Source organism: Salinispora cortesiana (assembly GCF_000484695.1).
Lineage (GTDB): Bacteria > Actinomycetota > Actinomycetes > Mycobacteriales > Micromonosporaceae > Micromonospora > Micromonospora cortesiana.
The window spans coordinates 55,381-113,051 of record NZ_AXVR01000003.1; the positions used below are offsets into that span (position 1 = coordinate 55,381).

Sequence of the window (57,671 nt, forward strand, 5' to 3'; positions counted from 1 at the left end):
ATTCCAGCCCCGCGGTTGAGGGCGGATTTTCGCCGTCGAATCGCGCGGTCTGATCCATCAGCGTGTCACCGCGAGGAATATATCGGTGGCCAGCGGCGCCGAACGACGAAGAGGTGAGTCAGATGACCGAAGCACTGCCCCTCGCCGGACAGTTGCCATCCATGCCGTTGTCCGAGCGCCGAGACGTGATCGAGGACCTGGTGCTCAGCGAGTTCAAAGCCTCCCTGCTAATGGGTGAGGACGAGGACCTCCCACTCGAGAGCGGCTTTTTCGACCTCGGGCTGACGTCGTTGCGGCTGATCGAGTTGCGCCGACGGATAGAGGAGCGAATCGGACTGGAGATCGACACCACCGTGTTGTTCAGTCAGCCCTCCATTGAACAACTGGTGAACCACTTGGTCCGGTCGGCACACGATGGACGCGGCGACGCTGTGGCCGAAGCGGAAGAGGACGTCCAATGACGGACCTGGTGGACCAGCCGGTCGACAGCCTCGATCAGCTGTTGGCGGAGAAGTACGAGCCAATCGCCGTCGTCGGTGTCGGTCTCCGATTTCCGGGCGGATGTGAGTCGTTCGACGACTTTGACACGTTCCTGCGGGAGGGGCGTTCCGGTATCTCGCCGATGCCCGCCGACCGCTGGGATGTCGCTGCGTTTACCCCTAGCGCGCCGGGTGAGCGCGGCAAGATCCATGCTACCGGGGGTGGCTTCCTGGACAACGTCGACCGATTCGACGCGGGCTTTTTCAACATTTCACCCAAGGAAGCGCAGTACATCGATCCCCAGCAGCGGATGGTGCTGGAAACGGCATGGCAGGCGTTGGAACACGCGAACGTGGATCCAGCGCCGCTGCGGCGCGGCAACGGCGGCGTCTATATCGGGGCCAGCTCAATCGACTACGCCCTCGAGATCAGCGAGCTTCCCTACACCGAGCTAGACGGACACCTCGCCGCTGGGATCACCATGTTTCCGTTGTCCGGACGACTCTCGTACTTCCTGGGGTGGCGCGGGCCAAGTATCAGCGTTGACACCGCCTGCTCCTCCTCACTGGCAGCCCTGCACCTCGCCGCCGAAGGACTCCGCCGCAGGGAATGCGACATCGCTTTGTGCGGCGGGGTCAACGCACTGCATCACCCTCGGATCCCCGTCATCTTCTCGCACGGGCAGATGCTCGCGCCGGACGGACAATGCAAGACTTTCGACGACTCCGCCGACGGCTACGTCCGCGCCGAGGGCTGTGGTGTGGTGGTCCTCAAGCGCCTCTCCACCGCGAAGGCCGACGGCGACCGGATCCTTTCTGTCATTCGGGGCAGTGCGGTCGGCCAGGATGGGGACAGCGCGGGTCTCACCGTGCCGAACGGCGCCGCGCAGGAGCTGGTCATCCGCAACGCGCTCGCGGCCGCCCGGCTCTCGCCAGGAGACATCCAGTACGTCGAAGCGCACGGCACCGGCACGCCGCTCGGCGATCCGATCGAGCTCGGCGCCATCAGCAACGTGTTCTCACAATCGCATACCCACGACACGCCTCTACTGGTCGGCTCCGTCAAGACCAACCTCGGTCACATGGAGCCGGCGTCCGGGATCGTTGGCTTGATCAAGGTTATCCTCCAACTCCGCTCCGGCGTTATCTACCCGCACCTCAATCTGCGGTCGCGCTCCCGGCGCATCCCGTGGGACACCTACGCGATCGACGTTCCCGTCGAATGCCGGCCCTGGGAAGCTCCAGTACGCCGTGGGGTGGTTAACAGCATCGGTCTCGCCGGCACGATCGCCGCCGTGGTACTGGAACAGGCACCAGCCGACCTGGCCCCACCCGACGCGCCGGGCGATCCGGACACCGAGCGCGGACACCTGTTTACCCTTTCCGCGAAGGGTGCGGTCGCGCTACGCGGGCAGGCCGAGGCGTATCAACGCTTCCTCGCCGACAGCCCCGGCGTGGATGTGGGATCGCTCTGCTACACCACCAATGTCGGGCGCAGTCACCACAGCCACCGGCTGGCTGCCGTCGTGCGCGACCACTCCGACCTGGCCGGGCTACTCAGCACCGCCACCGCCACCGACTCCGAAGCGTCGGCGCCGACGCCGATTCGCAAGGTAGCCTTCCTGTTCAGCGGGCAGGGCTCGCAGTATGCCGGTATGGGTGCCGGCCTCTACCGGCGATTCCCGCTGTTTCGGCAGTGCGTGGACGAATGCGACGGGCTTTTCGCCGCCACTCTCGGTCGCTCGGTGCGGTCGCTGTTGCTTGAGGACCCGGCTGCACCATCCGATATCGACCAAACCTGGCTGACCCAGCCCGCACTGTTCACCCTAGAGCTAGCTCTAGCCCGGTTGTGGATGTCGTGGGGGATACGGCCGAATGTGGTCATCGGCCATAGCATCGGCGAGGTGGTAGCCGCCGCCCTCGCAGGGGTGTTCTCGCTGGCCGACGCGGTGACGCTGGTCAGCGCCCGAGGCCGGTTGATGCAGTCAGTTACCGAGCCCGGGGCCATGGTGGCTGTGCACGCCGCGGCCGACGTTGTGCGACCGATGCTCGCCGATCGGCCGGCGTTGGCGCTGGCCGCGGTGAACGCACCCGGGCAATGCGTCGTCTCCGGCGCCGCCGAGGAACTGGACGATGTCGTCACAATCCTCGGCGGGCAGGGCATTCGCGTGGACCGCCTCGCCGTCTCCCACGCCTTCCACTCCCCGCTCATGCGCGAGGTGTACGACGACTTTCGGTCCGTGCTAGCTTCTATCACGTTCCGCGACCCCACCATCACGCTCGTGTCGAACGTCAGTGGCGCGGTGGCCAGACCGGCGGAGGTTTCCACTCCCGAATACTGGGTCCGGCATATCGGAGAGCCGGTGTCCTTCCTTGACGGCATGCAGGCCGTCGCCCGGCGTGGCCGACATGCCATGCTCGAAATCGGGCCGTCCGGGACGCTGACGGCGCTCGCGCGCCAGTGTGTGGCGGCCGACGACCACCGGTGGTTCGTGAGCCTGCGCCGGCGCGACCGCAGCTCCGAGGTGACGATGTCGACGCTGGCCGCGCTCTACGTCGCTGGGCTTTCCGTGTCCTGGTCGGGCTACCACTCAGGTCGGTCTCGGCAGACCGTGGCGTTGCCCACCTACCGGTTCCAGCGGAAGCGGTACTGGCTGCCGAGGGGTGCCTCATCAGAGGCCCGGTCGAACGCGTCGACCGCCGAGCACCACCCCCTGCTGGGCCGGGAGGTGTCGACCCCCCACGGTCGGGAGTTCGTGGCCGAGTACAGCATCGCCGGTCCGGCACCCCTCGGTGACCACGTCGTCGACAACGCCGCGGTGGTGCCGGCCGCCGCCGTCGTCGAGCTGCTGCTGGCCGTTCAGGACGAGGTGTTCGGCCATACCGGAGGTGTTGTCCGCGATCTGCGGATCGACACCCCACCCGTTCTCACCGACGAACCGACCCTGCTGCGAACCCACCTGGAGCCGGTATCGGCCGGCACAGTGCGGGTGCGGGTGACCGGTGGCACTGCAGAGGACGCGGTGACCTGTGCGACAGCGGTCCTGGTCGAGACCCCGGAGGGTGCGGAGGGGGCGCTGCCGGGCAGCGTGGCGATGGCCGCCGCGCTGGCCCTGGCTGCCCCAGAGGGAGTGGCGGACGACGACCGCGACCACGACGCCGTCTATCTCGACCTGGCTTCGGTAGGTTGCTCCCCAGGCCCACGCCTACGGCTGCTGCAGCGGGCGGCCCGATACGGCAACACGGTCGTCGCCGAGGTGGCCAACCGCAGGGCGTTGCTCGGCGAACACCTCCCTGTCGACGTGCTGGAATGTGCCATGCAGGCGGTCGCGGTGATCCACCCGGCCGGTCCGGGGCTCACCCCAGTGTCGGTCGGCAGCGTCCGCTTGATTCGCCGGCCGCGCGGTGAACGAGTCCGAGTGCGGGCGTTACTGTGTCCGCCGGCTGACGCCCGCGACATCGGGCAGGTGGACCTGCTGCTGTTCGACGGCGACAAGCCGGTGGCCGAGCTACTGGCGGTCCGGCTGGCCCGGCCGGATCGCCCACGGCCCTTCGTCCACCGCGTCGAGTGGCTCCGCGAGACGGGCGACAGCGCCGATCGCGCCAGCGCCCGACACGTTCTGGTCGTGCAGGCGGACGCCGCCACGGGTGGCGATCTGGTGAGATCGGCGCCCGACGGCCTGGCCGTGAGTCTGGTGCCCGATCAGGGGGAACTGCCCGACAAACTGGCTGATTCGTCGGTGACCGACATCGCCTGGTTCTGGCGCGGAAGAGGGGACGGCTCGCCCCAGCAGCGGCTCGCCGCCGAGTCCGAGGACAACTACTGGAGTCTGTTGACGCTCGTGCAGACGCTGCAGGCATATGCCGGCCAGCCCGCGCCGCGGCTCTGGCTGATCACCTCGGGTGCCCAACAGGTTCCCGGAGATGTGCCGGATGGTACGGACGCCCTCACCGGAGCCACGATGTGGGGATTTGGCCCAGTGCTGTTGGCCGAGTACCCCCAGTACCGGCCAACGCTGGTCGACATAGCCGGACCGGCCGACCTCGCTGCGCTTGCTCGGGAATGGGCGAGCGCCCGACCCGACGAGTTCCACATCGCCTTCCGGCACGGTCGGCGGCACGTACGGCGAATGCTGCCCGGCGAGGGCACCGCACCGTCGCCGGAGAACTACGAGGTACAGCGCCACGGACGGGCCGTGGATCTGGTGCCTGTCACCGATCCCCGCCCGGAGCCAGCGGAGATCCAGGTGCGGGTCGCGGCGGTGGGACCGGTACGCGGTGACGGCACGGGCAGCGCTTGCGCGGGCGTGGTCGTGGCCAGTGGCTCCGACGCGGGTTTCACCACCGGAGACGCGGTCGTCGTCGCGTACCCCGGTCAGCCGCGGCGAATCATCACCACGCCGGCAGCATCGGCGGTCGGGGTGCCGGGGACCGCCCATCTGGCCGGCGCGGCCGCCGCGGTCGCTTCCGCCCTGGCTGCCGGCACAGACGCGCGGCAGGCCGTGGCTGGGCTCACCGACAACACCGACGTCACCGGGTACGGTCTCGCCGAAGCCGCCGAGGCGTTGACAGAGCTGGATCGGGGCGCCGCTGCAGGCACCGTGCTGATCCATCTCGACGACAGCGTCCCGCCGGGTCCGGCCGGTTCCGCCGTCACGCGCGCCGCGCCGCGACGACTTCGGCCGGACCACTGCTACGTGGTGACCGGTGGCCTGGGCGGCCTGGGCCTGGTGACCGCGCGCAAGCTGGTCGACCACGGCGCACGCCATCTGGTGCTGGTCAGTCGATCCGGCCGGGCGGTCCCCGAGGCCCAGGCCGTTCTCGACCAGCTGCGCGGGCGCGCCGAGGTGGAGCTGTTCGCCGCCGACGTCGCCCAGCCAGCCGACATCGCCAGGCTCGTCGATCACCTGCGTGTCGGAGGTCGACCAGTCGGCGGCTTCATTCATGCCGCCGGGGCGATTAGCAAGGAGCTGGTCGCGAGACTCGACTGGGCGGCGATCGACGAGCAGTTCGGCCCCAACGTGTATGGCGCCCGGCTGCTGCACGAGGCGAGCCTGGCCTTCCCCGAGCACCACATCTTCGTGCTGTACTCCTCGATCGCCGCAGTGGTCGGCGGCGCGACCCAGGCCCACTACGCCGCAGCGAACGCGTACCTCGACGCCCTCGCCCGGTGGCGCGTCGGGCTGGGGCTGCCGGGCCTGAGCATCAATTGGGGTGTCTGGGCCCAGGTCGGCATGTCCGCCCGGCTTGACGAGCAGCTCAAGCGAAAGATTGACGGTCGCGGGATCCACTTCTTCTCACCGTCGCGGGCACTGGCCACGCTGGCCGACCTGTGGGCCCAGCCGGTCGCCCACCGGGTGGTGGGTAGTTTCGACTGGGATCGGATCGCGTCCGCTCACCCGGCCGGGAACGCTCTCTACGACCGCCTCGTCACCGCCCGTGCTGATAATTCGGCGACCTCGGCCCTGCACCAGCGCCTGGTCGAACTAAACACGGACCGGCCCGCCCTGATCCGTACAGCGGTTCGGGAGCGGGTCGCCCGGGCGCTGCACCTGGAGTCGCCGGACGAGCTTGACCCGAACACCGAGTTCATCTCCCTCGGTCTCAACTCACTGATGGCAGTCGAGCTCAAGAGCGGACTGGAGGCCGACCTACGGATCGCGCTACCGGCTTCTCTCACCTTCGACCACCCCTCACCCGAGCAACTCGCCGAATTCCTCATTCGTCGGTTCGTTGCCGAACATGCCCACTGACCCACATACCATCCCGGGAGGACCAGTGACACTGCCTGAGGACTGGACATTGGCCGCCCAGGCGGCGGCACACGCCGTGCGACGCGGTGACCACATCGCCGTGCACTGCCAGGAGCGCAGCCTTACCTACGCCGAATTACATCGGTGCAGCAACCGCACGGCCCAGGCGTTGCGCTCAGCGGGCGTCGGCTCCGGCACCCGCGTCGCCTACCTGGCGCGGGAGTCCGAGTACTACTACTCGACCTTCCTGGCCTGCGCGAAGATCGGTGCCGTCCTGGTGCCGGTGAACTGGCGCCTGACCAGTAGAGAGGTGGACCACATTCTGCGGGACTCGGGCGCTGAGCTGGTCTTCGTCGAGCGTGAGTTCCACCCGGTGCTCGACCGGGTCCGGACCGCACTGCCGGCCCTGCGGCACATCGTGATGATGGATGACGGGAACTCCGATGACCCCGGTGCCGGACTGCGCGCCTGGCGGTCCCAGGCGAGCGAGGCCACACCCGAGCACCGGTGCGGACCGCACGACGCCGTCTTGCAGATCTACACCAGCGGTACGACCGGTAATCCCAAGGGCGTAGTGCTGGCGCACCGCAGCTTTTTCACTCTGCCGGCCGCCATGCGCGACGCCGGGGTCGACTGGCTCGACTGGCGACCGGAGGACGTCAATTTGATCTCATTACCAGGGCTGGTAATCGCGGGTATGGGCTGGTTCATGCACGGCTTCAACGCCGGCGCGACGAACGTCGTGATGCGAATGTACCTGCCGCAGGACGCCGTACGGCTCATCGTTCGGCACCGGGTCACGACGACCTTTGCCGCGCCGGCGATGCTGGCGATGATGCTTGATGAGCGGGGCGTCGGCCCGCACACGTTCACGTCGATGCGCAAGGTGGCCTACGGAGCGGCGCCCATCTCCACCGGACTGTTGCAGCGCTGCCTGGAGATCTTCGACTGCGAATTCGCGCAAATCTACGCCAGCACCGAGACGGGCAGTGTCGCGGTCTGCCTGCCGCCGTCGGACCATGTTCCGGGCAGCCCGCTACTGAAGGCCGCTGGACGGGCCTGCCCCGGCACCGAGGTGAAGATCGTCGATCGAGCGGGAAGTAGGGTCCCGCCGGGGCAGATCGGCGAGGTCTGCGTCCTTACCCCAGCGCGGATGCTGGGCTACTGGAACATGCCGGACGCCACCGCGCGCACGCTGGTGGGCGATTGGTTGCACATGGGTGATGCCGGTTACCTCGACGAGAACGGCTACCTGTTCCTCGGCGATCGGATCAACGACACCATCATCGTGGCAGGGCAGAACATCTATCCGGCCGAGATCGAGAAGGAACTCGGCGACCACCCCGCTGTGGTCGACGTGGCGGTGGTGGGGGCGGCGCATTCCCGATGGGGCGAGGCCGTTCACGCCTGTCTTGTGCTCCGGCCGGGCACCTGCGTCACGCCGCGGCAGTTGGCGGTCTTCCTGCAAGGGCGAATCGCCGACTACAAGATTCCTGTCGAGTACCACTTCGTGACCAAGCTTCCCCGTAATCCGTCCGGCAAACTTCTCCGTCGAGTCGTCCGGGAGCGACTAGCGGAGCAGATCCGTCCGGCGGCGGCGGCTGCGGCGGCGAAGGGAGAATAACGTGTCCATCGATCCCACCTTCGGTGTCCTGCTCCCAAGCCGGGAACAGGTGATCCTCGGGAAACTATCCATGCCCGAGCTCGTCGACCTCGCCCGTCGGGCCGAGGAACTCGGCTTCGACTCAGTCTGGGTCGGCGACTCGTTGGTCGCCCGACCCCGATTGGATCCGTTGATAGTGCTGGCCGCGGCCAGTACGGCGACCAGCCGGGTCACCCTCGGCACGGCTGCGTTGACGCCCGCCCTGCGGCATCCGGTCATCGGCGCAAGCATGATCAGCAGCCTCGACCACGCCTGTGGCGGCCGACTCACCCTCGGCCTTGGTTCGGGCTTTCCCATTCCCGAGACGGAGGACGAGTTCGGCCTGGTCGGTGCGGGGTTCGCCGGACGGGCGGGACGGCTGGACGACATCACCGACCTGTGGCGAACCGCGTGGCATAGCGGATCGGATGGCGCGCCAGCCGACTTCGCCGGCAGATACTGGCAGGCCACCGGGCTGAACCGCCTGCCCTCGCCGCACCGGCCCGGTGGCCCGCCGCTATGGTTGGCCAGCAGTGACACTCCCAAGGTCCTGCGCAGGGTCGCCCGCCGCTACGACGGCTGGTTGCCGTTTCTGCCGACAGCCGACAGCTACGCGGCGGCCTGGCAATCGATCGTCGGGCTCTGCGCCGAGGCCGGTCGCCCTGCCGACGCGGTCGCCCCCGGGTTGTACGCGACGCTCACCGTGAACGACGACCCGGAAGCGGCGCGGACGGAGCTCGAGGACTACGTGCAGCGCTACTACGGGCGGTCGCTGGAAGCGATGATGCAGATCCAGGCGTACGGCTGGGGTAGCGCGGCAGCCTGTGTGCAGTGGCTGCGCGGCTACCTGCGCGCCGGCGCGCGACATGTGGTGATCCGGATCGGCTCCCTGGATGCGGTGTCCCAGCTCGAACGCGTCGGTGCCGAGTTGCTGCCGGCGCTGCGGGCTGTCGCCGGCGAGCCGGCCGTGTCCTTGTAGGCGACACCAGGAGGAGTCATGACCGTGCAGATCACAACGATGTCGTCGGCTGGTTCCTGGCTGCATCCGCTGGAGCCAGGGGCGTCGGCCAGGATCCGCCTGATCTTGTTCCCGCACGCTGGCAGCGGAGCACTCTCCTACCACGACTGGGACAACCTGCTACCCAGCGACGTCGCGCCGCAGGCGATTACGCTGCCCGGGCGGCACAGCCGGCGTGGTGAGGCGTCCTACGACAGGCGCGAGCCGTTGATGGACGCCCTGTACGAGGCGATCGTCGCCGATCTGGACGACCGACCGTACGGCTTTTTCGGACACTCTCTGGGGGCGCAACTCGCGTATCAGCTAACGCAACGAATCGAGAGGGCCGGGGATCCGGGACCGTTGATGCTCGGCATGTCGGGCTGGGCGCCGAAGGGATTCTTCACACCGACCGAGGATCAGAGCCGCATGGCCGAGCCGGAGATCATCGAGTGGATCAAAAAGCTTGGCTCCGTACCTGCCGAGATCTACGACGACCCGCAGATGCTGGCCCTCGCCTTGCCCGCGCTCCGGGCCGATCTCGCGATTTTTGCTCAGTACATCGACGATGACACCGGGGTGGGATGTCCGATCGCGTCGTACGGCGGAACTGCGGACCTGTTGATGGAGCGGCCCGACGCGATGAACTCGTGGCGTGGCCGGACCCCCCACTATCTGGGCAACCGTGAGTATCCTGGTGGACACTTCTACATCGATGACCATGCCCTTGCCGTAACCTCTGATGTAGTACAGCACCTGTATCGGTTGGAAGCGGCGGCAAGCCGCTGACGCCCATAAGCCGCCGTCTGATTTGGGCCTACTGTCGCCGACGGCAGGCCCCACTGCCTGTTCGAACAGGAGGAGTCAATGTCAGCTCGGTCCCTTACCGAGGCTGCCGTGCGCCAGATGATGCCGTTTGCCACGACGCTTGACATGCGGTTCGACCAGCTCGACCCGGATGAGGTGACTGGCCGACTGACATGGGCGCCGTCACTCTGTACAGCGGGTGGGGTGATGCACGGAGGTGTCCTGGTCTCGCTCGCCGATTCAGTCGCAGGCGTGTGCGCGTACCTGAACCTACCGCCCGCGGCGATGACGACGACGATCGAGCTGAAGACCAACTTCTTCGCCGGGGTGCGGCGGGGGGTGGTGCGAGCGACGGCGCGTCCGATACACATTGGCCGAAGCGTCATCGTCGTGCAGACCGATCTCGAGCAGCCGGCTGACGAGGGCTCGATCGGGACCGGCACCACACCGGTCCGGGTCGGGATGGTGACGCAGTCGCAGATCGTGCTCGGCTAGGTGCGGCGTCACCCGATCGGGCGTGACGCCGCACGGCAGGTGCTGCCGCAGGGTCGCCAGCGAGCCCGCTCGGTGATGTGGTGCCGACGGGGGCGACAGGCGGCGCACCCCGTGAGGTCGTGACGAGAAGGCGTACGCCGCTCTGTTCCGACAAAACCCGCTTCCTACTGTCCGCAGGCCCGGCCGGGGGATCAGGGCCAACGCCGTGTAGGCACCGACCCGAACCCCCAAGCGGTACGCGCTGGACCGCTGAGCCTGCGGTCGCTGCATGGTCAGCTGCTGGCAGGCACCCGGTCAAGGAAGCCGTACACCGCGGACAGCTGTCCGTCGTCATTGGTCCTGACCACGTCGAAGCCCACGGCAACGGGCTCAGCTGCCCCGGCAGGGGCAAGGTTCCAGGTGAAACGGGCAATGTCGTGGTGGGCGTCAACCTGCCCGGCCAGGGTGAACGTCATGCCCGCGAACTGCTCCCGAGCGGCCCCGATCAGCGCGTTGATCGCTTCGTGCCCGCTGACGCTGGCCAGCGGGTCCGTGTACGTTGCGTTCTCGGCCCAGACGTCGCGAATCTTCTCGGCCCGGCGGTCGGCATCTGACTCGTTCCAGATGTCGATGTAGCGCTCGACGGTGTTGGTGAGGTCACTCATGACTGCGGCTCCTCTTCGGGTGCGAAAGCCACGCTCTCGTGGCACGTGACTCCTAGAGATTCGCACCTTGGTCGACGCACCGTCCATTATGCGTCAGGTAATGCGTCGACCCTGACCCATCAGCGCTCTGTCAACCGATCGTCAGTGCGGGCTGGCACAGTCTGGGACCGTCGGTGGATCAAATCCCTGGCTCGCTATCGAATCGACCGGGAGTTGCCGTGTTGCTGACCGGAAAAAAGCTACTGATCACGGGTGTGTTGACCAAACGCTCCATCGCCTTCAGCGCCGCGCAACTCGCGCAGCAGGAGGGTGCGGAGGTCGTCCTGACCAGCTTTGGACGGGCGCTTCCCATCACGCGCCGGATCGCCGAAGACCTGCCGCGACCGTGTGAGGTGTGGGAGCTCGACCTCACCCAGCCGGATCAGCTCGCGGGGGTGGCTGACAAGCTGAACGCTGGGTGGGGCGAGCTGGATGGCTTGCTGCATGCCGTCGCCTTCGCACCCGCCTCCGCCCTGGACGGAAACTTCCTGCACACCTCATGGGATGACGTCGCCCGCGTGATGCAGGTGTCGACATACTCGTTCCCGGCGCTCACCCGCGCCTGCGCCCCGCTACTGGCGGCCGCCGGTGGTGGCTCGGTGGTGGGTCTCGATTTCGATGCCAGTCAGGCTTGGCCTGGCTACGACTGGATGGGAGTGGCGAAGGCCGGCCTGGAGAGTTGCTGCCGCTATCTCGCCCATGCCCTCGGTCCGCAGGGCACCCGGGTCAACCTCGTGGCCGCCGGACCACTGCGGACCAGGGCCGCGACCGCAATCGGGGCGTTTGACGTCCTGAAGGACACGTGGACGCAGCGGTCTCCATTGCCCTGGAACGAGACGGACGCGACGCCGGTGGGACGGGCTGTGTGCGCCCTGTGGTCAGACTGGATGCCGGCGGTCACGGGGGAGGTGCTTCATGTCGACGGAGGACTGCACGCCGTGGCTACTGCCGTACCCCGAGACGCTGATCGTCCCGCCCGGCAGGCTGCCATGGTGGTGAACTGATGCGGCGGTTGGCAAGTCCCGACGCGTTGCCGGACTTGCTGGGCGTGGAGTTGGGGGCGACGTCGTGGCGGAACATGGAGCAGGCCGCGACAGATCGATTCGCCGAGCTGACCGGAGACCGGCAGTGGATCCACACAGATGCTTTCCGGGCCGCGGCCGGACCGTTCGGCGGGCCGGTCGTGCACGGCTTCCACCTGGTGGCTATGGTGCCCGCGATGCTCGACGAGGTGCTTGAGGTCGGCGGCGTTGACCATGTACTGAACAAGGGGGTGGAACGGGTGCGATTCGCCTCGCCGGTCCCCGTCGGCTGTCGGATTCGGGGACGGGTCCGGGTGGCGTCCGCGCGGGCCCGACCCCGGCGGTATTGGGAAGCGGTCCACCAGGTGAACGTTGAGCGGGAGGGAGGGACCGTGCCGGTCTGCACCGTCACCGTCACCTATCTGTATCGAGAGCAGGAAACGCGTTTTCAGTAAGGTCGTTACCTGTGGGGTAATGGACAGCAACGGGTCGGCTACGCACAATAGCCGGGTGACTGTCACCGTAACGAGGCCCGCCGTTGGCGAGATGTTGCGGGACTGGCGCCGTCGGCGACGGCTCAGCCAGCTCGAGCTCTCCATCCGGGCGGACATCTCCACCCGGCACCTCAGCTTCCTCGAGACCGGCCGCTCGACGCCGAGTCGGGAGATGGTGTTGCAGCTGGCCGACCGTCTGGACCTTGCGCTGCGAGAGCGGAACCGGCTGCTGTTGGCGGCTGGATACGCGCCCGTCTATCCAGAGAGCTCGTTGAACGCACCGTCCATGACCGCCATCCGCTCCGCCATTCGTCAAGTGCTCGACGGACATGAGCCGTATCCAGCGGCGGTTGTCGACCGCGTCTGGAATCTTGTAGACGCCAACGAGAGCCTGTCGGTGCTCACCGATCTGATGGCGCCCTGGCTGCTCGTGCCGCCGGCGAACGTCCTCCGGGCGAGCCTGCATCCGGAGGGGCTGGCGCCGCACATCGTGAATCTCGGCGAGTGGCGGGCGCACCTGTTGCACCGGCTGAGCCGGCAGGTGGAGTTCAGTGGCGACCCGGAACTAGCCGACCTTGAGGAGGAGTTGCGCGGCTATCCCGGCGACGAGACCCACGTCGGCAGCCCGGCCGTCAACAGCATCGTGGTGCCGGTGCGCGTGCGACGAGGCGCCCTGGTGCTCAATCTTTTCACTACCGTGGCAACCTTCGGGACGCCATTGGACGTGACGATCTCCGAGCTGTCAATCGAGTCATTCTACCCGGCCGACGAGACCACCGCACGAGAATTGAGAAATCGACAGACGGCCCCTCCCGGGATGGTGTAAGTTATTCATTTCGTATGCTTGTTCCGTTCCCATTATCTCTCAGGTAATCGACATCGGCAGGCCTGGCTGAGATCGTCGAGGTATGACAGAAAAAACTGCCGCCATGAGTCATGGCACGTTCTCCGGCAACTCCGACAAGTTCCTCCGGCTGGCGTTGAAGCTTGACGCGATTGTCACCGGGCTCAACGGTCTCGCGTATCTCGTAGCCGCACCCGTGATCGGTGACCTGTTCGACATGTCCACCGGACTGCTTCGCGGGATCGGGATTTTCCTGACCGTGTTCGGGGTGGCAGTCTGGGTGATTGGCACCCGACCCAATGTCAGCCGCTCCGCCGCAACGATCGTGGTTCTGATCAATGCCGTGTGGGTCGTGGCCAGCCTCGTCGCCGCGGCGGTCGGATTGGACAGCCCGTCCACCATCGCCCGGGTATGGATGGTGATGCAGGCTGCGGTGGTCGGGCTCTTCGCCGTGCTGCAGATCATCGGGCTACGAAAGTAACGCAGCGAGTGCCAAGCCCGGCCCTAATCTGGCCCGTCATTAAGGGTTGCCTGGCTTCATGATCGAAGATGTGGAAGTGCCTTCTGTCGGGAATGATCTGACCTCTTGAAGGCCCTGATCGCCCGTCACGGAAGGCACCTGCCAGGTGAAGACTCGCGCGTGCCGAACCTCGTCCGTTCTGATGGCCCCGTCCCCGTGAAGGGCGTGTATCAGGTGGGCGTAATTCGCGTGGCTGGAGCGGCGGCGTGGCCGCGGGGGCGACGGGCGAGGGCCTCCGACCGGAGGGCAGACGCGGCTGAGCAGGCTTCTCTAAGTTCACGCCGGTGAACACGGAACCTGTCAGCATCGACGGCGTAGCCGGCCCGATTGTCGTCACCACCAACGCCTTCTGGGGCCGCCCCGCCGTCAGCGTTGGCGGAGCGCCAGCCCCCGGACGGGCAAGCGCCAGTATGCGTTGCCGGCAGTGGCCGGTGGTGCGGTTGAAGCCACTGTACGTAGCCTCTTCGCTGATCCGTACCCGATCGTGGAGGTCAACGGCGTACGGCATCGGACCGGACCCTCGATCTCGATCGTCCTGCGAGTCCTGGCCCCGCTGCCGATCCTGCTGTTCGCTGTCGGTGGTGTCGTTGGTGGACTCATCGGAGTGCTGGGCTTCGTGGCGAACTTGGTCATCGCCCGCGGTCGGACTCCATCCGTTGTTAAGGCGCTGATCATGGTTGGCGTCAGTGTCGTCGCGTACGTCCTCTGGCTCGCCATCGCCGTTGCGGTGCGTGGAGCGGCCAGCCCGAGTTAGCGATGCTTCCCCCAGCCAGGGCGCTGGGGGAAGCATGATTGAGGTTTCCCAGTAGCTGGGAAGGGGAGGGCTCGACATCGCCTCGGCGCACCTACGCCACGCTCGACCGCCACTGGAGTTTCACTTCGTGAGGGAGGCTTCGAGGTCTCGACGGGTAAGAGCCGCGCGGAGCTGTAGCGCCTCGGCCGCCAGATTCTTCGGACCGCCCTGCTCGCGGTCGATGGCGCAGACCACCGTGTCCACCTGCGCGCCGATGGCGCGTAGCTGACCGCACGACGCCAGTAGGGCGCCTCCGGTGGTCACGACATCTTCGATCAGGACGACCCGTCGCCCGTGCACCGGGCCACCTTCGGCGACCTTGCTGGTGCCGTACTCCTTGGCGTGCTTGCGCACAAAGACCGTGGGCAGCCCGGTCAATTGGGACATCACGGTGGCCAGCGGGATGCCGCCCAGCTCCATTCCCGCCAGCACGTCGCACTCCGGCAGCAGGTCCACCATCGCTTCGGCGACCTCGCGTAACAGGCTCGGCTCTCCCTCGAACAGGTATTTGTCGAAGTACTCCGCGCTGACCTGCCCGGAACGCAGACGGAACCGTCCGGTCAGGTGGCACGTGTCGTAGACGCGGCGGGCAAGTGGGTGGGACACCTGCCCAGTTTCGCATTCCGCCGGGATTGAGCCAGCATCGCCTACGTCGATTACCTGCCGGCTACCACGGTGACGTTCGCCCGGCGGTGTCGACCCGCGCGGTCGTGGCAACTGCGGCGGTGGACCCGCCCGTACGGGGCCGATCTGCCGTGACCTGCGGTTGAGTGCATGGGTCCGCGCGAACATTGGCGTTGCGTGCACTTGACCACGTCGATATTTTGCCGGCGTGGAGATCGTAACTCGCACCGATCGGCCCGAGCTGCACGAGGCGGCGTCCGCCGCGTTCCGAGAACGTTGGCCAGCGTTTGTCTTTCACGACGACGTCTCGAAGCGGTACATGGGCCGGGTCGAGGAGTACTTCGCGCGATATGACGTCATGGTGCTCGATGAGGGCCGGGTGGTGGCCGGTGGATGGGGAGTGCCGATGGCCTGGGATGGCACCCTCAGCGACTTGCCGTCCGGCTACGACGACGCGTTGGTACGTGCGGTGGAAGGCCACGAAGCGGGAGTCGAGCCCACCAGCCTGAGCTTCATGGCGGTCGCCGTGGGCTCATCGCATGACAAGCGCGGCATGGCCGGAGCCGTGCTTGAGGAGTTGGCGCGACGGGCGCACAGCGACGGCCTCGCGCATGTGGTCGCTCCGCTTCGACCGACGTGGAAGCACCGGTACCCGATGGTGTCGATGGCCGAGTACGCCGGATGGGCCCGCCCGGACGGACTTTCTGTCGATCCGTGGATCCGCACCCACCAACGCATGGGAGCGCGCGTCCTGGGCCCAGCCCGGAGGTCGATGGTGATTGAGGGAAGCGTCGCTGATTGGGAGAGCTGGGCGGACATGGTGTTTCCGGTGACCCGGGCGTATGTGGTCCCCGGTGCACTCAACCTCGTGCTGATCGATCGGGAACGGGACCGCGGCGTGTATGTCGAGGAAAACCTGTGGGTTCAGCACAGCTGAACTCGGCGACCCAGCCTCCCTCGAGGGAAGCTGGTCGCCATCGGCCAGCCCAGTGAGGCTCCGAACGGCATTGCGGAACACTGCCTCTCCTGCGCGGCCACGGTCCTCCCGGACCGGCTGCGCGGAACCAGGTATGACGCGCCCGTTGTCGGGGTACGGACCTCATCCCCGACCGAACAACTCGCCCACCTTCTCGGTCGCCGGCGAGGCCGGCGATGAGGGGCACGGCGGCGGGGCTTGTCAGGCGTCAGCGCTGGTGCTGCTTCGGTGCAGCAGGGCGAGCAGCTCGTGGCCGTCCTCGACCCGAGCGTCCGGCCGTACGTCGGGATGTGGGGGTTCCCGGTCGGTGCGGGGCGAGCGCATCAGGATGGCAGCGCCGGCACCGGCGCGGCGGGCGCACAACATGTCCCGGTGCACGCTGTCGCCGATGAACCAGCAGCCCTCGATCGGTACGCCGATGGCGTCGGCGGCGAGCTGGGCGAGGTGGGGGTTGGGCTTGCGGGGCCCGGCTTCGTCGCTGTAGAACTCGGCGGTGAAGCGCTCGGACAGGCCGGCGGTGGCGAGGAAGTCCCGGTGTGCGGCGCCGCAGAGGGTGTTGCTGACCACGGCCATCGGTAAGCCCGCCTCGGCAGCGGCCTGTAGCGCTTCGGGGATGCCGGGGCGGACCTGCCACTCGGCCCGCCAGGTCCAGACGTACGCCAGCGACGTGGCCTCGCGTTCGACGGCGTCGCGGGCGGGCTGCGGCCAGGTGTGGGTGACGAAGTCCGCCCAGACCCGGATGTGTGGTAGCTCCATCGGCTCGCTACCCCGGCCGACCTCGTCTCGCCAGGCGGCGTAGGAGCGGGTGCCCCCGGCCAGATCGTTGGCGATCTGCTCGGTGGAGACTGTGCCGTTCACCAGGGTGAACAGTCGGCGGACCAGTTCTGCCGGTGCCGGTGATTGTCGCGGAGCGTCAGCGAGGACGCCACCGAAGTCCCACAGCAGGGCGTGCGGCATTCGCAGCATGCCGCCCATGATGCGACATGGCACCGCCGATGGCTAACCCTTGCTGCCTTGGCGATCGGGCGGTGAACGCGGAGCCGAGCCGGGCAGCCGTTCCCGCCAGTCGCTGACAACCGTTTCAGAGCGGGTCCTCCTCGGCCGGGCTGTGGTCAGAAGGCGCCGGTCGAACCGTCGGTCAGTTCACGGAGGATGTCGGCGTGGCCGGCGTGCCGGGCGGTGTCTTCGATCATGTGCACCAGGATCCAGCGGAGCGAGACCTCGCCGAGCTGCGGCACCACATGATCGAGGTCGAACCGAGCGGCCACCGCCCGGGACCGAACGCACTCTGCCTCCTAGGCTGTCGCAAGCCGTTCGACGGTGTCCTCGTCGGTCAGGGTGAAGCTGGCCAGCGCGCTCTCCTCGGTGGCCAGGACGACATCACCGCCGCTGGGGTCGAGTAGCGCCGAAAGCCAGTTCCGCTCCACCAGCGTGAGGTGCTTTACCAGGCCGGCGACCGTGGTGGCGGACGGCACTAGGCGGCGGGCGGCATCGGTTTCGGAGAGCCCACGCAGCTTGCGTAGCACCACGCCGCGGTAAAAGTCGAGGAAGGACTCGAGCACCGCGCGCTCACTGCCCGCGCGAACCTGAACCAGACCAACGGTGGGCTCGATGTTCCTCGTAGCCATGCCGGGACCCGGGCCGACTGCTGGTGCTTTCAGCACCCGCATTGCAGCGTAATGTACCTATTTCACCACCTGCTCAGTCTGCTCTTCCTGCGGGGCCTCCTGTGTGGTTTAGGGTCATGGTTTAGTAGTTGATTCTGGGGCATTGCTCACGTGTGATGATTCACCTCAACACCGACGGTCGCGGGGCGGCTAGTGTCGCTTCAGGACGAGGGCCGGTTCGGTCCGATCTGGAGGGACGGGCTCAGCACGAGTTGCCCTCCCAGCTCACTCGCGGCCTCGTAACCGGCGACATGACCACGGGGTGGTGGGCTTGGACAGGACTGCGAGGCGGGGCTCTGCGGTGCGCGTGTGGCGGCTGGTCGACATGCCCGTCCGAGTCAAGGCGGCATTGATTGTGCTGCCGACCGCGCTGGCCGCGGTGGTCTCGATCGGATTCGGGTTCTGGTCCTCGGTCGGCGAGGCGGACACCACGCGACGTGCCGGAAAGATGTTCAGCGCGAGCGTCGCGGCTGCCGAACTGACCCAGCGGTTGCAGACCGAGCGGATCGTGGCTGTGGGTCTGCTGCTGCCGGACACGGAGGTCACTGCCGCGGATTTCGCGCGTGCCGTTCAGGACACCGAACTGGCAGCGTGGCGGTTTCATCAGCAGCGAACCTGGCTCGAGGAGCTTCCGCCATCCGTACAGACAGTGCTGGTGCGGGTGGATGGTGCCTTGGCCGAGGTGGAGGCACAACGGCAGCGGGTGCAGGGCGAGGGACTGGTGTCCCTGTCGGCGGTGGCCTTCGGCTACGGGGGCGCGGTGGCGGACCTGGACGAGCTGCTGCCCACGATGGCGCGAAGCGGGGTCCCGCCGCTGCTCGAGGACGAGATGCGGGTGTCGGCAGCGTTGTCCCGAGCCCGGGAGGAGGTTGGTCAGCAGCAGGTGACGGTGTTGCAGGCGTTGGCAGCCAACCAACTGACGCCGGCGCTGTACGCAGAGATCGTCACCGCGCAGGCGAGCCACGACGAGGCGTTGCGTGAGTTTGAGGCCTCGGCACGACCAGGGTGGCGGTCGCTACTGGGGCGGACGATGACTGGCCCGGATGTGCTGGCGGCGATCCGGCTGGATGGTGCCGTGTCGGGCACCGGACTGTACGAGCCGATGCGGCTGCCGGGTGGTGCTGCGCAGTGGAGTCGAGTGATGACCACGCGAGCGGATCTGCTCTCGCAGGTGCAGACAGCGGTCAATCGGGATGTCGCGACTACCGCTGACGACCTGTGGATGGGGCGGGTTCGGGCAGCGATGCTGCAGGGCCTCGCGTTGATGGCGATGCTCGCTCTCGCCGTACTCACGGCGTTCTTGGTGGCGCGATCGGTGGTAAACCAGCTCTCCACCTTGGAGCGCGGGGCGCGGCGGGTTGCAGATGTGGAGCTGCCGGGGTTGGTCGAGCGGCTGCGGGCGGCGTCGGACCCCAGGGCGGCGTCGCGATTGGCAGAGGGCACCGGGGCGGTTTCCGTACCGGTCGTTGGCCGGGACGAGGTCGGCCGGGTGGCGAACGCGTTCAACCTGGTGCTGCGTTCGGCGGTGGATGCGACAGCGGATCAGGCGCGAAGCCGGGTCCTGGTGAGTGCCATGATCACGTCGATCGGGCGGCGGGTGCAGGCGTTGACCGAGCAGCTACTGGGCAGCATCGACAGACTCGAACGCGATGAGGAGGACCCGGACCGGCTGGCCCGGCTCTTCGGGGCGGACCAGCAGGCGACTCGGCTGCGACGGTATGGCACGAACCTGTTGATCGTCGCTGGCGGTGGTCCGGGTAGATCGCAGCGTCAGCCCGTCGAGCTCGTCGACCTGGTGAACGCGGCGTTGTCGGAGACCGAGGGCTTCGCCCGGATCCGGATGGACCGCCTGGTCGAGGCCGAGATCGACGCCCGTGCGGCTGACGCGGTCAAGTCGATCCTCGCGGAGCTGCTGGACAACGCGACTCGGTTCTCCGCAGAGCTGGTGCGGGTGTCCGCCGCCTGGTCTGGGCGGGGCGTGCGGATTCTCGTCACGGATACCGGCATCGGGCTCCCCACCGAACAGCTGGTGCGGGCCAACCAGCTCTTGACCAGCTCGGAGCTGGAGGTCGCGGTCACCGACCAGATGGGCCTGGTCGTGATCTCTCGCCTGGCACGCGAGTTTGGCGTCTCGACCCGCCTGACCAAAACCGAGCCAACTGGTATCACCGCTGAGGTGACCGTTCCGGCGGAGTACGTGACCCGCCTGCGCCGGCGCGAGTCGGCCCTGCCCGGACCGACCCACCCGTCCCCGACGGCAGCGCTGTCGCCGCGGGAAGCGACGGTTGAGTTGCCGCTTGTGCGCTCCGCGCACGATGCGCTGGCGCCGCGCGAGGCATCGGCGCGGCCCGAGGCGTCGGTGTTGCCCGAGGGGTCGGTGTTGCCGGGGGAGCGCGTGGCTGTCGCCCGGTCCTCCTGGTTGTGGCCGGAAGGCGCCGCCGGCACCGGGCTTCGAACCGCAGCTGAACCGGAGGAGCCGCCGGTGCCGGATGTCGGTGCGTCGGCCGCTGCTGGGCGTACCGCGTCTGGTTTGCCGCGGCGCCGCCGGCAAGAACCGGTGGTCGGCGGCCCACCGGCCCGGTCCGCCGGCTCGGAGTCGTCCGAATCGATCGATCCCGAGGCCATTCGGGCGCAGGTCGCCGGCACGATGCGTGGCCTGCGAGCCGCGTCCGCCACCCCTCCCCTCTCGACAGGAGAACGCTGATGAGCGGCACAGGCGATACGACCTTGAATCCTCAACTGTCGGCGGTGCTCGACGGGCTGGCCAAGCAGATCCCGGCGGTGGCGCATGTCGTCGCGGTGTCCGCGGACGGTCTGCTACTGGCCAGCACCGCTGATCTCGATCGCGACCGGGGTGACCAACTCGCCGCGATCGTCTCCGGCCTGGTCAGCCTCGCCCGCGGCACCACCGATCTGCTGGAGACCGGCGGCGTGCAGTTTCAGCTGCTGATGATGCGGGACGGGATCCTCGTTGTGCAGCAGGTGCCCGACGGGTCCTCGCTGGCGGCCCTGGCCGGCACCGACTGCGACCCCTCTCTGGTCGCATATGAGCTGGCGGCGCTCGCGGCGCGAATCGGTGAGCAGGTCAAGCCGGGACCGCGCGTGGCGAGCTGAGCTGCGCCGGGGTCTGCCCGGCGTGCAGGGGCCAGTGTGCGTGACCGAGCGCCACGCCGCACCCCTTTCGGAAGCCTCTCGACGAAAGGATTTCGATCTCTGTGACCCCTCAACAGACCCCAGGCCGGTCTCGGTGGCGATTGGTTGTCGCCGTCGCGCTGCTGGCGGCCGTCACCGCCTGCACCGGCTCCAGCCTCGGTGGTGCGGACAACAGCGATGAGGAGATCCGCATCGGCCTGATCGTGCCGAAGTCCGGCCCCTACAAGTCGGTCGGCGACGACCAGGTCGCCGGGTTTCGGCTGGCCCTGGAGAAGCTGGGCGGCGAACTCGGCGGTCGACCCGTCAAGGTGATCGAGGCAGACGAGGGTGACGGCAAGGCCACCGCGCTCGCGTCGGCGCGCAAACTGATCGAGCAGGACAAGGTCCTCGCCCTGGTCGGCGGGGCGACCGCGGACACGGTGCAGACCGTGTACCCGCTACTGAAGGAGTCCGGCGTGCCGCTGATTGGCATCGGTGGACGGCCGTCAACGGTGGAGGACCCGAGCTACCTCTGGTCGACGTCCTGGTTGAGTCAGGAGACCGGTGCCGCGATCGCCGGCCACCTGCGCGAGACGGTGGGTGACGGCCGGGTGTGGGTGATCGGCCCGGACTACATCGGGGGCCACGACCAGATCAACGGGTTCGTGGACGCCTTCCGGGAGGCCGGCGGCGAGCTGGCCAACCCGGGTGGAGAGCCGGCGTGGACGCCATGGGCGCCGACGCCGACGACGGAGTTCTCTCCGTATCTGACAAAGATCAAAGACTCCGACGCCGTGGCGGTCTACACCTTCTACGCCGGCACCAGCGCGGTCGAGTTCGTCAAGCAGTACCGGCAGTACGGAGTGGACGTGCCGCTGTACGCCTCCGGCTTCCTGACCGAGGGCGCGCCGTTGGCGGCATTGGGCGAGCAGGCCGAGGGCATCTACACCAGCCTGAACTACTCGACGACGTTGGACAACGCAGCCAACCGTGATTTCGTGCGCCGCTACAGCGCGGCTAACGACGGGCAGCTGCCGAATCTGTTTCACGTATCCGCCTGGGATGCCGTGCTCGTGCTGGACCAGGCCGTCACCGAGACGCTCCGTGGCTCGGAAGCCGTGCCGACGGCGGGTGCCGCCCCGGCCAGCCCGCCCGCCGGAGCCGAGGAGACCGGTGAGGTGACCTCGGAGTCACTGACGGCGGCGCTGTCCCGGATCGGCTCGATCGACTCACCTCGGGGCGCCTGGCAGTTCGGCCCAACAAACCACACCCCGGTGCAGGCGTACTACCTGCGCGAGGTAGCCCAGGACGGACAGGTGTGGGTCAACCGCACCGTGCAGACGCTGACCACCCTCGGTTCCTGAATGGAGTGCTGGACGCAGTGACCACAACCAACGAGTACATGTTTGACAACGCCACCGAGGAGGCCGCCCGCCAGCTGCGGTTCCTCGGTGAGATTCTCGACTCCGGCACCCGCCGGATCCTGACCGAGATCGGCCTGCGGCCAGGGTGGAAGGTCACCGACCTCGGCGCCGGGGCGGGCACGCTGACCAGCTGGCTCGCCGACCAGGTTGGTCCGGGCGGGCACGTTACCGCCGTGGACCTCGACCCGCGCTACATCCCGACCGGTGACAACGTCACCGTGCGCGCCGGGGACGTCCGGACCATGGAGCTGGACGGATCGCAGCAGGCGGTGGTGGCCCGGCTGGTGCTGATGCACCTGCCCGAACGGGAGCAGGTCCTGGCCCAGCTGGTGCAGGCGCTCGCCCCCGGTGGGGCGGTCGTGGTGGCGGACTGGGACTGCACCTGGCGGGACATGATCCGCCACAGCCCCAGCTCCCGCGCCACCGACTTGTTGGAGCGGTTCCAGGACGCTTTGCAGTCGTTCGGGGAGTCCCGTGGGGCAGACATGGGCTGGGCCAAGCGGGCGCAGGAAGCGATGCTCCGGCTTGGTCTGGTGGACGTGGACAGCCACATCGAGTCGCGCTCGTGGTACGGCGGCACCGGCATCTGCCTGCTACACCGCTCCAACTCGATCCAGCGCGAGCCCCAGCTACTCGAGGCCGGCATGACCCACGAAGACCTGGCCGAGCTGCGGCAGGTGCTGATGGATCCGGAGCTGGTGCTGTCGGGCTACCTGATGCACACCACCGTCGGCCGCCGCCCGACCCCGGCCTGACCGGCAGCCCTCGCACGAACGGAGTGGAAGGTTTGCCGTGGGCCTGAACGTACTGGTCAACCCCTACACGATGACCGCGTTGGATGGTGTCGCTTACGGGTTGCTGCTGTTCACCATCGCCGCTGGCCTCACGCTGATCGTCGGCGTCGCTGGGGTCTTCTCGATGGCCCACGGCACCCTCTACCTCGCCGGCGCCTACCTCGCCTGGTATCTCGCCGACGGTGGCTGGACCGGTCTCGCGCTCGCGCTCGCTGCCGCGGTGGTGGTGGGTGCCGTCGGGGGAGCTGGTCTCGCCGCCGTGGTGCGCCCTCTTGTCGATCGGCCCTTGGGCCAGGTGCTGGCCACCCTGGGCATCGCCTACCTCGGCGCCGACCAGTTCAACCAGGTCTTCGGCGCGGAACCACGCTCGGTTGACCCACCCCGGGCCGTCGCCGGTTCGGTCGCCCTCGGTGACTACCAGTACCCGATCTATCGGCTGCTCTTCATCGCGATCGGCCTCGTGCTGGTGGTGGGGCTCTTCTGGCTTGTCGAACGCTCCCGGGCCGGGGCCGTCGTCCGCGCGGTGGTCGCCGACCCGGGAATGGCGGCCGCGACCGGACTGCGGACCAGCGCCGTACGGGTGGGCGTCCTGGTCGGCGGGGGAGTCCTCGCTGTCGGCGCCGGAGTGTTGGGCGCACCGGTCATCGGCCCATCGCCCGGGGTGGACACCACCGTCCTGGCCTACTCGTTGATCGTCTGCGTCGTCGGTGGTCTCGGCAGCATCCGGGGTGCGCTGCTCGCTGCGCTCGGGGTCGGCCAGATCCTCACTCTCGGCGTCGCGCTCGTCCCCGGTGTCGCCGCATTCATCCTCGCCGCCGCCATGCTCGTTGCGCTCACCGTCCGGCACCGCGCCGCACTCCCGGGACAACCCGCATGAGCGCCACCCCGGCCTCCGTGACCACCGGCGCCTCGCCCCGTCGGGCACGTCGACTGCCGCGCTGGAGCCTGCCCACCCTCGGCTTCCTGGGCCTGGCGGCGGCGGTGGCGTTGCCGTGGCTGGTCAATGGGTACGTGATCGCGCTCGCCGCGACTGCTCTGGTCATGGCCGTGCTCGCGATGAGCGCCCAACTGTTGGTGGGCTGGGCCGGGCTGTCGCCGTTGGGGCAGGCCGGCTACCTGGTCGTCGGCGCGTACATGGCGGCGAGGGTCGCGACCCTGACCGACCTTGGCCCGGTTCAGGTGCTCGCGGCCACCGCGGCGGGGGCGGTCGCCGCCGCCGTCACCGGCAGCCTCGCCGTACGGGCCCGCGGCATCCCCTTCCTCATGGTCACCTTTGGCCTGGGCGAGCTCGTCCACGCCGCGGCCAACCAATGGGCTCCCGGCGGTAGCGAAGGCACGCATACCGCACCCGTCGCCGCACTGCCCGGCCTGCCGGCGATGGTCCGGCCTGGCTGGGTCTACCTGTACGTGTTGGCCTGCGTTCTGGTCATCGGCGCCGCCGTGGCGGTCCTCGTGCGGACCCGATTCGCGCTCCTCCTGCGTGCCGTCGCCGCCCACGAGCCCCGGGTGCAGGCGGCGGGGCACCACACCGGCCGCCTGCTGCTCGCCGCCTACACGATTGCCGGTGGTATCGCCGGCGCGGCCGGCGCGTTGGCCATCGCGGTCACCCGTTACGTCTCCCCCGCTGACGCCGCCATGGGTGTCTCCGCCCTCGCGCTGGCCGCCGCCCTCATCGGGTCGGGCAGCATGCTCGGTGCCGGCGCTGGAGCCGTCCTCCTCGTCGCCGCCCGCGACTGGGTCAGCGGTCTGCTCGGCGGTCACGGCCCCACCCTGCTCGGCCTCTGCTTCCTCCTGCTGGCCTACCTGCCTCGGCTCCGCCAGGCCAGCCGTACCCTTCGACTTCCCCGGAGGCGGACGTGACCACCGCGCTACTACGCCTTGCGGCCGTCAGCCACTCCTACGGTGCCCGCCGCGCGGTTGACGAGGTCAACGTCGAGCTTCCGGTGGGGGCCCGGCACGCGATCATCGGCCCGAACGGGGCCGGCAAGTCCACGCTGCTGCACCTCGTCGCCGGGACCCTGCGCCCTACCGCTGGTCAGATCCACTACGCCGGAGCGGACATCTCCCGGTGGTCGGCGCCCCGCCGTGCCCGCGCCGGCATCGCCCGCACCTGGCAACACCCGGCCCTCGCCCACCCCCTCACCGCCGTCCAGAATGTGCTACTCGCCGTCCCCGGGCAGCGCCTCTCGGCACTGCGTCCCAGCCGGTCCGCGGTGCTGGCCGCCGAAGCGGCACTGGCTCAGGTTGGCCTCGCCGAGCACGCCGACCGGCTCGCCGGGCAGCTCGCCTACGGTGACCAGCGTCGCCTGGAGATCGCTGTCACGCTTGCCGCCCAGCCCCGGCTGCTGCTGCTCGACGAGCCCTCCGCCGGCCTCGCCGCCGGTGAGGTCACCCAGTTGGCCGAGCTGATCCGGGCCCTCTCCGCCGACATCACCGTGCTGCTGGTCGATCACAATCTCGACTTCGTCGCCGCCGTGGCCGACACCGTGACGGTCCTGCACCACGGTCAGCACGTCGCCACCGGGGCTCCCGCCGCGACTCGGGAGCACCCCGAGGTGCGCCGTGTCTATCTCGGCACCGACCTGCCCACCGGCCCGGCGGCGGGCAGCGTCCCGGAGCGCCCGGCCGCCACGGGTGCGGGGACGCCCGTCCTGCGGGTACGTCACCTGCGCGCGGGTTACGCCGGCGCGTCCATGCTCACCGGCATCTCCCTTGACGTGCGAGCCGGGCGAGTGACCGCGGTTGTCGGCCGCAACGGGGCCGGCAAGTCCACCCTGCTCAACGCCCTCGCCGGGCTACACCCCACCGAGCCGGGCACCGAGGTCCTCCTGCACGGGCAGCCGCTGACCGGATGGGATGCCCGCCGCCGCGCCCGCGCCGGTCTTGGCATCGTCCCGCAGCGGCGCCGTCTCTTCGCCGGACTCACTGTCGGTGAGCACCTCAACCTGCCGCGCCCGCGCTCCTCTCGGCCCGGTGCCGTTGACACGCGCCAGGTCCTCGACCTCCTTCCGGCGCTCGCACAGCGGCGCCAGCACCGGCCCCACCAGCTCTCCGGGGGCGAGCAGCAGATGCTCGCCCTCGCCCGTGCGTTGCTCGCCGACCCTGATGTGCTGCTGCTCGACGAGCCCTCCGAAGGGCTCGCCCCCGCGATCGTCGGTCAGCTCGCAACGATCGTGACTGGCCTCGCCACCGCCGGTACCGCTGTCCTGCTCGTCGAGCAGAACCTCGCCCTGGCTTGCCAGATCGCACACGACATCGCCGTCCTCGACCGCGCCCGAATCATCCGCCATGTCGCGACAGCCGACATCCGTGAGTACCCCAACGAACTGCACGACCTGCTCGCCGTCCCGACTGCCGCCGCCCCGGCGTCGGGCTGATTCCCCGGCTTCGCTGCCCCGTCGTGGGCTGTCGCGAGTCCCTTTGGCCGGGGAGGCAGAGCGGTCCGGGGCGGGTCTCAGTTACTTGAGAACCCGCCCCGGGCCGGTTGTCTGAGCGCGGTGATCGAGGAAGCCTTCGGTGTCGGGCTGCCTGCGGATGGCTTTCGGCCGTGCGGAGTGATCAGGCGATGAAGTCTCGGACCTTGGTGTAGTTACTGGAGTCGTCGTTCATGTCGGTGTGCCCCTTGCACCCCACGGAGGTGTTCACCGCGCCGTCGAGCTTCGCCGAACTGTCGGGGTTGATCAGTGCGTCACATGTCGACCACAGGGTGGCGTAGTTTACGTTCCCGGGGGTTTCGTCGCCGGAGTTCAGGGAGTCGAGGAAGCTACTGCCTCGAAGCATTTCCCGGCACGATACGTAAAAGGAGCAGAACAGCGAGACATCGGTTCCGTGGTTTACCCCGGCTACGGAGACGAAGTCGTCCACGGTGTCGGTCCCGCCGCCGTTCTTGAGGTACCAGCGGGAGCTCAGGGATCCCATCGAGTGGGCGACGATATCCACCTTGGTGGCGCCGGTCGCGTCGAGTATCTCCTGCACCTTGGTGATCAGCTTCTCGCCGGTGGTTGCGTTGGACTTCTTCCAGTCGTAGGACCAGGTGTAGAGCTCGGAGCTCTGGTAGCCGTCCGCCTTGAACTTGTTGATCCAGGTGTTCCAGGTGCTGGCAGAGCTGCTCAAGCCATGGACGAAGAGGACGGGATTGCGGACTGCGGCCTGCGCGGCCGACGGGGCGACCAGGGCCACCGTCGCCACCAGGGCGGCGGCGACGACGGTGCGGACGAAGCGTCTCATGGGGGTCTCTTTCGATCCGGGCAGGTCCAAACCTCGGACCTGGCGGTGGTGGGTGGGAGACTATCCAGTGACGAACGTCAATGTGACATGAAGGTGATCGGGGATGCTAGTGGTGCTATGTTTCGATCGGGTAACAACAACTGATGTCGATGGTTACGATGCTGCTCAGGGCAGGGGTGAATGCTCTTGGCGCCGCTTCGCCGACCCGGCGCCGACCGGCCGGCCGACAATCCGCTGGCTGGCTGTGTTCGGTCTGGTCCGGTCTGTCAGGTGGTGTCAGTCCATTCGGCATGAGGCCCCGGTCACCTCCAACACGCCGTAGCCGTGTCCGTCCAGCTCGGTCCAGCGCACGGGGGGATTGGTCGCGCGGATCAAACTCGCTCCGAGCTTGCTGACGGTGTTGTCGGGCGGTAGTCGCAGAAAGTCGTCCAGGTCTGGGTCGGTTCGCTACTACTGACTGCGGCGTCGGTCGTGCCCGTTCGACGTGGAGAGACTACGGAGGTGGGCCCCAAACGGGTGAGGAGGACCGCCCTCCGGATGGAAAGTCCCGTTTAGTTCCTAATGTGATAGTGCGCCCTCGCGGGTGGGGCAGGGCGGGGTGAAGCGCGATGTACGCAGGGGCGGCGGGTATGGCGCTGGTCGCCGTGGTGGTCGTGGCGGGCTGCTACCTGGCGCACCGTGCGCTGGCGATCACGCGGCGGCCGCTGCTGGTCTCCCCGTTCCAATCCGGCTGGCCCCCGGAGGAGCACGCCCTGTCTCGGTACCACGTCCGTTGGTACCTGGTGACAGTGCTGTTCCTGGCATTCGACGTGGAGATGCTCTTCATGTATCCGTGGGCGGTGGTCGTCGCCGAGCTGGGGGCCACCGCCGTGGTGGAGATGTTCGTCTTCCTGGCGGGTGTGCTTGTCGCGGTGGTGTGGGCCTGGCGGGAAGGCGCGCTGCGATGGGTGTGAGCGGTGCGCTGGCGCGGCTCGCCCTCCGGCACGCCCACCTGCTGGTCATCGAGGTGCCCGGGTACTGGCTGACCCGGGTCGCCGTCGAGCGGCTCGCGGGCGTCCGGGGGTGGCGGCTGGCGGTGTCACCGGCGGACGCCGACATCCTGGCGGTGTGTGGATCGCCCGGACCGGAGCTGGCGCTGGTGGTGGCGCGACTGTGGGAGCAGCTGCCCGGGCCGCGGGCCCGGATCGATGTCGCCGCACCGGATCTGGTGGCCGCCGCCCTGGACCAGGCGGAGGCCATGCTGCGGGATACGCCCCGCCAGCGGAGGGACAGCACCGCCCGCGACGGGCAGGGGCTCGACGATGCTCCGGGCGGGGACATCGCCCTGGCGCACGGCAGCGAGGACCGCGATGGGCTGGAGATGGACGTGCTGCAGGTGCGACTCGGCCCGGTGCTGCCGGACTGGCCAGCCGGCCTGGTCCTCCGCGCTCACCTGCACGGCGACCTCATTGTCGAGGCACAGGCGGGTGTCGTTGACGCTGGGCAGGGCGGGCCTGCCGGTGGCGGGCACGTCGTTGGTGGCGACACATCCGGCGACATCCGGCAGGTAGACGCCGGAGAGGTCGCTGCCCGCCGGTGCGACAACGCGGCCCGGCTGCTGGCGTTGGCGGGCTGGCCGGACGCGGCCGGTGGGGCCCGCGCCATCCGTGATCGACTCTTGACCGGCGATCGGTCGGCGGCGATCACGGAGTTGGCGCGGCTGCGGCGCCGGGTACGCCGTTCATGGCTGCTGCGCTGGTCGCTGCGGAGGGTGGGGCCACTGCCTCCCGACGAACTGGCCCGGTTGGGGCTCGCCCCGGATCTCACCGGTGACGTGTGGGACCGACTCAACGGCATGCTCGATCGGGCGGTCTTCGTAACCGGTGGTCCCGCCGGTGTGGCGGCCGGTGGTCCTGCTGGTGCCGGGGTCGGTGGTCCCACCGGTTTCGATGTCGGTGGGTCGGTCACGCCGCCGGCGGCGGTCGCCAGCGTGGTGTCCGGGTGGGACGTGGCCACCGCGCGGCTCATCGTGGCCAGCCTCGACATTGCTGCGCTGGATGTGGTCACCGATGGCTGACCTGCCGGCAGTCGTCTCCGGTGGCTGGGCACCGGTCGCGGCGGGGCTGCTGGGGGCGCTCGCGGTCGCCGCGGCGCTGCTCGACGGCGCCCTGGCCGGGCGGGCCGCCGGTGTCCGGTCCGGGATGGGGCAGCCGGCGGGTGAGGTGGCGCGGTTGCTGCGGCAGCGCCGGCGCACCACCGTCGCCGCGGACCGGCTGCTGTGGCGGATCGGCGGCGCGGGGTTGCTCGGGATGGCGCTGATGATCGTCACGGTGGTGCCGCTCGGGCGGTGGACCCTGTTCGACCTGGGTGTCGGGGTGGTGTGGGTAAACGCGCTCGATGTCCTGGCGTGGGCGTTCGTGTGGCTGACCGGGTGGGGCGCCAACTCCGCGTACGCGCTGGTCGGCGGCTACCGGTTCCTCGCGCACGGATTGGCGTACGAGTTGCCGCTGATGTTCGCGCTGGTGGCGCCGGCGGTGGCGGCGTCCAGTCTGCGAGTGGGGGAGGTCGCCGCCGCGCAGCAGGGGTTGTGGTTCGTGGTGTGGATGCCGGTGGCCTTCGTCGTCTACTGCCTCGGCGTGGTGGCGATCGCGGTGTGGGGGCCCTTCTCGCCGGCGCTCGGTCGCGACGTGGCGGGTGGGGTGACGGCGGAGCTCTCCGGTGTGGATCGGCTGTTGTTTCTGGCCGGGCGGTACGCGTTGCTGGCGGCGGGCGCCGCCTTCGCCGTGCCGATGTTCCTCGGGGGTGGGGCCGGGCCGCTGCTACCGGCCTGGGCCTGGGTGTTGGTGAAGGCCGCGGTGCTGCTGGCGGGGTTGGTGTGGCTGCGCCGTCGGGTGCCCGCGTTGCGTCCGGACGTGTTCATGGAGGTGGGCTGGCTGGTGCTGCTGCCGGCGGTGCTGCTGCAGGACCTCCTCGTCGCCGTCGTCGTGATCGGGGGCTGATTGCGTGGTCACCCACCTCGTCTTCTGGGGCCTCGCGGTCGTCGCGGTGCTCGCCGGGGTCGCCGTCTTCGTCGTCAACTCGATGGCCCGGGCCAGCTACTCCCTGGCCTTGTCCTTCATCGCGGTCGGTCTTCAGCTGCTCCTGCTGCAGCAGCTCTACGTCGGCGTGTTGGTCATTCTGATGATGGTGATGGAGATGGCGATCATGGCTGTCTACATGAACATGTTCATGGGAATGAATCCGGCGATGATGTCGATGAACATGGTCCACGGTGCTCGCCACGCCCTACCGGTGTCGGTCGGGGTCTTTCTGCTCCTGGCCGCCGGAGCGCTGTTCGCGCCGTGGCCGAGCCGGCGCGGCAGCCCACCGGCGGATGTCACCGCCGCCCTCGGCATGGAGCTGATGGGTCCGAAGATGCTGGCCATGGCGGGGGTGGGCGTGGTCATGGCGGCCACCATCGTCAGTGGGGTCGTCCTGGCGGCGCACCGCACCCGCTACGACCGGTTCGGCGACGACCTTCGTCGGCCTCGGCCGGCCGATCCGCAGCCGGGGGGAGTCGGCCGATGACGGTACAGACTGTGCTGCTGGTGGCCGCGGCCCTGATCTCCGTCGGTTTGTACGGCACCCTGTCCCAACAGGTCGTGGTGATGGTGATGATGGGCCTGGAGTTGATGCTCAACGGCCTGATCCTGGCCGTGGCCGGGCTGTGGTGGTTCTGCGCCCCCGACCCGTCCGGGCAGGTGCTGCTTCTGGTCATCCTCGCGGCGATGACGGTGGAGATGGCGATGGGCTTCGCCGTCGCCACTTCGCTGCACCGCATACGACGGTCGGATCTGACCGACACGGCCACGGACCTGTCCGGATGACCACGCCCGGGACGGCAGCGTTGTGGGCGGTGGTCGGCCTGCCCGCCACCGCCGGTGCCGTGCTGGTCGTCACCCGGCCCAGGGATCGGGTCGCGGTGCGGGTCGCGTTGGCGGTCGCGGCCACGGCCGTGCTGCTATCAGTACTGGTCGCCGTCGCCCGGCCGACGGTGGCGGTGCCGTTCCTGGCCGGCGCGGACTTCGTGCTGACGGTGGATGGGCTGGCCGCGCTGGTCCTGCCGACGGTGCTGGTGGTGACGTTACTGGTGCTGGTGGCCGCCGTCGGCGAGGCACTCACCCCGGCGGCGCGGTTCCACGGCCTGATGCTCTTGTTCGCCGCCGCGGCCGCGCTTACCGTGACGGCGGGCACCCTGCCGACGTTGCTCTTCGCCTGGGAGCTGATGGGCGCTGCGTCGTACGCGTTGATCGGTTTTTGGTGGTGGGACGAGGCCCGAGTAGCCGCCGGCTGTACCGCATTTGTCACCACCCGGGCTGCGGACCTTGGCCTCTACCTGGCGGCCGGGGCGGCTCTGGCCGGCGGCGCGGGCCTGGCCCTGGTGGACCTCGCCGCCAGCAGCACGGGGTGGCGACACGTACTGGCGGCAGGAGTCCTCGTCGCGGCGCTCGGCAAGGCCGCGCAGCTACCGTTCTCCTTCTGGCTGTCCCGGGCGATGGCCGGGCCGAGCCCGGTCAGTGCGCTGCTGCACTCCGCGGCGATGGTGGCGATGGGCGGCTACCTGCTCCTGCGCACGCAGCCGCTGCTGGCTGCCACCGGCTGGGCCCCGTGGGTGGCCATGTGGGTCGGCGCGGGGACCGCGCTGCTACTCGGTGCGGTCGCGCTGACCCAGCCCGACCTCAAGCAACTCCTCGCCGCCTCCACCTGCGCGCAGCTCGGGTTCGTGGTGTTGGCCGCCGGGGCCGGCGCGGTGGCGGGTGGGGCCGCACATCTGGTGGCGCACGCCGCGGTCAAGTCGCTGTTGTTCCTCGCCGCCGGGGCGTGGCTCGCCGCGCTGGGCACCAAGCAGCTCGCTGGTCTGGCCGGGGTGACCCGGCGGTGGTCGCTGGTCGGCTGGTCGGCCACGGTCGCGCTGCTCGCGTTGGCCGGGATCGCGCCACTGTCGCTCTGGGCCACCAAGGACGCCATCCTCGCTGCCGTCCGGGAAGAGTCGCCGGCGCTGTACGCGGTTGGCCTCGCGGCCGCGGCGCTCTCCGCCGCCTACGCGGGGAAGGTTCTCGTCGTGATCTGGCGGCGGGTCCCCGCTGACCAGCAGGGCGCGGTGGACGCGTACCGGGACCAGGAGGAGACCGGCACCGGGCGGATTCCCCTGGCCGGGTGGTTGCCGCTGCTGGTGCTGGCGGTCGCCGCCGCCGGCGCCGGGTTGCTGGCGCTGCCACCGACCGGCGCCGTGGTCGCCCACGCCGTCGGTCAGCCCGGCGGTTACCACCCGGTTCCGATACCGGAACTGGCCGCGTCGGCGCTGATCGCCCTGGCGGCCCTCGTCGTCGTGGCGCGGTGGCGGGTGCCGGCACCACGCTGGGCGCGGCGGTGGCTGGGCCTTCGACAGGCGGCTTCGGCTCTGGTGACGCGTCCGACCCTGGTGGCCGGTGCGGCAGCGGCTCGGTTCGACGACCGGGTGCTGGACCGGGGCGTCGCGCAGGCGGCGCGGGCCACGGCCCTCCTGGCCCGGCGGGCCGCGCGGTTCGACCAGCGCGGGGTCGACCGGATGGTGGAGGTTGCCGCCGCCGGGCTGCGGCGGCTGGGGCACCTCGCCCGCCGGCCGCAGACCGGGCAACTGCACCAGTACTACCTCCAGGCCGTGGTGGTGCTCGTCGTCGGTGCCGTCGTCCTCGTGGTGCTGGGGTAGCCGGATGCTTACGGTGATCGTCTTCCTGCCCCTGCTCGTCGCGGTGGTGCTGGCCGGCGTCCCCCGGTGCAGCGACACCGTCGCGCGGTGGATCTGGGTGGGCGCGGCGACGGTCGAGCTGGCGCTGGTCGGCGTCGTCTGGGCGGGGTACGAGACGCCGCCGCCGGGACAGCTGGCCTTCGCCGAACGGGCGGCGTGGATCCCCGGGGTGGGCAGCAGCTACCACCTCGGCGTGGACGGGCTCTCCCTGCCCCTGATGGCGATGACCGCGGTGGTCTTCCTCGCCTGCGCGGTGTACGCGCTGCGGGAGCGGCACCGCCCCCGCGTACAGGCGTCGCTCTTCCTGTTCCTACAGAGTGTGTGCCTCGGGGTCTTCGCCGCGGCCGACCTGATCCTCTTCTTCGTCTTCTTCGACCTGTCCATCGTCGGGATGTACGCGGTGATCGCCGGCTGGGGGCACGGCGACCGGGCCCGGTCGGCACTGAAGTTCTTCCTCTACACCTTTCTCGGCTCGCTGGCGCTGCTCACCGGGTTCATCGGCCTGTACGCGGCCGCCGACCCGCACACCTTCGACATGCCGACCCTCACCGCCGAGAACCCGCTCGCAGGGCGCCCCCTGGCCGGTCCAGTGGTGCTCGCCGCGATCCTGATCGGCCTGGCGGTGAAGACCCCCACCGTGCCGTTTCACACCTGGTTGCCGCCGGCGCACACCGACGCTCCCGCCGTCGGCTCCGCCGTTCTGGCCGGGGTGCTGTTGAAGCTGGGTACCTACGGTTTCGTGCGGATCGCCGCACCGATGCTGCCCCAGGCGTGGCGGGGCTGGGCATGGGTCATCGTCGCCGTCGGGGTGGTGTCGGTCCTCTACGGCGCGCTGGTCGCCCTGGCCCAGACCAACCTCAAGCGGATGATCGCCTACACCTCGATCAATCACATGGGTTACGTCGTGCTCGCGGTGGGGGCCGCCGGTCTGGTCAGCGTGGACACCGTCGAACCGCGGGCGGTCGCGGTGACCGGTGCGGTCACCCAGATGGTCAGCCACGGCCTGATCACCTCCGCCCTGTTCCTGCTCGCCGGGGTCCTGTACGAGCGGGCCGGCAGCTACGACCTGCACGCGTACGGCGGTCTCGCCGCCCCCGCACCGATCTTCGCCGCGCTCTTCGCCGTCGGCGCCTTCGCCTCCCTCGGCCTGCCGGCCTTCTCCGGCTTTATCGCTGAGTTTCAGGTCTTCGCCGGCAGCATCGCCACCGCCCCCGTGACGGCGGTGGCGTTGCTCGGCATCCTCGTCACGGCCGCGTTGTTCCTTCGCGCCGGGCAGGCGTTGCTGACCGGCCCCACCACCGGCTGTGCGAAGGGCTTCGGTGACCTGCGCGCCACCGAGCTGTGGTCGGTGGCGCCGCTGTTGGTGTTGTCCCTGCTTATTGGGGTGTTGCCGCGCCCGCTGCTCGATTTGGTCGAGCCCGCTGCCCGTACCGTCGTCGACCTGCTCGGCCGGTGACCCGGGTGGCGTCGGAGATGATGCGCACCGAGCTGCTGCTGCCGGAGATGCTGCTCGCTGGCGGTGCGCTCGTCGTCCTGCTCGGCGGCTCGTTCACGCCCCGCCACCGGCAGTGGATCCTGCGGGGGGTCGCCGCCGCCGTCTGCGGCACGGTGATCATCACCGCCGCGGTCGCGCTCTCCGCTCCGGCCAACACTGCTTTCGACGGCTCCTACGCGGTCGACACCGGCACCGGCGTCGCCCGGATCCTCGCCGCCGCCGGCTGCCTCCTCGTTCTCGCCCTCGCCGGGGACGCCCTCGCCGGGGCTGCCCGGGAGAGCGACGCCTACGCGTTGCTGCTCTTCGCCACCGCCGGGGCGGTGCTGCTCGCCGGCGCCACCGATCTGCTCGCCCTGGTAGTCGGCTTTCTGCTGGCCAGCATCCCGCTGTACGCGCTGATCGGCCTGACCGGCACCGGCGCTGGCGCCGAAGCGGTGCTGAAGACCTACCTCCTCGGCGCCCTCTTCGGCATCCTGCTCCTGCTCGGTGTCACGCTGCTCTCCGGGACCACCGGCACCACGGCCTACGCCGAACTCGCCGTTCGGCTGCCGGACGCCCCGCGCTCGGTGGTCACCGCCGCCGCCGTCGCGGTGATCGGCGGGTTGATGTTCAAAGCCGGCGGACTCCCCGCGCACTTCTGGATTCCCGACGCGGCCCAGGGCGGTACGGCCATGGCGGCTACGTTTCTCACCACCGTGCCCAAGATCGGTGCGTTGATCGCGGTCCACCGGCTCGCCGGGGTCCTCCCCGGCACCTCGAACTGGCCGGCGGTGGTGGCCACGTTGGCCGTGGCGTCCATGCTGCTGGGTAACCTCGCCGCGTACTGGCAGACCGATGTGCGGCGGCTGCTCGGCTGGTCAACGGTGAGCCAGGTCGGCTACCTGTTGGTGCCCGTGGTCGCCACCGGACGCAGCGACCTGGCCCAGCCGGCGTTGTTGGTCTATCTCGCCGGCTACACCGTCACCAACGTCGCCGCCTTCGCGGTCACCGCCGCGCTACCCCGGCACCGCGACCGTACGTCCTGGCGCGGGGTGGCGGCGGCCGCACCGTGGCTGGCCGCCGCCCTGGTGGTGGCGCTGCTCGGTTTGGTCGGCACCCCGCCGACAGCGATCTTCGTCGGGAAGCTGACCGCCGCGAGCGCCGCCTGGGACGGCGGATACCCGGTGCTGGCGGCCGTCGTCTTCATCAACTCCGCGCTCAGCCTCTTCTACTACCTACGGTGGCTGGTTCCGCTCTATCAGCCCTGGGCGGTCGCCCCGCCCGACCGCCCAGGGAGATGGAGCGCGACGGTGGCTGTCGTGGCCGCCGCGCTTAGCCTCGTCGTTGGGGTCGCCGCCGGCCTGGTGTGGCGGGCCGCCGGCGGGTAGCGAGCCGGCGCCTGAGGTCAGCGGCGGGGTCCACCGGGCAGCTACCGACCGGTGAACCGTGGCGCCCGCTTGTCGAGGAAGGCCTGCATCCCCTCCCGCTGGTCGGCGGTGCCGAACAGGGAGTGGAAGCTGCGTCGCTCAAAGAGGACCCCCTCCCGCAGGCCGGTCTCCAGCGCGCGGTCGATCGCCTCGCAGGCGGCCGTGGTGGCTGCCTTGCCGAAGCCGGCCACCGTCCGGGCCACCGCCGCCGCCTCCGCCAGCAGCCGGTCGGCCGGAACGACCCGGGAGACCAGGCCGCTGCGCTCGGCCTCCTCGGCAGTCATGAGCCGGCCGGTCAGAATCAGGTCCATGGCCTTGGCCCTGCCCACGAGCCGGGTCAGCCGCTGGGTGCCACCGATGCCGGGGATCACGCCGAGTTTGATCTCCGGCTGCCCGAAGTGAGCCGTGTCGGCGGCGACGATGATGTCGCACATCATGGCCAGTTCACAACCGCCGCCGAGGGCGTAGCCGGCGACCGCCGCCACGGTGGGCGTACGAAGTGCAGTGAACGCCTCCCAGCCGGCGAAGAAGTCCTCGACCACCATCTCCGCGGCCGACTTCGCCGCCATCTCCCGGATGTCCGCACCCGCGGCGAAGAACTGGTCAGTGCCGGTGAGGACGAAACAGCCGACTCCCGGGTCGGCATCCAGGGGCCGCAACGTGGCCAGCAGCTCGGTCAGCAGTTCGGTGTTGAGCGCGTTGCGGGCGGCGGGCCGGTTCAGCCGTACGGTGACGACCCGGTCGGTCCGCTCCACGATGAGATTCACAGTCTGCTCCTTGTCGCTCAGGAGTCCCAGATGGCGCCGTAGGCGGGGATGCCGCGTTGCTCCAGCCCGTGGACGACCTGCCAGGTCAGCTTCTTGTTGGAGATGCAGATGACGGCTTCGGCGCCGTGTTCGCGGTAGGCGCGGTAGGCCAGGGCCACCATGTCGGGCTTACCGTCGGTGGCGGTGTCCCAGATCGTGGCGCCCGGCCGGGCGGTGAGAATCTCGTCGATCAACGCGTCGCCGTAGGTGCTCCGGGGGCTACGGACCGCCCAGACCAGGTGCGACGGGACCGCATCTGCCAGCAGGTGGGGCAGTACCGGCCCGATCCCGCTGCCGGTGGCGACGTAGACCACCTTGGTGAAGAGCGTTTCGATGTTGGCCACCCCGGCGGTGGTGACGCCCTTGACCCACAGGTGGGACGGGGGATCGTCAACGAGGGCGCCAGTCCAGTCGCCCGCGCGGGAGATGGTGATGCGGAAGTGCCGTTCCCCCGGCGCGGGAACGTTGGCGAACGAGTGCCACTCCAGCAGCGGGCTACGGCTGACCGCGGTGGAGGAGCCGGGGAAGGGAACCCGGCGTCGCTCGAGCTGGACCAGCGCGACGTGGGTGGAGGGTCGTTCGACGGCCACGGGCACCTTGCGCAGCCGGAGCCACGGCAGGGCGACGCTGAACGTCATCAGGGCGAGCGCCCAGCTGCTCGGCTCGGTCAGCAGCGCGGTGGCGAGTGGTCGGGAGCCGGGTTCTGCGGCGATCCTCAGTACCGTCAGCGCCCAGAACAGCGTCAGGGCCAGCCACCCGCCGAAGCGGTGGACCCGCTCGAACAGGTCGTGGTGCCGGGCGCGTACCGGTGGCAGGGCGGTGCCGCAGACGGTGAGGAGCAGCGCGACCAACAGGTAGGTCACGACCAGGGTCGCGGGCAGGCCCGAGCCGGCCCGAAGGGCCTCGACGGTGGCGGTTGCGGCGAAGGCGAGGAACCACAGGGTCCCGGCGAGCGCACCGCCGACGTGTAGCCCACCGAAGTGGTAGACCTTGCCGAGGGTACGGCGGATGCGCAGGGGCCAACTCGGTCGGGCCCGGGTGGCCAGCCAGAAGAAGAGATTGATGACGTACTGCTGTCGGACGACGACGGCGAGGGTGAAGTTTGCCAAGGTCAGGCCGGCGAGCTGGGAGGTCGGTAGCTCGGCGGTGGACCATCCGCCGGTGCCGAGCCCGTACCCGGCCACGCCGAGATTCACGACGAGCACCACCGCGGTCAGCCGGTGGTAGTGGATCAACACCGGGTGCGTGAAGATTCGCCGCGGTAGTGGGAGTTGAGGTGGCAGCTCGGCGCTGCGGGTGGAGCGCGCCGAGCCCGAAGCTGCGCTGGCCGGTGGCGCGGGCGGTGTTTTGGTCAGCGGGGCGGTGGTCATCGCGTCGCCTCTCGCTCGTGGTCGGCTACGAGCCGGCGGAGGGCGGTCTTATCGATCTTTCCTCGGCTGGTCATGGGAAGTTCCGGCAGGGTGTGCACGGTCTCGGGCACGCAGTAGTACGGCAGCGCCTCGGAGACGGCCATCCGGGCGAGCCCGGGATCCACCTGGGTGGGCGCCACGAATGAGACGAGAGTGCGGTCATCCAGTTTGATGGTCGCCGCTCGGATGCAGCCCGGTACCGCCTCCAGGATCGCCGACACCGAGTCCAGCTCCACCCGAAAGCCGCGGACCTTCACCTGGTCGTCGGTCCGTCCGAAGTGCTCCAACTGGCCGTCGGGAGTCCAGCGTCCCAGATCCCGGGTGCGAAACATTCGGCGTCCACCGCCGAGGAACGGGTCGAGGGCGTACCGTTCGGCGGTGAGCTGGGGGTTTCCGAGGTACCCGGCCGATACACAGTCGCCTCCGGCCCACATCTCGCCGACCGTGCCGATCGGGCAGGGCCGAAGGTTGGCGTCGAGCACGTACACGGTGTTGTTGGGGGTTGGTCGGCCAATGGTGAGTCGTTCGGCGGCCGGGTGGTGCCGACTCATCGTGTTGACGATTGTGGTTTCGGTTGGGCCGCAGGAGTTGTAGAAGGAACAGACCGTGGACCAGGTGTCCGCGAGTGGGCGGGGGCAGGGCTCGCCGGCGACCGCCACGACCTTGACCCGGTGACACTGGTCTGGGTCGATGCGGCTGAGCACCGTGGGGGTCGCGACGATGACGTCCACGCGGGACATCGTCTCGGCGATGTCCGCGCCGCGAATGACGAGCGTGGCACCGTGGCTGAGCGCCCCCAGAATCTCCCAGGCGGCCATGTCGAAGGCGATGTTGAGAATCTGGCCGACCCGCCATCCCGGCTGGATACCGAGGTCACCCGGGGAGGTCAGCAGGACGTTGCAGATGTTGCGGTGGGTCACGACCACCCCGTTGGGCCGGCCGGTGCTGCCCGAGGTGAAGAGCACGTAGCAGGGGTCGTCGGGCTGGATCGACGTCGTCGGGGTGAAGGGACGGACGGAGCCTTCCGCGGGCTCCGCGGCCAGGCTGTCCAGGGCGATCACGACGTGGCCCTCGGGAGCCGGAATGCGTTCGGCGGTGGCGGTGAGCGTCAGGATCACCCGGGTCTCGGCGGTCTGGATGACATGCTGCAGCTGGGCTGCGGGCACGGAGTCGATGTGCTGCGGTACGTAGGCTGCGCCGGACTTCAAGGCCGCGATCAGGCCGACGACCATGGGGATCGACCGCCGGACGAAGAGCGCGACCCGGTCGCCGGGACGGACACCGGCGGCGGCGAGCCGGGCTGCCAGCTGGTCGGCCCGCCGGTCCAGCTCGCGATAGGTGATGGTTTCGGCGCCGTGTTCGACGGCGACGGCGTCCGGAGTGACGGTGGCCCAGTACTCGAAGGCGTGGTGGATGTGGGAGTACGCGACGGATTCGGTGCTCCCATAACCGAAGCGTACGAATAGCTCGCGGTCGCGGGGCGACAGTGTTGCCAGTGGTTCCGACAGTTGACGGGTGCGGGGCGGGGCGGGCACGTTCGGGTGGCTGGTGACTCGGGTCGAAGCGGTTGTCTTTCCGGTTGGGGTAGTCGAGGTGCGCTGCATGGGTCCTACTTCCTGGCTCGGGTTCCAGACCGATGGCGACAGCGCAGGTCGCCGTTTCCAGAGAAGCGGACCGATTCTGAATGGTCAGCCTTATTTCAATTTACGTAAGTAAATGGTAATAGCTTCCGGTATGTCTGGTCTGGGGGTTGGCTCAGGGGTGGGTTCGGCTCCGGTCCGGTTCTTCGGGTGCGGATGCGGGCCTCCGGCGGCAGGGCGGTGCCGTGTCAACCGGTGCCAGTGCCCCGGTCGCTACGCCGGAAGCAGCACCGCCGCGGTGCGGACCAGGCCGTCGTCGATGGCGAACCGGCCGGACACCGTGGCCGGTGGGGCGTGCACCGGGGCGGCGGCTACCCGCGCGGGGGCGATCCGGGCGGTGAATCGACCCGCCTCCGGATCCAGCGTCACGGTCGCGTCATGGAAGTCCAGCCAGGTGCCGACGACCGGGTGCCAGACCTTGTAGACCGTCTCCTTCGCGCTGAATACCACGGTGGGCCAGGAGACGCCGCGGGGCAACTGCGGAAACAGCGCCTCCTCCTCCGGCAGGCAGATCGCCTGGACCACCCCCGGGCTCAGCGGCCGGTGCTGCTCGGCGTCGAGGCCGACCGACCGGATCTCGCCGGCCCGGGCCGCGGCGGCGGCGCAGTAGCCGCGGGTGTGGGTGATCGCCCCGACCACCCCGGCCGGCCAGACCGGCGCTCGGTTGGCGGCGGTGGGGAGGGCGACCGGCGACTGGCCGAGCGCGGAGATGGCGCGGCGTGCGCAGACGCGACCAGCGGTGAAATCCCGACGCCGGCTGGTCACGACTCGATCGCCGAGGCCCGCCTGCTCCTCCGGCAACAGCGCGCCCTCCCAGTCGGACGGCTCCGCGACCACGACCGCGACGGTGGCGGGCAGCAGGTCACGCATCGAATACTCCGGTGAGGTGTCGCCGACGGAAGGTCCGTGCGACATAGTCCAGAGTCTGCGTGAGCGCCATGGCTGCCCAAGGTAGCGCACACGCCATGATGCTGCTGGAGCCCGAACCCCGCGCGGAATCCGGCCTCCAGCCCCGGCGCGGTTGATAGCGGCTCATCCACCTCGACCGCAACAACCGCTCGGCGTGGCGATAGTCGTGAATCTGACCCAACCCGGCCAGTTGTGCCGTCGCTGCAACCTGGTTAAGCTTTTGCTGCGCGCTCCAATCGCCCGCTTCCCCCGTGGCAGGCGATCGGAGCGCGCTTTTCGTGGCAAGGGGCCCGCACGTCTCACGTGCGGGCCCCTTGCGTTACCACGTGCCGAGGGCCGGACCGGTCAGATCCAACACAGGACCGGTCCGGCCCAACCGGAACCGGTCAGATCCACCGGCTGTCCAACCACATGCGGTTGGACCAACTGTCGTATGGAAGCGGCTCGCCGACGAAAATCGGATAGAAGTAGGCGAAGTTGAGCGCCACCAGCAGCACGAACCCCCCGGCGATGACGGCGCCGACGAGTCGTCGATCTCCGTCGCCCGCTGGTGCCGTCTTCGGCGTGCTCTCCGGAGCGGTCGTCGTCGGCGCACCGATGATCACACCCAGCACGTAGGTCACGGCGAGCACCAGGAACGGCAGCGCCGGGGCGGTGTAGAAGGAGAACATGGTGCGCCCACTGTCCGCCGCATACCAGAACCAGGGCAGCAGCCCGGACGCCACACAGAGCAGGATCGCCCCGGCCCGCCAGTCGCGTCGCGCGAGGCCCAGCCAGGCGAGCGCGGCCAGCGCGGGTAGGAACGACCACCAGAGCAGCGGCGTGCCCAGCAGCAGCACCTCGGTGGCGCAGCTCGCCGCGGCGCAGGGTCCCTCGGCCGACCAGTAGAACGCGACCGGGCGCGCCAGGAGGAGCCACTGCCAGGGCCAGGACTGGTATGTGTGCGCGTCGTCGAGCTGCGCGTGGAAGCCGTACGCGGCCTTGTGGTACTCGATCAGGTTCTGTAGCGCCCCGATGACGGGGGTGTCGCTCAGCGGGGCGTTCGGCCACCGCTGGGCGTCGGGCACCCGGTAGTACCCCTCGTCGCCCAGCAGCCACCCAGACCAGCTGGCGAGGTAGGCGACCACCATCAGCAGCCCGGCCAGCGCCAGCCAGGGGGTCTCGTCGAGCAGGGCGCGTCGCCACGGCCGGCGTACCCCGGCGGAACGGCGGGCGCCGACCTCCCAGAAGATCACCAGGAGCACGAATGCCGGGAGGAAGTACAGCGCACTCCACTTCACCGCGCAGGCGCAGCCGAACAGCACCCCGGCGACCAGCCGCCACCACGGCCACCTCCGCCAGCCACCGACTGGTCGGTCGGTGTCGGGCGGGTGGCCCGGGTCCGGCCCGGGGGTGAGGGTCTCCGTCCAACGGCGGCGCCGGGCGTCGCGGTCGAGAACCAGTGCGCCGAACGACGCCAGCACGAAGAAGAGCAGGAAGATGTCGAGCAGGGCGGTGCGGGACAGCACCAGGTGGAAGCCGTCCAGGGCGAGCAGCAGCCCGGCGGCGCAGCCCAGCACGGTGGAGCCGAAGAGTCGGCGCGCGATCCGGATCAGCAGCAGCACCGAGAGGGTGCCGATCAGAGCCGCCGAGAATCGCCAGCCCACCTCGGGGGAGGTGGTGAGCAGCTGCCCGGCGGCGGAGACCCCCTGTTCGGAGTCGCTGTATCCAAAGGCCCACTCGCCGAGCCCGATGAGCCACTTGCCCAGGGGCGGGTGGACCACGTACGACGGGCCGCCGTCCTGGTAGTTCCACTCGACGCCCCGGTCGACCAGTGCCCAGCCGTCGCGGGCGTAGTAGACCTCGTCGAAGATCTTGCCCGGCGGGCTTCCGAGGTTGACGAAGCGCAGGACCGCCGCGATCGTGACGATCACCGCGGTGGCCAGCCAGGACCGCCGGTCGAGCCGGTTGTCAACGGTGGCCAGCCGGCGGCGGACGATGCCGGGAAGGCCGTTGCCGAGGGGGCGGCCCCGGTCCGTCTGCTCGGGCTGTTCCGGCCCGCCCGGGCCGGCGGGGTGCGCTGTTGACGCCTGGGTCACCCCGTGATCGTAGGCTGCGAAGGTGGGCCTGCGTGCCCGCCGCCCCAAGGAAGACTCATGACTGTCGATGAAGGAGCGTCCTTTCGTGGATGCGAAGTCCGATGCCGGACGCCTGGTACTGCTCGGCGCGCCGCTCGGAAACCCGGCCGACGCCTCCGCCCGGCTCCGCGAGGTGCTCGCCACGGCTGACCTGGTGGCAGCCGAGGACACTCGGCGCCTGACCCGGTTGGCCCGGGAGCTCGAGGTGACCGTTTCTGGGCGGATAGTCTCATATTTTGAGGGCAACGAGGAGCGGCGTACGCCGGAACTTGTCGAGGCGCTCCGCGCTGGCCTCGGCGTCGCCCTGATCACCGACGGTGGCATGCCCAGCGTCTCTGACCCGGGCTACCGGCTGGTCCGGGCGGCGTTGGACGCCGGGATACCGGTCACCACCGCCCCCGGCCCCAGCGCGGTCACCACCGCCCTCGCCCTCTCCGGGCTGGCCAGCGACCGGTTCTGCTTCGAGGGCTTCCTGCCCCGCAGCCCGGGCTCGCGCCGCGCCCGGCTGACCGCGCTCGCCACCGAGGAACGCACCCTGGTCTTCTTCGAGGCGCCGCACCGGGTCGCCGCCGCCCTCGCCGACCTGGCTGCGGCGTTCGGCGCCCACCGGCCAGCGGCGCTCTGCCGGGAGCTGACCAAGACCTACGAACAGGTGCTCCGGCGTCCGCTCGGTGAGTTGGCGAGTTGGGCTGCCGAGGAGCCGGCCCGTGGTGAGATCACGCTGGTGGTGGCGGGGGCCTCGGGTCCGGCCCGGCAACGGCCGGACGACGAGACGTTGCGGGCGGCGGTCGCCGCCCGGGAAGCGACTGGGCGTTCCCGTCGGGACGCGGTGACCGAGGTCGCCGTCGAGTACGGGCTACGCCGACGTGAGGTCTACGACATCGTGCACCGGTGAGGTGGGGCGGGGCGGGGAGGTGACCAGGGCGGCCGGGAGGCCTGTTGGTTCGCGGCCCCGCGGCCGGGTCACTAGGCTTGTTGGCCATGAGTCACGTTCTCGCGGCGGTTGCCTGGCCTTACGCCAACGGCCCGCGCCACATCGGCCACGTCTCCGGCTTCGGCGTTCCCTCCGACGTCTTCGCCCGGTACATGCGCATGGCTGGCCACGACGTGCTCATGGTCTCCGGCACCGACGAACACGGCACGCCGATCCAGGTGCAGGCCGACGCGGAGGGGGTCACCCCCCGCGAGTTGGCCGACCGCTACAACCGGGTGATCGTGGCGGACCTGCACGGGCTCGGGCTCTCCTACGACCTGTTCACCCGCACCACCACCGGCAACCACTACGCCGTGGTGCAGGATCTGTTCGAGGGGATGTACCGCAACGGCTACATCGTGCCGAAGAGCACCATGGGTGCCATCTCCCCGTCCACCGGCCGGACCCTGCCCGATCGCTACATCGAGGGCACCTGCCCGATCTGCGGCTACGAGAGCGCCCGCGGCGACCAGTGCGACAGCTGCGGCAACCAGCTCGACCCGATCGACCTGCGAAACCCGAAGTCGAAGATCAACGGAGAGACGCCGAAGTTCGTCGAGACCGAACACTTCTTCCTCGACCTGCCGGCGCTCGCCGACGTTCTGGGGCAGTGGCTGGACACGCGGGAGGGCTGGCGGCCGAACGTGCTGCGCTTCTCCAAAAACCTGTTGGACGACCTTCAGCCCCGGGCGATCACCCGGGATCTGGAGTGGGGCGTGCCGGTCCCGCTCGACGGCTGGCGGGAACGCGGCGACAAACGCATCTACGTGTGGTTCGACGCGGTGATCGGCTACCTCTCCGCCTCGATCGAGTGGGCCCGCCGCTCCGGTGACCCGCAGGCCTGGCGCCGGTGGTGGTCGGCGGATGGGCCCGGCAAGGACGCCCCCAGCCACTACTTCATGGGCAAAGACAACATCGTCTTCCACTCGGTGATCTGGCCGGCGTTGCTCGCCGGCTACTCCGGTGAAGGCTCCCACGACGGACAGCCGGGCGAGTTGGGTCGGCTGAACCTGCCCACCGAGGTGGTCTCCAGCGAGTTCCTGACCATGGAGGGGCGGAAGTTCTCCTCGTCCCGGCGCGTGGTCATCTACGTCCGCGACTTCCTGGAGCGCTACGACGCCGACGCGTTGCGCTACTTCATCGCGGTGGCCGGGCCGGAGAGCAACGACACCGACTTCACCTGGGCGGAGTTCCTCCGGCGCAACAACGACGAGCTGGTCGCCGGCTGGGGCAACCTGGTCAACCGCTCCATCTCGATGGCCGCGAAGAACTTCGGCGCGATCCCGCCGGTCGACCCGGCCGGGCTCACCGAGGCCGACGAGGCGCTGCTCGCGGTGGCCCGGGCCGGTTTCGACACGGTCGGCGAGCTGATCGGCCGGCACCGGCAGAAGCAGGCGATCGGCGAGGCGATGAAGGTGGTGGCCGAGGCCAACCGCTACCTCTCCGAGCAGGCGCCGTGGAAGCTCAAGGGCGAGGCGGACCGGCCGCGGATGGGCACCGTCCTGCACGTCGCCCTCCAGGTGGTCAGCGATGCGAACACGCTGCTCACCCCCTTCCTGCCGCACTCCGCGCAGAAGATCCACCAGCTGCTCGGCGGCACCGGGGTGCACGCGCCGATGCCGGTCATCGAGGAGGTTGAGGACCTCGACGGCGGGCCGGCCTACCCGGTGTTGACCGGCGACTACACGGTCGGTGCCCGGTGGGAGTCGGTGCCGTTGGCGGTGGGGCGGGCACTCGACCTGCCCAAGCCGGTGTTCCGCAAACTCGACCCGTCGATCGTGGAGGAGGAGCTGGCCCGCCTGGCGAGCTGAGGCACACCCGGCGGGTACGTACCCGGTGTGTGATGCTTGCGCCGATGACCGAGCAGACCGAATCCCGTAAACAGCGCGCGGCCCGGCGGGCCGGGGAGTTCCCGCCGGCGCCCGCGCCGCTGCCCCAACCGGTGCCAGACAGCCACACCCACCTCGACATCACGATCAGCGAGGCCGGGGTCCCGCCGCGCAGTACGCCGGCTACGCCGACCTCCGGCGCGGGCGCCGGCGGCGGCCCGCCCGCCGAGCCGATCCACACCGCCGGCGACCCCCGCGTCGCCGTTGACCCGATCCAGGCCGCGGTCGAGGCGGCTGCGGAGGTCGGAGTGGACCGGTTGGTGCAGGTGGGGGTTGACGTCGACTCGTCCCAGTGGGGGGCGGAGGTGGCCCAGCGCTACCCGGCGGTCGTCGCCACCGTCGCGCTGCACCCCAACGAGGCGCCCCGGTTGGCGGAGCTGGACGAGGCGCTGCGGGTCGTCGAGTCGCTGGCCGGCCAGGACCGGGTACGGGGCGTCGGTGAGACCGGGATGGACTTCTTCCGCACCGGTGAGCAGGGGCGCGCCGCACAGGAGGTGAGCTTCCGGGCGCACATCGACATCGCCAAGCGGTACGGCCGGACGCTGGTGGTCCACGACCGGGAGGCGCACGACGACGTGCTGCGGATCCTGGACGACGAGGGCGCCCCGGAGACGGTGGTGATGCACTGCTTCTCCGGCGACGCCGAGTTCGCCCGGGCGTGCGTGCGCCGCGGCTACCTGCTCAGCTTCGCCGGCACCGTCACCTTCAGCAGCGCCGCGGCGCTACGGGAGGCCGCCGCGGTGACCCCGCTGGATCACCTCCTCGTGGAGACGGACGCGCCGTATCTCACTCCGGTGCCGCACCGGGGCCGGCCCAATGCGTCGTACCTGATCCCGCTCACCGTCCGTTCGCTCGCCGCCACCACCGGCAGCGACCTGGACGAGCTCTGCGCGGCCCTCTCCCGCACCGGCGAGCGGGCCTTCGGCCCCTGGTGATGGTGGGCTGGCGGGAATCTGCCGGGAGGTGACGGGCCCCTGCCCGGGGCGCCCCGGCGTCCACCTACGCTAGCGGGCGTGACCGGTCTCCTCGGCCCGGCGGAGATCCGGGACCTCGCCGCCCGCCTCGGCGTGGCTCCCACCAAGCGGCTCGGCCAGAACTTCGTCCATGACCCCAACACGGTGCGGCGGATCGTCACCACCGCCGGCCTGACCGCCGAGGACGTGGTGCTGGAGGTCGGGCCGGGCCTCGGCTCGCTCACCCTCGCGCTGCTGCCGGCCGCCGCGCACGTGCACGCCGTCGAGATCGACCCGGTCCTCGCCGCCGCCCTGCCGGAGACCGCGGCCCGGCACGCCGGCCCCGCCGCCGACCGGCTCTCCGTGCACCGCGCCGACGCGCTTCGGGTCACCGCCGGGCAGCTCGCCGATCCCGCGCCGACCGCGTTGGTCGCCAACCTGCCGTACAACGTCGCCGTACCGGTGGTGCTGCACCTGCTCGCCGAGTTGCCGACGCTGCGGCACGGCCTGGTCATGGTGCAGAAGGAGGTCGCCGACCGGCTCGTCGCCGGTCCTGGTTCCCGGGTGTACGGCGTGCCGTCGGTCAAACTCGCCTGGTACGCCCACGTTCACGCGGCCGGGAAGGTGCCGCCGAACGTGTTCTGGCCGGTGCCGAACGTCGACTCCGGGCTGGTCGCCTTCACCCGTCGGGAACCGCCGGGCGTGGGTGGTTCCCGGGAACGGGTCTTCGCAGTGGTGGACGCCGCGTTCGCCCAGCGTCGCAAGACCCTTCGGGCGGCCCTGGCCGGCTGGGCCGGCGGTGCGGACCGGGCGGCCGCGGTGCTCACCGCCGCCGGGGTGGATCCCGGCGCCCGCGGGGAGGCGCTCCCGGTCGAGCAGTTCGCCGCTATCGCCGCGTCGGCCCCGGCCGCCTCCGACCGGGCAGTAGGCTGACGCCGTGCCCGAGGAAGTACGAAAAACCACGCCGCTGCCCCCGCCCTTCGCGCCCGGGACGGGGAGCCGGGACTCGGTCTGGGACACCATCCCGTGACCGAGGCATGGCGACCGGAGGATGACGAACCGCGAGGTGTCAGCGGGCCGGTCCGGGTACGAGTCCCCGCCAAGATCAACCTGCACCTGGGGGTGGGGCCGCTACGCCGGGATGGCTATCACGAGCTCAACACCGTCTACCACGCGATCTCCATTCACGACGAGTTGACCGCCCGCCGGGGCGACACCCTCAGTCTGACGATGGCGGGCGAGGGGACCGGCGAACTGGACCTGGACGAGTCGAACCTGGTCATTCGTGCTGCCCGCGCCCTCGCCAGTTCCGCCAGCGTGCCGCCGCACGCCCGACTGCACCTGCGTAAGCAGATTCCCCTGGCCGGTGGGCTCGCCGGGGGCAGCGCCGACGCCGCCGCCGCGCTGGTCGCCTGCGACGCGCTGTGGGGGACCGGGCTGTCCCGCGACGAACTGGCGGAGATCGCCGTCGGCCTCGGTTCCGACGTGCCGTTCCTGATCCACGGGGGCACCGCGCTCGGCACCGGCCGGGGCGAGGCGGTCAGCCCGGTACTGGCCCGGCCGACCGTCTGGCACTGGGTCGTCGCGGTCGCCGACGGGGGCCTGTCCACGCCGGTGGCGTACCGGGAACTCGATCGGCTCCGTGAGACCGGGGCCGCCGGTCCCCCGCTCGGCAGCACCGACAGCCTCCTCGCCGCCCTCCGGCAGTCTGACCCCCGGGTGCTCGCCGCGGCCCTCGGCAACGATCTCCAGGACGCCGCGCTCGCCCTGCGGCCGTCCCTGGCCGCCACCCTGAAGGCGGGCGAGGCGGCGGGTGCGCTCGCGGGCATCGTCTCCGGCTCCGGGCCGACCTGTGTCTTCCTCGCCGCCGGAGCGGCCGACGCGGAGCGGATCGCTGCCGAGTTGGACGCCCTCGACGTGTGCCGACAGGCGCGCACCGCGCACGGCCCGGTCGCCGGGGCCCGGATCGGCTGACCGTCCCCGGCGCCGCCCGCCGGGTGCCCGCGTACCCTTGCCTCGGGCGTCCTTGGCTGTCGATCCGGTGCCGGGCGCCCTGACCATGGAAGGGGCGTAGTGGCCAACATCGTCAACCTGGACCGGGTGTCCAAGGGCTACGGCGCTGCCGGGCCGCTGCTCACCGATGTCTCGCTCGGTCTCGACGACGCCGACCGGATCGGTGTGGTGGGGCTCAACGGCGCCGGCAAGTCCACCCTGCTGCGCCTGCTCACTCGGCAGGAGGAGCCGGATGACGGCCGGGTGACCCACCGTCGCGACCTGCGCGTCGCCGGGTTGCCCCAGGCCCTGCAGCTCGCCCCCGACGCGACCGTCCGAGACGTGGTCCTCGGCACCGCGTGGCTGGCCGAGGGGATGGGCGCCGAGCACGAGTGGGCCGGGGACGCCGGAGTCCGGAAGGTCCTCGACGGCCTCGGGATGCCGTACCTCGGCCTCGACGCTCCGGTCGGCCCGATGTCCGGCGGCGAGCGCCGGCGGGTCGCCCTGGCCGCGCTGCTGGTCCGCGACGCCGACCTGCTGATCCTCGACGAGCCCACCAACCACCTCGATGTTGGCGGCATCGACTGGCTGGCCCGGCACCTGCTCGCCCGCCGGGGTGCGCTCGTCGTGGTCACGCACGACCGGTGGTTTCTCGACGCCGTCTGCACCACCACCTGGGAGGTCGCCGACCAGACCGTCCGGGCGTACGAGGGTGGTTTCGCCGCCTGGACCCTCGCCCGGGCCGAACGGGAACGGGTCGCCGCCGCCACCGAGGCGCGTCGTCAGAACCTGCTCCGTAAGGAGATCGCCTGGCTGCGCCGCGGCCCGCCGGCCCGCACATCCAAGCCGAAGTTCCGCATCGACGCGGCAAACGCGCTGATCGCCGATGTTCCGCCGCCGCGGGACAGCATGTCGCTGCAGCGGCTCGCCACCGCCCGGCTCGGCAAGCAGGTGTACGACCTGGAGCACGTCCGGTTGGACGCGGGGCCGAAGGAGATCCTGCGCGACCTCACCTGGCAGGTCGGTCCCGGGGACCGGATCGCCGTCCTCGGCCGCAACGGTGCCGGCAAGACCACGCTGCTGCGGATGCTCGCCGGCGTCACCCGACCGGATGACGGCCGGTTCGTGGCCGGTTCCACCGTGCGTCCCGCGTTCCTCTCCCAGGAGCTCGCCGAACTCCCCGGCGAGCTGCGCGTGCTCGAGGCGGTCGAGGAGGTCGCCCGCCGGGTCCGGCTCGGTGACCGGGAGATCTCCGCCGCCCAGCTCGCCGAGGTCTTCGGCTTCGACGACCGCCGGCTCTGGACTCCGGTGGCTGACCTCTCCGGTGGTGAGCGGCGACGGCTGCAGCTGCTGCGCCTGCTCGCCGGTGAGCCGAATGTGCTCCTGCTGGATGAGCCCACCAACGACCTGGATACCGACACCCTCGCCGCGCTCGAGGATCTGCTCGACTCCTGGCCCGGCGTGATCATCGTGGCCAGCCACGACCGGTACCTGGTGGAACGGGTCGCCGACACCGTGTACGGCATGTTCGGCGACGGCGAGCTGGTGCACCTGCCCGGCGGGGTTGACGAGTACCTTGCTCGGGCCACCGACGGCGGCCGTCCGGCACCGGTGACCGGTGGTGGGCCGGCGCCGGCGAAGGCGAGCGGGATGTCTGCCGCTCAGGTCCGCCAGGCCCGGAAGGAACTGGCCCGGCTCGAGCGGCAGGTCGGCCGGCTGGAGCAGCGGGAGGCGGAGCTCCACGACCAGTTGGCCGCGAACGCGACCGACTACGCACGGGTCGCTGAGCTGGACAGCCAGCTCAAGGAGGTCCGGGGTGAGCGGGAGCAGGTCGAACAGGCCTGGTTGACGCTCGCCGACGAGATCCCGAGCAGCTGACCGCCGTTGCGCCGCGGCGCGCCCGGACCGTGTGCGGCGTCACACCGGCCGGTGCGGGACAATCGGCGCCGTCCCTCACCGTAACGTCGTTGGAGACTCAGCCATGGCCCACACCCCCGTGAACCACCCCGCGCGGCCGATCTACCGGGCGATCGGCGGGCTGACCGGCCTGTACCTGGTCGTCTTCGGCGTGCTCGGTCTCATCGCGACCGTCGGCGACGAGCTCTGGGCCCAGGGCGACACCGCAGTGCTCGGTCAGGGCACGAACCTCGGTTTCTCGTTGCTCAGCGTGCTGCTCGGCGGCGCCGTGCTGGCCGGTACGGCGATCGGCCGCAACGTCGATGTGTTGATCAATCAGGGGCTGGGGTACGTGGGTATCGTGCTCAGCCTCGCCGGCCTCGCCTTCCTCCGGACCGAGGCGAACATCTTCAACTTCAGCATCGCCACCGTCCTCGTGCTGATGGTGGCCGGCCTGGTCCTGCTCATGGTCGGGATGTACGGCAAGGTCGGCACCGACGCGGAGCAGGAGGCCTGGCAGCGGGCACGGCTGGTGCTCTGACCGTCGTCTCCCGCCACGGAGCCCGACCACACCCCCACTGGGGTGTGGTCGGGCTCCGTGGCGCGTGGGGCTACCGGTCGATTCCCCGTACGCGCGGCCCCGGCCCGGGTGACAATGACCCCTGGCTGTCGTCGAGCGGTCGGAGGGCGTCATGGCGCACATCCCGCTGAACCATCCGGCGCGGCCGATCTACCGGGTCCTTGCCGGGCTGATCGGTCTCTACATCCTGGTCTTTGGTGTCTGGGGCACCGCGCAGACGCTGGGGGACCCGCTCTTCGACCGGGACGGAGAATTGGTGCTCGGCCTCCGCACCAACCTCGCGTTCGCGCTGGCCTCGGTGGTCTTCGGCGCTTTCCTCCTGGTGGGGGCGTCCCGGCGGGGCAATCTCGGCCACTACATGAACCTGATCGCCGGGGCCGTCTTCCTGGTGACCAGCATCCTGATGATGTCGGTGTTGCAGACCTCGGCCAACTTCCTCAGCTTCTCGATGTCGACGGTGATCGTGTCGATGCTCTTCGGGCTGATCCTGCTCGGCACCGGCCTCTACGACAAGGTCGGGCCGATGGAGCCCGCCGAGACGGAGCCGGACGGCTCCGGCCGTCCGGCCGCCGACCCGAACCGGTCCTGACTCAGTGTCCGCGTAGGGTGATCAGGCCCGGCTTCGCCTCGAGGTGGGACAGGCCGTTCCAGGCCAGGTTCACCAGGTGCGCTGCCACCGTCTCCTTGCGCGGTCGGCGCACCTCCAGCCACCAGCGGCCGGTCAGCGCCACCATTCCCACCAGGGCCTGGGCGTAGAGTTCGGCGAGCTTCGGGTCGTACCCGCGGCTGGAGAACTCGGCGCCGAGGATGTGCTCCACCTGGTGCGCGACGTCGTTCATCACGCTGCTGAAGTTGCCCGTCGACGACATCAGGGGTGACTCCCGGACCAACACCCGGAACCCGCTGGTCTCCTCCTCGATGTACGTGAGCAGGGTCAGCGCGGCCTGTTCGAGCAGTTCCCGTGGGTGGCCGGCGGTCAGGGCGGTGGTGATCCGGTCGAGCAGGCTGCGGACCTCCCGGTCCACCACCACCGCGTACAGCCCCTCCTTGCCGCCGAAGTGCTCGTACACCACCGGTTTGGAGACCTTCGCCCGCGCCGCCACCTCTTCGATCGAGGTGGCGTCGAAGCCGCGTTCGGCGAAGAGTTGGCGCGCGGTCGAGATGAGTTGTTCGCGCCGCTGCGCCGCCGACATGCGTACCCGTGCGGTCTTGCCGGCCGCCGCGGCTCCCCGTCGCTGACCGGGGGTGTGGTCGCTGCCCAGGCCATCCATCATGTCGTCACCTCATCGGCGCTCGGTGCCGTCCAGTCGTGGGGTCGAGCCGGTCACCGGCCATCCTGCCAGGTCTGCTCGGGCGCTCCGCTCGGTTGCCCCACACCACCCGGTTGGCCCTCCGGCGGCGGGGACTATCGTGGTTTTCGGTAATCCGACATGTGGTCCGGCGCCGTCCGGCCGGATCGCAGGTATGATCACCGAGCTGTTCCGGATCGTAGGTCTGCCCGACTGCGCCTTCGGACGACATGGCGATGGGGTGTGGGGTAACGGCAACCCGCAGGCCTTTGGAGCCTTGAGCTCCTGGTTCGAATCCAGGCACCCCAGCTCATGCCACCGGTCAGCATTGTGAAGGCCCCGCCGATGCCGCGTTGATGTCTGGTTAGCATGACCGCGAGACTGTCGCCGCACCGACGGGAGCCCTTCCGTGTCCCAGCAGCCCCCTCCCCGTACCGTCGTCGTGCTCGCCGCTGGTGCGGGTAAGCGGATGAAGTCCGGGCTACCGAAGGTGCTGCATCCGCTGCTTGGCCGCACCCTCGTCGGCCATGTGCTCAGCGCCGCCGCACCGCTCGCCGCCGACCGCACGGTGGTGGTGGTCGGCCACGGTGCCGAGCAGGTCCGGACCCATCTGGCGGAGATCACCCCGCAGGCCCTCCCGGTGCTCCAGGCCGAGCAGCTCGGCACCGGGCACGCGGTGCGGATCGCGTTGGCCGCCGTCCCGGAGAGCAGCGGCACCGTGGTGGTTCTCAACGGGGACGTGCCGCTGCTGCGGCCGGAGACCCTCGGCGGGCTGGTCGAGGCGCACGAGCGGGCGGGTGCCGCCGCGACGGTTCTGGCCGCGGAGGTACCCGATCCGACCGGGCTCGGCCGGGTCGTCCGGGACGCCGACGGTCAGCTCCAGCAGATCGTGGAGCAGCGCGACACGACCCCCGCCCAGCGGGAGATTCGGGAGATCAACGCCGGCATCTACGCGTTCGACGCGGACCGGCTACGGGGTGCGCTCGGCAAGCTGTCGACCGACAACGCCCAGGGCGAGGAGTACCTGACCGACGTCTTCAGCCTGCTGCGGTCGGCGGGCGAGCCGGTGGCGGTGCACGTGGCCTCGGATCACATCGAGACGTTGGGCTGCAACGACCGGGTGGAGTTGGCCGGGCTGCGGCGACTGCTGCGCGACCGGGTCAACGAGGCCTGGATGCGCAGCGGGGTCAGCCTGCTTGACCCGGCGACCACCTGGATCGACGTGACCGTGGCGCTGGATCGGGACGCGGTGGTCGATCAGAATACGCAGCTTCGGGGCGCCACCGTGATCGGTGCCGGTGCACAGGTCGGCCCGGACGTCACGCTGGTGGACACCCTGGTCGGGCCCGACGCCACCGTGGTCCGCAGCCACGCGGTCGGAGCGGAGGTCGGCCCGGCGGCCAGCGTCGGCCCGTACGCGTACCTGCGGCCGGCGGCACGGCTGGCGGAGAAGTCGAAGGTGGGCACCTTCGTCGAGGTGAAGAACTCCGAGGTCGGAGTGGGGTCGAAGGTCCCGCACCTGACCTACGTCGGGGACGCCACGATCGGCGAGCAGAGCAATATCGGCGCGGCGACCGTGTTCGTGAACTACGACGGGGTACGCAAGCACCGTACGGTCATCGGTGACCATGCCCGTACCGGCGCGGACAACATGTTCGTGGCGCCGGTCGAGGTCGGCGACGGGGCGTACACGGCGGCCGGTTCGGTGATCGATCAGGACGTGCCGGCCGGGGCGATGGGGGTGGCTCGGTCGCGGCAGCGCAACATCGAGGGCTGGGTGCTCAAGCGGCGGGCCGGAACCGCCGCCGCGGCGGCCGCCGAGCGGGCCGGGCGGGCCGGCGGTCCGGGGGTGTCCTCCGGGGCAACGGCAAGTGAAGGTGAGGCAATGCACGCGGGGGCCAAGCCGGCGGCTGGGGCGCACGGCACCGGGAATACTGCAACCGACTAGCCCCGGCCCACCACCGCGCCGGGCACCACCAACCAACAGGAGCAGACGGGCCATGGGCAGCATCGTCGCCGAAAATCGCAAGAGCCTGATGCTCTTCTCCGGACGTGGCTTTCCGGAGTTAGCCAAGGAGATCGGTGAGGTGCTCGGGGTCGCCCCGACACCGGCCGACGCCTACGATTTCGCCAACGGTGAGATCTTCGTCCGCTACAAGGAATCGGTGCGCGGTTCGGACGCCTTCGTGGTGCAGTCCGTCACGCACGGGGTCAACACCTGGGTCATGGAGACCCTGATCATGATCGACGCGTTGAAGCGTGGGTCGGCCAAGCGGATCACCGTGGTCCTGCCCTTCTACCCGTACTCGCGGCAGGACAAGAAGCACCGGGGCCGGGAGCCGATCTCGGGCCGGCTGATCGCGGACCTGTTGAAGACCGCCGGCGCGAACCGGATCCTCACCGTGGATCTGCACACCGCCCAGATCCAGGGCTTCTTCGACGGCCCGGTGGACCACCTCTTCGCGATGGACGTGCTCGCCGAGGAGGTGGAGCGGCGGTACGCCGGGCGTCCCATGACGGTCGTCGCCCCGGATTCGGGTCGGGTCCGGGTCGCCGAGCGGTGGACCGACCGGCTGGGCGGTTGCCCGCTGGCGTTCATCCACAAGACCCGGGATCCGTCGAAGCCGAACCAGGTGGTGGCGAACCGGGTCGTCGGTGAGGTCGAGGGCCGGGTCTGCCTGATCGTCGATGACATGATCGACACGGGTGGCACGATCACCAAGGCTGCGGAGATCCTCAAGGAGTTGGGTGCGGCCGAGATCGTCGTCGCCTCCACCCACGCGCTCTTCTCGGATCCGGCGACCGAGCGGCTGAAGAACAGCCCGATCAGCGAGGTGCTGGTGACGAACACGTTGCCGCTGCCGCCGGAGAAGCAGCTCGACAAGGTCACCGTCCTGTCGATCGCACCGCTGCTGGCCCGGGCGATCCGGGAGGTCTTCGACGACGGCTCGGTGACCACCCTCTTCGGTGGCCTGAGCTGAGTTGCCCTGTCGGAGCCCGGTCCGGGGTGGTCACCGCCGCTGGACCGGGTTTCTCCGGCAGTCTCGGTGCCGGCTTCGGCCTCCGCGCGCTGTCGGGGTGCTCTGGCGGGTCGGGTGGGTCGAGGCCCCCGCCGGCCCTGACCCGACTGGTGCGGACGATCGAATCGCGGGGTGCCGCCGGAGTGGGCGGACAACCTTCGGGTAGACTGGTGCGGTTGCCACGGCGAGGGTGCCCTGCGGGCCGCTGACCAGGACCGCACGGAAGCGCCGTCATCGACGCGGCGCTCCGAGGCGGTCGGTCATGACGCAGGAGCCCCAGCGAGCCCCTCACCCGGCACCGAGACGACCATCGCCGCTGCGAAGCATCAGGAGTTTCCCCGTGTCCGAGGTAAAGATCAGCGCCGAGCCCCGTACCGAGTTCGGCAAGGGTGGTGCCCGCCGTACCCGCCGGGCCGGCAAGGTGCCTGCCGTGCTGTACGGCCACGGCGAGAAGCCCAAGCACATCGCGTTGCCGGCCCGTGAGTTCGCCACGGCGATCCGGCGCGGTGGTGCCAACCAGCTCTTCACGATCGACATCAGCGACGGCACGCAGGTGCTGGCGCTGCCGAAGGCGATCCAGCGGGATCCGATCAAGGACACCTTCGAGCACGTGGACCTGCTGCTTGTCCGCCGCGGCGAGCAGGTCACGGTTGAGGTCCCGGTGCAGTTGGTCGGGGAGGCTGCGAAGGGCACGCTGATCGTGCACGACCACGACAGCCTCTCGGTGACCGCTGACGCCACCAAGGTGCCGGACCACCTCGACGCCACCATTGAGGGCCTGGAGGCGGGCACGCAGGTGGCCGCCGCCGACGTGCAGCTGCCGGCCGGAGTCGAGCTGGCCACCGACCCGGAGCTGCCGGTCGCCGCGGTGACCGCCGCCCCGACCGAGGAGCAGCTCGAGGCCACGCTGCCGGAGGTGGAGGAGGCCGCTGCCGAGGCCGAGGCCGAGGTCGGCGAGGTCACCGAGGGCTCGGAGGGCGCCGAGGCCGGTGCTCCGGTCGCCGAGCAGGAGGCGGGTGCCGAGGCGAAGGCCGAGGCCTGATCGTTCGCTGCGCAGGTGCCAGGCGTCCCCGCTCGTCGGGGGCGCCTGTTGGCGTATCGGTGGGCGGTACCGTTGCGAGCGGAAGGGGTGGACGGTGGTGGAGGAGACAGGGCCGTGGCTGGTCGTCGGTCTGGGTAACCCCGGTCGGCAGTACGCCGGGAACCGGCACAACGTCGGCTTCCTCGTGGCCGACCTGCTGGCCGGGCGGCTGGCGGCCCGCTTCAGTCGACACAAGCGGGCGATGGCGGAGGTCGCCGAGGGACGGTTGGGTCTCGGCGGACCGCGGCTGGTGCTGGTGAAGCCGCTGACGTACATGAACCTCTCCGGCGCGGCGGCAGTCGGCCTGGCGCAGTTCTACAAGGTGCCGCCGGCGCGGGTGGTGGCCATCCATGACGAGCTGGACATCCCCTATGGCCAGGTTCGGGTGAAGTGTGGTGGCGGCGAGGGCGGCCACAACGGCCTGCGGTCGATGACGAAGTCCCTGGGGACGAAGGAGTACGCCCGGGTGCGGTTCGGGGTCGGCCGGCCACCGGCGCGGCGGGACCCGGCGGATTTCGTACTGTCGGATTTCGGTACCGTCGAGCGTAAGGAGCTGGATTTCCTGGTGGATCGGGCGGCAGATGTCGTGGAGTCGGTTCTCCAACGCGGGGTGGAACCGACCCAGAACCTCTATCACGGTGCCTGAGGGCCGGTTCGGTGGTGGTCTCCGCTCCTTCAGGCGGGTGGCGCGGCGACGGGAGTACGGGAATGAGTAGTCCTCCGATGATCGATGGGGCGTTCGCCCGTTGGTTGGCGGTCCGGGCCGGGCAGGCGTTGGTCAGCCTGCGCGACGAGGTGGGCTTCGGTGACCCGGGTGCCCTGAAGGCCGCGGGGGACAAGGTCTCGCACGACCTGCTCCGTACTGAACTGGCGAACTGGCGTCCGCAGGATGCGGTCCTGTCGGAGGAGGACGAGGGCTCCCGGCTGGCCTGGGCGGCGGAGGCGGGTGCTGCGACGGCACCCCGGCTGAGCAGCGACCGAGTGTGGATCATCGATCCCCTGGACGGGACCCGGGAGTTCGCCGAGGCGGGCCGGGCGGACTGGGCGGTGCATGTGGCGCTCTGGGCGCGGAACGCCCCGACGCCGCACGGACTGGT

General features: G+C 69.9%; 50 protein-coding genes, 1 tRNA gene and 3 pseudogenes (2 of these 54 only partly in view). 42 read left to right on the plus strand and 12 right to left on the minus strand.

The window, feature by feature from the left end:
* From K228_RS0102750 to K228_RS0102780, 7 genes are all read left to right on the plus strand, one after another.
* Position 1, plus strand: partial view of a fatty acid desaturase family protein gene (locus K228_RS0102750; RefSeq protein ID WP_025617024.1) — a 1-nt sliver only. The gene continues 1,106 nt to the left of window position 1, outside the view; just 1 of its 1,107 coding nucleotides falls inside the window; its start codon lies off the left edge, out of view; the stop codon is cut by the window's left edge — 1 of its three bases falls inside, at position 1.
* 121 nt (positions 2-122) lie between these two features.
* Positions 123-461 carry an acyl carrier protein gene (locus tag K228_RS0102755; RefSeq protein WP_025617025.1) on the plus strand — a complete coding sequence of 113 codons (339 nt, stop codon included), beginning with the start codon at positions 123-125 and terminating at the stop codon, positions 459-461.
* Positions 458-6,232 carry a type I polyketide synthase gene (locus tag K228_RS0102760; protein ID WP_025617026.1) on the plus strand — a complete coding sequence of 1,925 codons (5,775 nt, stop codon included), beginning with the start codon at positions 458-460 and terminating at the stop codon, positions 6,230-6,232. The genes K228_RS0102755 and K228_RS0102760 overlap by 4 nt, the downstream gene beginning before the upstream one ends.
* Positions 6,233-6,257: 25 nt before the next feature.
* The gene (locus K228_RS0102765) at positions 6,258-7,856 is read left to right on the plus strand and encodes a long-chain-fatty-acid--CoA ligase (RefSeq protein WP_025617027.1); all 1,599 of its coding nucleotides are present in this window, start codon (positions 6,258-6,260) and stop codon (positions 7,854-7,856) included.
* A 1-nt stretch (position 7,857) separates the two neighbouring features.
* Positions 7,858-8,853: an LLM class flavin-dependent oxidoreductase gene (locus K228_RS0102770; protein WP_025617028.1), complete on the plus strand. Its 996-nt coding sequence runs from the start codon at positions 7,858-7,860 to the stop codon at positions 8,851-8,853.
* Between the two features lie 18 nt (positions 8,854-8,871).
* A complete protein-coding gene (locus tag K228_RS0102775) occupies positions 8,872-9,660 on the plus strand; it encodes a thioesterase II family protein (RefSeq protein ID WP_025617029.1) in 789 nt (262 codons plus the stop codon).
* A 78-nt stretch (positions 9,661-9,738) separates the two neighbouring features.
* Positions 9,739-10,173: a PaaI family thioesterase gene (locus K228_RS0102780; protein ID WP_025617030.1), complete on the plus strand. Its 435-nt coding sequence runs from the start codon at positions 9,739-9,741 to the stop codon at positions 10,171-10,173.
* Between the two features lie 272 nt (positions 10,174-10,445).
* On the opposite strand, the gene K228_RS0102785 is transcribed toward K228_RS0102780, so the two are convergent.
* Positions 10,446-10,817: a nuclear transport factor 2 family protein gene (locus K228_RS0102785; protein WP_025617031.1), complete on the minus strand. Its 372-nt coding sequence runs from the start codon at positions 10,815-10,817 to the stop codon at positions 10,446-10,448.
* A 218-nt stretch (positions 10,818-11,035) separates the two neighbouring features.
* Here K228_RS0102785 and fabI point away from each other — a divergent pair, with 218 nt between their 5' ends.
* From fabI to K228_RS25285, 5 genes and pseudogenes are all read left to right on the plus strand, one after another.
* Positions 11,036-11,860, plus strand: a complete 825-nt coding sequence (fabI, locus tag K228_RS0102790) for an enoyl-ACP reductase FabI (protein ID WP_025617032.1) — start codon at positions 11,036-11,038, stop codon at positions 11,858-11,860.
* The gene (locus K228_RS0102795) at positions 11,860-12,333 is read left to right on the plus strand and encodes a MaoC family dehydratase (RefSeq protein ID WP_025617033.1); all 474 of its coding nucleotides are present in this window, start codon (positions 11,860-11,862) and stop codon (positions 12,331-12,333) included. Before fabI ends, K228_RS0102795 begins: the two co-directional genes overlap by 1 nt.
* A 19-nt stretch (positions 12,334-12,352) precedes the next feature.
* A complete protein-coding gene (locus K228_RS0102800) occupies positions 12,353-13,198 on the plus strand; it encodes a helix-turn-helix domain-containing protein (RefSeq protein WP_025617034.1) in 846 nt (281 codons plus the stop codon).
* 103 nt (positions 13,199-13,301) lie between these two features.
* A complete protein-coding gene (locus K228_RS0102805; protein WP_033776437.1) occupies positions 13,302-13,697 on the plus strand; it encodes a hypothetical protein in 396 nt (131 codons plus the stop codon).
* Between the two features lie 323 nt (positions 13,698-14,020).
* Positions 14,021-14,490, plus strand: a pseudogene (locus K228_RS25285) (hypothetical protein).
* Between the two features lie 120 nt (positions 14,491-14,610).
* Here K228_RS25285 and pyrE read toward each other — a convergent pair.
* Positions 14,611-15,135: an orotate phosphoribosyltransferase gene (gene pyrE / locus K228_RS0102815; RefSeq protein WP_025617036.1), complete on the minus strand. Its 525-nt coding sequence runs from the start codon at positions 15,133-15,135 to the stop codon at positions 14,611-14,613.
* A 226-nt stretch (positions 15,136-15,361) separates the two neighbouring features.
* On the opposite strand from pyrE, the gene K228_RS0102820 reads away from it, so the two are divergent.
* Positions 15,362-16,090, plus strand: a complete 729-nt coding sequence (locus K228_RS0102820) for a hypothetical protein (protein ID WP_025617037.1) — start codon at positions 15,362-15,364, stop codon at positions 16,088-16,090.
* Between the two features lie 240 nt (positions 16,091-16,330).
* Here K228_RS0102820 and K228_RS0102825 read toward each other — a convergent pair whose 3' ends face one another.
* Positions 16,331-17,104 (minus strand): HAD family hydrolase, encoded by a 774-nt coding sequence (locus K228_RS0102825; protein ID WP_025617038.1) that lies wholly within the window; start codon positions 17,102-17,104, stop codon positions 16,331-16,333.
* 137 nt (positions 17,105-17,241) lie between these two features.
* Positions 17,242-17,757 (minus strand): annotated as a pseudogene (locus K228_RS25290) (DinB family protein).
* 301 nt (positions 17,758-18,058) lie between these two features.
* Between K228_RS25290 and K228_RS0102835 the strand changes: the two are divergent.
* The 7 genes from K228_RS0102835 to K228_RS0102865 all read left to right on the plus strand — a co-directional run bounded on the left by K228_RS0102835 (position 18,059) and on the right by K228_RS0102865 (position 26,523).
* Positions 18,059-20,500, plus strand: coding sequence for a sensor histidine kinase (locus K228_RS0102835; protein WP_025617039.1), 2,442 nt, complete (start codon positions 18,059-18,061; stop codon positions 20,498-20,500).
* Positions 20,500-20,910: a roadblock/LC7 domain-containing protein gene (locus tag K228_RS0102840; protein ID WP_025617040.1), complete on the plus strand. Its 411-nt coding sequence runs from the start codon at positions 20,500-20,502 to the stop codon at positions 20,908-20,910. The genes K228_RS0102835 and K228_RS0102840 overlap by 1 nt, the downstream gene beginning before the upstream one ends.
* Positions 20,911-21,011: 101 nt before the next feature.
* Positions 21,012-22,292, plus strand: coding sequence for an ABC transporter substrate-binding protein (locus K228_RS0102845; protein ID WP_025617041.1), 1,281 nt, complete (start codon positions 21,012-21,014; stop codon positions 22,290-22,292).
* Positions 22,293-22,309: 17 nt separating this feature from the next.
* On the plus strand, positions 22,310-23,107 hold the full coding sequence (locus K228_RS0102850; protein ID WP_025617042.1) for a class I SAM-dependent methyltransferase: 798 nt from the start codon (positions 22,310-22,312) through the stop codon (positions 23,105-23,107).
* A gap of 37 nt (positions 23,108-23,144) precedes the next feature.
* Positions 23,145-24,023, plus strand: coding sequence for a branched-chain amino acid ABC transporter permease (locus K228_RS0102855; RefSeq protein ID WP_025617043.1), 879 nt, complete (start codon positions 23,145-23,147; stop codon positions 24,021-24,023).
* The gene (locus K228_RS0102860) at positions 24,020-25,006 is read left to right on the plus strand and encodes a branched-chain amino acid ABC transporter permease (RefSeq protein ID WP_025617044.1); all 987 of its coding nucleotides are present in this window, start codon (positions 24,020-24,022) and stop codon (positions 25,004-25,006) included. Before K228_RS0102855 ends, K228_RS0102860 begins: the two co-directional genes overlap by 4 nt.
* On the plus strand, positions 25,003-26,523 hold the full coding sequence (locus K228_RS0102865) for an ATP-binding cassette domain-containing protein (protein ID WP_025617045.1): 1,521 nt from the start codon (positions 25,003-25,005) through the stop codon (positions 26,521-26,523). The genes K228_RS0102860 and K228_RS0102865 overlap by 4 nt, the downstream gene beginning before the upstream one ends.
* Before the next feature lie 181 nt (positions 26,524-26,704).
* Here the strand turns inward: K228_RS0102865 and K228_RS0102870 are convergent, their stop codons facing one another.
* Positions 26,705-27,373, minus strand: a complete 669-nt coding sequence (locus K228_RS0102870; protein ID WP_025617046.1) for an esterase/lipase family protein — start codon at positions 27,371-27,373, stop codon at positions 26,705-26,707.
* A gap of 165 nt (positions 27,374-27,538) precedes the next feature.
* Positions 27,539-27,817 (minus strand): annotated as a pseudogene (locus tag K228_RS26750) (alkaline phosphatase D family protein); the annotation flags it as partial.
* A 185-nt stretch (positions 27,818-28,002) separates the two neighbouring features.
* Between K228_RS26750 and K228_RS0102875 the strand changes: the two are divergent.
* Genes K228_RS0102875 through K228_RS0102910 form a run of 8 tightly spaced genes read left to right on the plus strand, consistent with a single transcriptional unit; the run spans position 28,003 to position 35,981 of the window.
* A complete protein-coding gene (locus K228_RS0102875) occupies positions 28,003-28,326 on the plus strand; it encodes an NADH-quinone oxidoreductase subunit A (protein ID WP_223160736.1) in 324 nt (107 codons plus the stop codon).
* The gene (locus K228_RS0102880; protein ID WP_025617048.1) at positions 28,317-29,429 is read left to right on the plus strand and encodes a hypothetical protein; all 1,113 of its coding nucleotides are present in this window, start codon (positions 28,317-28,319) and stop codon (positions 29,427-29,429) included. Before K228_RS0102875 ends, K228_RS0102880 begins: the two co-directional genes overlap by 10 nt.
* Positions 29,422-30,351: a complex I subunit 1 family protein gene (locus K228_RS0102885; RefSeq protein WP_025617049.1), complete on the plus strand. Its 930-nt coding sequence runs from the start codon at positions 29,422-29,424 to the stop codon at positions 30,349-30,351. Before K228_RS0102880 ends, K228_RS0102885 begins: the two co-directional genes overlap by 8 nt.
* A 4-nt stretch (positions 30,352-30,355) precedes the next feature.
* Positions 30,356-30,919 carry a hypothetical protein gene (locus K228_RS0102890; RefSeq protein WP_025617050.1) on the plus strand — a complete coding sequence of 188 codons (564 nt, stop codon included), beginning with the start codon at positions 30,356-30,358 and terminating at the stop codon, positions 30,917-30,919.
* Positions 30,916-31,218, plus strand: a complete 303-nt coding sequence (locus tag K228_RS0102895; protein WP_025617051.1) for an NADH-quinone oxidoreductase subunit NuoK — start codon at positions 30,916-30,918, stop codon at positions 31,216-31,218. Before K228_RS0102890 ends, K228_RS0102895 begins: the two co-directional genes overlap by 4 nt.
* Positions 31,215-33,080: a proton-conducting transporter transmembrane domain-containing protein gene (locus K228_RS0102900; RefSeq protein ID WP_025617052.1), complete on the plus strand. Its 1,866-nt coding sequence runs from the start codon at positions 31,215-31,217 to the stop codon at positions 33,078-33,080. The genes K228_RS0102895 and K228_RS0102900 overlap by 4 nt, the downstream gene beginning before the upstream one ends.
* A 4-nt stretch (positions 33,081-33,084) precedes the next feature.
* Entirely contained in the window at positions 33,085-34,575 is a 1,491-nt protein-coding gene (locus K228_RS0102905; protein WP_025617053.1) for a complex I subunit 4 family protein, read from the plus strand.
* Between the two features lie 5 nt (positions 34,576-34,580).
* On the plus strand, positions 34,581-35,981 hold the full coding sequence (locus tag K228_RS0102910; RefSeq protein ID WP_025617054.1) for an NADH-quinone oxidoreductase subunit N: 1,401 nt from the start codon (positions 34,581-34,583) through the stop codon (positions 35,979-35,981).
* Between the two features lie 41 nt (positions 35,982-36,022).
* Here the strand turns inward: K228_RS0102910 and K228_RS0102915 are convergent, their stop codons facing one another.
* The 5 genes from K228_RS0102915 to K228_RS0102935 form a co-directional block, all read right to left on the minus strand.
* Positions 36,023-36,787 (minus strand): enoyl-CoA hydratase-related protein, encoded by a 765-nt coding sequence (locus K228_RS0102915; RefSeq protein ID WP_025617055.1) that lies wholly within the window; start codon positions 36,785-36,787, stop codon positions 36,023-36,025.
* Positions 36,788-36,804: 17 nt separating this feature from the next.
* A complete protein-coding gene (locus K228_RS0102920) occupies positions 36,805-38,196 on the minus strand; it encodes a ferredoxin reductase domain-containing protein (protein WP_025617056.1) in 1,392 nt (463 codons plus the stop codon).
* On the minus strand, positions 38,193-39,839 hold the full coding sequence (locus K228_RS0102925) for an amino acid adenylation domain-containing protein (protein WP_025617057.1): 1,647 nt from the start codon (positions 39,837-39,839) through the stop codon (positions 38,193-38,195). Before K228_RS0102925 ends, K228_RS0102920 begins: the two co-directional genes overlap by 4 nt.
* A gap of 249 nt (positions 39,840-40,088) precedes the next feature.
* Entirely contained in the window at positions 40,089-40,745 is a 657-nt protein-coding gene (locus K228_RS0102930) for a 4'-phosphopantetheinyl transferase family protein (protein WP_025617058.1), read from the minus strand.
* 425 nt (positions 40,746-41,170) lie between these two features.
* Positions 41,171-42,862, minus strand: a complete 1,692-nt coding sequence (locus tag K228_RS0102935) for a dolichyl-phosphate-mannose--protein mannosyltransferase (protein WP_025617059.1) — start codon at positions 42,860-42,862, stop codon at positions 41,171-41,173.
* Positions 42,863-42,947: 85 nt separating this feature from the next.
* Between K228_RS0102935 and rsmI the strand changes: the two genes are divergently transcribed.
* From rsmI to K228_RS0102975, 8 genes are all read left to right on the plus strand, one after another.
* On the plus strand, positions 42,948-43,796 hold the full coding sequence (rsmI, locus tag K228_RS0102940) for a 16S rRNA (cytidine(1402)-2'-O)-methyltransferase (RefSeq protein ID WP_025617060.1): 849 nt from the start codon (positions 42,948-42,950) through the stop codon (positions 43,794-43,796).
* An 86-nt stretch (positions 43,797-43,882) separates the two neighbouring features.
* Complete coding sequence (gene metG / locus K228_RS0102945) at positions 43,883-45,685, plus strand: methionine--tRNA ligase (RefSeq protein ID WP_025617061.1); 1,803 nt, start codon at positions 43,883-43,885, stop codon at positions 45,683-45,685.
* Positions 45,686-45,717: 32 nt separating this feature from the next.
* Positions 45,718-46,698, plus strand: coding sequence for a TatD family hydrolase (locus K228_RS0102950; protein WP_025617062.1), 981 nt, complete (start codon positions 45,718-45,720; stop codon positions 46,696-46,698).
* A gap of 78 nt (positions 46,699-46,776) precedes the next feature.
* Positions 46,777-47,649: a 16S rRNA (adenine(1518)-N(6)/adenine(1519)-N(6))-dimethyltransferase RsmA gene (gene rsmA / locus K228_RS0102955; protein ID WP_025617063.1), complete on the plus strand. Its 873-nt coding sequence runs from the start codon at positions 46,777-46,779 to the stop codon at positions 47,647-47,649.
* Positions 47,650-47,742: 93 nt separating this feature from the next.
* Positions 47,743-48,690, plus strand: coding sequence for a 4-(cytidine 5'-diphospho)-2-C-methyl-D-erythritol kinase (locus K228_RS0102960; protein WP_025617064.1), 948 nt, complete (start codon positions 47,743-47,745; stop codon positions 48,688-48,690).
* 99 nt (positions 48,691-48,789) lie between these two features.
* Positions 48,790-50,586 carry an ABC-F family ATP-binding cassette domain-containing protein gene (locus K228_RS0102965; protein WP_025617065.1) on the plus strand — a complete coding sequence of 599 codons (1,797 nt, stop codon included), beginning with the start codon at positions 48,790-48,792 and terminating at the stop codon, positions 50,584-50,586.
* 103 nt (positions 50,587-50,689) lie between these two features.
* Positions 50,690-51,145: a DUF4383 domain-containing protein gene (locus K228_RS0102970; RefSeq protein ID WP_025617066.1), complete on the plus strand. Its 456-nt coding sequence runs from the start codon at positions 50,690-50,692 to the stop codon at positions 51,143-51,145.
* 151 nt (positions 51,146-51,296) lie between these two features.
* Positions 51,297-51,773, plus strand: coding sequence for a DUF4383 domain-containing protein (locus K228_RS0102975; RefSeq protein ID WP_025617067.1), 477 nt, complete (start codon positions 51,297-51,299; stop codon positions 51,771-51,773).
* Between the two features lies 1 nt (position 51,774).
* On the opposite strand, the gene K228_RS0102980 is transcribed toward K228_RS0102975, so the two are convergent.
* Positions 51,775-52,458, minus strand: coding sequence for a TetR/AcrR family transcriptional regulator (locus K228_RS0102980; RefSeq protein WP_025617068.1), 684 nt, complete (start codon positions 52,456-52,458; stop codon positions 51,775-51,777).
* 252 nt (positions 52,459-52,710) lie between these two features.
* On the opposite strand from K228_RS0102980, the gene K228_RS0102985 reads away from it, so the two are divergent.
* From K228_RS0102985 to K228_RS0103010, 6 genes are all read left to right on the plus strand, one after another.
* Positions 52,711-52,782: transfer RNA gene (locus tag K228_RS0102985), tRNA-Gln, on the plus strand.
* A 100-nt stretch (positions 52,783-52,882) separates the two neighbouring features.
* The gene (gene glmU / locus K228_RS0102990; protein WP_025617069.1) at positions 52,883-54,421 is read left to right on the plus strand and encodes a bifunctional UDP-N-acetylglucosamine diphosphorylase/glucosamine-1-phosphate N-acetyltransferase GlmU; all 1,539 of its coding nucleotides are present in this window, start codon (positions 52,883-52,885) and stop codon (positions 54,419-54,421) included.
* A 52-nt stretch (positions 54,422-54,473) separates the two neighbouring features.
* Positions 54,474-55,454 (plus strand): ribose-phosphate diphosphokinase, encoded by a 981-nt coding sequence (locus K228_RS0102995; protein ID WP_018254275.1) that lies wholly within the window; start codon positions 54,474-54,476, stop codon positions 55,452-55,454.
* A 379-nt stretch (positions 55,455-55,833) separates the two neighbouring features.
* Positions 55,834-56,535 carry a 50S ribosomal protein L25/general stress protein Ctc gene (locus tag K228_RS0103000; RefSeq protein WP_025617070.1) on the plus strand — a complete coding sequence of 234 codons (702 nt, stop codon included), beginning with the start codon at positions 55,834-55,836 and terminating at the stop codon, positions 56,533-56,535.
* 94 nt (positions 56,536-56,629) lie between these two features.
* The gene (gene pth / locus K228_RS0103005) at positions 56,630-57,220 is read left to right on the plus strand and encodes an aminoacyl-tRNA hydrolase (RefSeq protein ID WP_025617071.1); all 591 of its coding nucleotides are present in this window, start codon (positions 56,630-56,632) and stop codon (positions 57,218-57,220) included.
* 62 nt (positions 57,221-57,282) lie between these two features.
* Positions 57,283-57,671, plus strand: the beginning of a protein-coding gene (locus tag K228_RS0103010) for an inositol monophosphatase family protein (protein WP_025617072.1). Its footprint extends 439 nt past the window's final position; the window shows 389 of its 828 coding nt (coding positions 1-389); it begins with the start codon at positions 57,283-57,285; its stop codon lies beyond the right edge, outside the window.

Excerpts from the sequence above, each read along its gene's own strand:
- K228_RS0102755 (WP_025617025.1), top strand. The coding sequence starts at position 123 with ATGACCGAAGCACTGCCCCTCGCCGGACAGTTGCCATCCATGCCGTTG.
- K228_RS0102760 (WP_025617026.1), top strand. The coding sequence starts at position 458 with ATGACGGACCTGGTGGACCAGCCGGTCGACAGCCTCGATCAGCTGTTG.
- K228_RS0102775 (WP_025617029.1), top strand. The coding sequence starts at position 8,872 with ATGACCGTGCAGATCACAACGATGTCGTCGGCTGGTTCCTGGCTGCAT.
- K228_RS0102780 (WP_025617030.1), top strand. The coding sequence starts at position 9,739 with ATGTCAGCTCGGTCCCTTACCGAGGCTGCCGTGCGCCAGATGATGCCG.
- K228_RS0102785 (WP_025617031.1), bottom strand. The coding sequence starts at position 10,817 with ATGAGTGACCTCACCAACACCGTCGAGCGCTACATCGACATCTGGAAC.
- K228_RS0102795 (WP_025617033.1), top strand. The coding sequence starts at position 11,860 with ATGCGGCGGTTGGCAAGTCCCGACGCGTTGCCGGACTTGCTGGGCGTG.
- K228_RS0102800 (WP_025617034.1), top strand. The coding sequence starts at position 12,353 with ATGGACAGCAACGGGTCGGCTACGCACAATAGCCGGGTGACTGTCACC.
- K228_RS0102805 (WP_033776437.1), top strand. The coding sequence starts at position 13,302 with ATGAGTCATGGCACGTTCTCCGGCAACTCCGACAAGTTCCTCCGGCTG.
- K228_RS0102825 (WP_025617038.1), bottom strand. The coding sequence starts at position 17,104 with ATGGGCGGCATGCTGCGAATGCCGCACGCCCTGCTGTGGGACTTCGGT.
- K228_RS0102840 (WP_025617040.1), top strand. The coding sequence starts at position 20,500 with ATGAGCGGCACAGGCGATACGACCTTGAATCCTCAACTGTCGGCGGTG.
- K228_RS0102860 (WP_025617044.1), top strand. The coding sequence starts at position 24,020 with ATGAGCGCCACCCCGGCCTCCGTGACCACCGGCGCCTCGCCCCGTCGG.
- K228_RS0102870 (WP_025617046.1), bottom strand. The coding sequence starts at position 27,373 with ATGAGACGCTTCGTCCGCACCGTCGTCGCCGCCGCCCTGGTGGCGACG.
- K228_RS0102875 (WP_223160736.1), top strand. The coding sequence starts at position 28,003 with ATGGCGCTGGTCGCCGTGGTGGTCGTGGCGGGCTGCTACCTGGCGCAC.
- K228_RS0102880 (WP_025617048.1), top strand. The coding sequence starts at position 28,317 with ATGGGTGTGAGCGGTGCGCTGGCGCGGCTCGCCCTCCGGCACGCCCAC.
- K228_RS0102885 (WP_025617049.1), top strand. The coding sequence starts at position 29,422 with ATGGCTGACCTGCCGGCAGTCGTCTCCGGTGGCTGGGCACCGGTCGCG.
- K228_RS0102895 (WP_025617051.1), top strand. The coding sequence starts at position 30,916 with ATGACGGTACAGACTGTGCTGCTGGTGGCCGCGGCCCTGATCTCCGTC.
- K228_RS0102900 (WP_025617052.1), top strand. The coding sequence starts at position 31,215 with ATGACCACGCCCGGGACGGCAGCGTTGTGGGCGGTGGTCGGCCTGCCC.
- K228_RS0102905 (WP_025617053.1), top strand. The coding sequence starts at position 33,085 with ATGCTTACGGTGATCGTCTTCCTGCCCCTGCTCGTCGCGGTGGTGCTG.
- K228_RS0102920 (WP_025617056.1), bottom strand. The coding sequence starts at position 38,196 with ATGACCACCGCCCCGCTGACCAAAACACCGCCCGCGCCACCGGCCAGC.
- K228_RS0102925 (WP_025617057.1), bottom strand. The coding sequence starts at position 39,839 with ATGCAGCGCACCTCGACTACCCCAACCGGAAAGACAACCGCTTCGACC.
- K228_RS0102930 (WP_025617058.1), bottom strand. The coding sequence starts at position 40,745 with ATGCGTGACCTGCTGCCCGCCACCGTCGCGGTCGTGGTCGCGGAGCCG.
- metG (WP_025617061.1), top strand. The coding sequence starts at position 43,883 with ATGAGTCACGTTCTCGCGGCGGTTGCCTGGCCTTACGCCAACGGCCCG.
- K228_RS0102950 (WP_025617062.1), top strand. The coding sequence starts at position 45,718 with ATGCTTGCGCCGATGACCGAGCAGACCGAATCCCGTAAACAGCGCGCG.
- K228_RS0102970 (WP_025617066.1), top strand. The coding sequence starts at position 50,690 with ATGGCCCACACCCCCGTGAACCACCCCGCGCGGCCGATCTACCGGGCG.
- K228_RS0102975 (WP_025617067.1), top strand. The coding sequence starts at position 51,297 with ATGGCGCACATCCCGCTGAACCATCCGGCGCGGCCGATCTACCGGGTC.
- K228_RS0102980 (WP_025617068.1), bottom strand. The coding sequence starts at position 52,458 with ATGATGGATGGCCTGGGCAGCGACCACACCCCCGGTCAGCGACGGGGA.
- K228_RS0102995 (WP_018254275.1), top strand. The coding sequence starts at position 54,474 with ATGGGCAGCATCGTCGCCGAAAATCGCAAGAGCCTGATGCTCTTCTCC.